Origin of the sequence: Streptomyces sp. NPDC002742 (genome assembly GCF_042888885.1) — a bacterium.
GTDB lineage: Bacteria > Actinomycetota > Actinomycetes > Streptomycetales > Streptomycetaceae > Streptomyces.
Genome location: NZ_JBIAQF010000007.1, coordinates 1 through 56,110 on the forward strand (window position 1 = coordinate 1; position 56,110 = coordinate 56,110).

Sequence of the window (56,110 nt, forward strand, 5' to 3'; positions counted from 1 at the left end):
GAACGCAAAGGCACTCTCGCGTACGCCCGGGCTGTAAGCAGAACGCCGTTGAGCAGGGCGGAGTACAAGATCACCATTCAGGCGCCGCAGCCGACGGGCCCGTAACTTACCGGCGTTGCGGCAAGCACAGGCGCCACGGCATGAACGTCCAGGTCATTGCTGACGCGTTCGGACGCCTGCTCTGGGCCTCACCTGCCCTGCCGGGTGCTGTCCACGACATCAAGGCCGCCCGCACTCACGGCATCATCGAAGCACTTACCCAAGCCGGCATCCGGACGTGGGCCGACAAGGGATATCAGGGAGCTCGGGGGACGATCCGGGTGCCTTACCGGGGCCGCTGGAGCACGCTCTCGGTCGGGAAGCGGGCGGTGAACTCCTCCCACGCCAGGATCCGAGCGGTCGGAGAGCAGGCCAACGCCACCCTGAAGAGTTGGCGGCTCCTGCGCAAACTCCGTTGCAGCACCGCCCGCATCACGGACATCGTCAAGGCCGTGCTGGTCTTGCACCTCGCCGCGGCAGCCTGATGTCGCTGTGGCCGGAGGCCGGACAAGGACAGCGTCACCATCAACGACAGCATGGGAGACCGCTCGCCGTGGCAGATGTCAGAGTCACCTACGACAAGACCGTCAACGCAGCGTACGTGTACCTCACCGAACCGCAGGCTCGTGTGAAATCCACGCGCATGTATCCCTGCGATCCAGTGGACGTCGACGGCATGATCAACCTCGACTTCGACGAGCAGGGCCGCCTCATCGGCATCGAGGTGCTGGCGGCCAGTTCAAAACTGCCCGAGTACCTGCTCCAGTCTGCGGAGCGACTGGACACCGAAGGTGCATGACCAGTTGAGCACCACGCTCGCGGCGAGCAGGTTGGAAAGGGCTCACTGCGGCCGGGCCTCCGAAACAGGGCCTCTTGCTTCTCGCTGAACTCGACATCCGCGAGCTACCAAGAGGTCCTTCTTCCATACCTCCACACCGGACAACTCACCCGAACCAGGACCCTGTTCGAACCCCACCGACCACACGGCCGGATAGAGAACAGCCAGTGAGGTGCCCAAAGACCCCGTCACCAGCGGAAACGCTGAGGCCGGGGTCTTCGCGTATCTACGGTCGTGTGCAGGCAGATGCAGTCCGAGGGCGCTATGTCAGGGTCTGCGGACGAGGCGTGGGCGGGATCCTGGGGCATCGGCCCAGGTCATCGGGCGCAAAGGCCGGGGCCCACAGCTCCGCCCCCTCCGTCCTCTCCCCCGGATCACCGATCACCGAGGGCCGCACCGTCGATGTGCCAGCTTCGCGGTCAGGACGTACAGCCTGGGTCCGAGCCGACAGGCCGGCAGTTGTTGGGGGTGTTGTCGACGATCCGGCTGTTGACGAGGTTCAGGACGCTGGGGGACGGCGCTTGCCAGATGCCGCCGCCGTTGAGCGCGCTGTTGTGCTGCACGACTGTTTTCGTCAGCGTTGTGCTGCCGTAATTGGCGATACCGCCGCCCATCTGACCCGCGCGATTGTCGGCGATGGTCGTCGAGGAGATGGTCATCGGGGCGCGGTCGTTGTAGATTCCGCCACCCTGCTCGAAGGCTCGATTGGCGCCGATGTACGACTTCTCGATGGTCAGAGAGGCCCCGGCGGTGAAAATGCCACCCCCAAGTTGCGTAGCCTGATTCCGCTCCACTTTGGTGTTGTCGAGCAGGGTGGTGCTGCGCGGATCGTTGTAGATGGCGCCTCCCCGCTGTGCCGCGCTGTCCCGCAGGACGCTGTCATGGACTTCGAGGGTGCTGCCCTGGTTGACGTAAATGGCGCCCCCTTGGTTCGCCGTGCTGTTGGTCACCGTGCTGTGCCGGAGGATGAGCGTCGCTCCGTCGGTGGGCAGGTAGGTGCCGGCGTATTCGAGGTAGCCACCACCGGTCGCAGTGACACCGTCGATGGTGAGGCGCCCGTTGGGACCGTCGATCTCCGCGATGCGGAAGGCATCGGAGGCGTCGGGGTCCCGTCGGATGGTGGTGTTGTGACCCAGCAGGGTGACGGTGCCCGTGATCTGCGGCAGGGCGTTGGCGCCGAGCCCGCCGGTCGACGCCGGAGTCGTGACGTTGTAGACGCATTTGGGCGCGAGCCGGATGGTGTGCGGTCCGGTGTTGTTGTTCGCGGCGACGATCGCGTTGTTGAGCGCGGTGACATCACACGGGATGGACACCTGGGGTTCCGCGCTTGCCGCGCTTGCCATGCCGAGCACAGCAACAATCGGCACAGCCAAGAACACTGGGCCGAGTTGACGTCCGAGCATTTCTTCTCCAGATCGCATTACGTGATCAATTGATCACTTTAGGCGACCATGACCAGTTATCCGCGAGCTCGCAACCTGTCATTCGCGGTACAGGCAGGACCGGCAGCCAGGTACCGACGCGCCCCGGTCAGCAGACGCGGTCGGCACGTCGACGGGCGCACCAGCGGTGGTGGCACGGGAGGTACGGGACGAGCGGGAGAGGTCGAAGGCGGCCCTGCAGCAGGCCACCGATGCTCTGATCGGCGCCCGGGCCGACTGAGCAGCGAGCCGGCACGGATGTGCGCAGTGCCTGGCCGTTTTCGCCTTGGCGGCTTCCGCTGTGCCGCGTCCGACAAAGATCGTGGCGCGGCGACAGCCTCCTTCCGTGGGGAGTTCCGCCTGTGAGAAAGTCGTGGACGTGATCAACCGAGACGGCACCTCAGGCTACGAGTTCGTACTCGCGAACGGCATGAGCCCTGAGGACGTCGTGCTTGTGCACCGTGAGGCACTTCGAGTGTTGCGCTCCGCCATCGACACAGCTCATCTCGACGCGTACAGCGGCGATGTCTGGTCACGCGAAGTGCGTCACTCCTATGAACGCGTGCTCTCCCTGGCCCAGGAGGCGGTGGCGGACGGCAGTCGCTCCCGGCGCGGGGATCCCGGGATGGGGATCGACATCGATGTCCGCGACGACGCCCAGTTCGAACTGCTGCTGGACCTGGCTCCTTACACGATCCACGCCGAAGCCTGGCGCGGGGACCAGCAGGTCTACAGCGCCGGCGACACGGGGACGTCGCTGTGGATTTCCGTCACCCCGGAACAGCGGGCAGAACTCCTGTCCCGACTGGACGCGCTGGGGATCCCGCCGACGGCGCTCACGCCGTGGGTCAGCGAAGCCGACAGCCGGTTCCGGCGTCTGCGCCAATGGGCCGCTACTGAACTTGAACGCGTGATGTCGGCCTCGCGGGGCCGAGCGTAGGTCATGTCCCCTCAGCCCGGTCGGCCCTGGGAGTCCTCCTCGAGGGTCGCGCGGAGGGTGGTCAGGGTTGAGGCGATGCGGGTCAGGTCGTCAGGGGGAACCGCCGCGGTCAGCGAGATGAGCACGCTTTCGACAATGGGGCGGGAAGCGGCCAACTGCTCCTCACCCTCGGATGTGAGGCGGAGGACGGACGAGCGACGGTCCTGAGGATGCGCGACCCGCAGGCACCAGCCCACAGCCACCAGCCGGTCGACCGCCTTGCTGACGGCCCCGACGGTGATCGCCAGTTCGCCGACGAGGTCGAGCACGCGGCACCCCGGCACACGGTCGATGATCTCCAGAAACTCGAACTGTCCCAGCCCCAGCCCCCGTTCGGCGCGCAGCCGGGCACTCACCGCGTTGTAGAGCCGGGTCTCGACGCGGACGAGGTCGGTGAAGATCGGGGTGACGTGGCGCAAAGTATCCCTCCAGATAGATTCCTGGGAATCATCTTCCTTGGAATCTGGTTGGCTCGGACGGATGGATTCCCAGGAATGCATCCTCGCACCCCGCCCACCCCTTGGAGGCCCACATGTCCCGACAGCAGCGCGACGCCCTGGACGCCATGCTCCGTTCCGCCCCTCGCAGCGAGACGCGGCCCACTCCCGGGAAGCAGCGCAGCGGTTTCGCCGGAGCCGTCACCCGCCCCGCGCCGGAGGGCGTGGTCACCCGCAGGACCGTCCTGGGCGGGCGGCCGGCCCTGGCGCTGGAGCCGGCCGAAGCAGTCGGCCGCGGCCGACTGCTCTACCTGCACGGCGGCGGCTACGTCGTCGGCTCACCGGACACCCATGCGGGACTGGTCGGCGAACTGGCCCGCCGCACCGGACTGCGAGCGATATCGGTGGATTACCGGCTGGCGCCCGAGCACCCTTTCCCCGCGGCCGTCGACGACGGGCTGGCGGCCTACCGCGAGCTGCTGGCGGCGGGCACAGACGCACGGGACCTCGTCGTGGCCGGTGACTCCGCCGGTGGCGGCCTGAGCATCGCCACGCTGCTCGCGGCCCGAGGGGCCGGGCTGCCGCAACCGGCCGCCGTGGCCGTCTTCTCTCCGTGGGCCGACCTCACCCTCACGGGCGGAAGCATCCGTTCCAAGGAGGGTACCGACCCCATTTTCACCGAGGCGGACGTGCGTGCCTACGCCGATCTCTACGTCGGAGCGGGCGACCGGGCGCACCCTCTGGCCAGCCCGGTCTTCGCCGACCTCACCGGGCTGCCCCCACTGCTCGTGCAGGTCGGGGCGAACGAGGTGCTGCTCGACGACGCGGTCCGGCTGGCCGGCCGCGCGGGCGCCGACGACGTCGAGGTCACACTCGAAGTCGGGCCCGGCCTCCCCCACGTCTTCCAGCACCACTACGGCCACCTCGACGAGGCGGACGCCGCACTCGACCGCGCCGCCCGCTTCCTCACCGCCCACCTGGGCGTCGGGCACCCGGGCGTCGACCGTCTTGAGCGGGCCCACTGACACCGGCCCTGGCGGCCTCCACGCCGGACGGCGGGCCGTGGGCGGGCGGGCTCAGGGGCCGTGGAGTGGTCCAGCGCATCAGGCAGCTTTTCGGCTCGGGCCCTGCGCTCGCCGCTCACTGCCGTCCCGACAGCCGATCTCGGGATCGTCGGCTCGGCGCCTCTTGCTTCGGCAGGCTCCGCACGTGCCCGGAACTGTGGCTTCCATCATGGCGGATGTGATCTTGCCCTGGTGAGATCGCCGGATGCTCGGTCTACTCCTTCGTCTCCTGCCGTTCTGGGTCCGCGAGCCCCTGCTCATCGCGGTCGGGGCGGTTCTCGGCGTACGCCTCATGTATCTCGCCGTCCGCGATCACGATCGGGGCGTGGCCGGTTTCGGCGTGGTGTTCCTCGTGTTCACCGCAATACGCGTCTACGCGGTGATCCGGGCCCTGCGCGCACGCCGGAACCCGAGTCCGACAACCTCCGCAGGCTGGGCGGCAGTCGATGCTGCCGCCCAGCCACAAGCGCAGGCACAGGCGCAGGCGCAGGCACAGACACAGGCGCAGGTGCAGGCACAGGCGAAGGCGCAGGCCGCAACCGGGCCGCGTCCCAGCCCGGGCACTTCGGAGAAGGAGCACAACGCATGGGGCCAGGCCATCGCGGCCGTGGCCGTGTTCGGTGCGCTCGGAGCCGTACTGTGGGTGGGCCCGCGCTTCATGCCTTCCGACGGCAACGCCCCGCAGCCCGCCTCGTGTTCGGACGGGGCACACGACGAGCTCCCGAATGCCTACAAGGGCACGCCCCGGCCTGTGACCGGTGAGGAGCTGTGCAAAGCGCTCCACCGGCCAGACCTGGCCAGACTCCTTGGAACGCCTGGAGAGACCGCTACCGATGTTTCGAGCAGCAACAACACCGCTCCTCTGACTGGCGAGAAGGTCGCACAGCCGGAGGCCGAGGTCACGTTCGACACGTACACAGTGAATGTCTCGGCCACTTACGACGAGCTGTCGATCGACCAGTACGTGAAGCTCATGAAGTTCGGGGATGAGACGGACATCAAGACGCTCAAGGTTCTCGGTCGGCCCGCGGTCCTCTCCTCGGATCACACCATGAAGATCGAGATCAATCTCGGGGGTGGCAGATCCAGCGGACCGGTCGAACAAGGCCCCCTGGCCAGGACGCTGTCCGTGGCCCTGGACCGTAAGGACCGAGGCGGCTACTGCGACATCACCGTGTGGAGCAAGTCCGGAGCCCTCCCGAACGACGGCGTTCTCCTCAGCATCGCCGAGAAGGTTCTTCCGGGAATCCCCGAAAGGCCGCCTGTCCGATGAGACGCCGAAAGCGTCTCGGCGAAAAGATCGGTCCGGTCGCACCACCGGCGGCGGCATCCGTCCTGTGTCGGGATGCGTGCCGCGATCCCTCCGCCCAGCGCCCGTCCGACGGCGAAAGGCCGAAGAGGGCGAAAGGCCGAGAGGGCGAAGGGCCGAGAGGGCGGGCGAAGGGGGGCGATGGGGCACTGTCAGTCCCAACCCGCGCTGGCCTGAAGCCGAGTGGCCGGTTTTCCGGGCTACGTTCATTCGTGGTCATGCGGTGTCTGCCGCGGTGCTCTCGTTCCGGTGCCGGTGGTGGGCCGTCTCGCGATACCGGTTGCGGCTGTGCCACCGCGACCGGTGCAGGGCTTGTGCCCGACGGGTGCCCGGGTGGGGCCGCCCGCACGCGGGTCCAGCGGCGCCGACGCGTGGGCCACATAGGGCGTGCGGGGGGGGTGAGCAGAAGGGTGGTTTCGGCCAAGGCCGCGGTCTTGCGGTGCTCACATGTCCCTCCTTATGCCCTCACGGGCAGTCCTTTTGATCACGTCTTCTACCGTGACGTCGAACACAACGCCAATCACCTTGCACATCAGGAGAGTTGACTGGACGGCGGAGCAACTCGGCATCGAGGAAGGGTTGTCGATGGTGGATGAGGCGGATTACGGGAGTCGTCCACGGCTGCGGTCGGCGCGCCCGCCAGTGGTCCGGTGCCCCGGGGAGGATCGGGCTGCGCCCAGGTCGCGGTGCGCGTGTCGTACGTCAGTGCCGATCGACACGCGCTGAATCGACCGCCCTCCGCACCAAGGTGAGGCCTGGCGGCCCGGCCGGTACGACGAACACTGTGAACTGGCCGCGTACCCGATGAAACGGTGTCGACCGCCAAGGGGCCATTTCCATTTCGTCCAGCGGTGCGGACTCCCACCGCGTGCGACCGTAACCCTTGGCAAGGAGCCGGATCCCCACGGGCCACGGGCCATGGGCGATGGGCGATGGACCATGGGTCACGGGTCACGTCGGCCAGCCCGGGTCGAGCGGCTCCTGGCGGCTGTGCGGGTCGGCCTGCCCCGGAGACGCACAGGGCACAGGACGCAGCGCACGCGCGTGCCGGTGTACGGCCTTTCGGCGCCGCCTCGTGTCGCGTAGCCCTGCGGAACTCATGTGAGTACAAAGGCAAAGTTCGAGAGGACCCATATGGCCACAGCCGAGCAAGTACGGGAAGCACTCAAACGCAAACTGTCAGGACGGCAGAGCCAGGGCAGCGCAACCTCTCTTGAAGTCCTTGAGGTGAAAGTGCCGTCCGTCTTTCCGGAACTGCTTCTGAAAATCCAGGTCAGCGTCTCAGGGCAGCTCTGGGAGGTCTCACTTGACTACCAGCGCGATGAGGCGAGTCTGGTGAGCGGAGACCTCGCCGAGGACACCCTGGATTACCTCGGGTTCCTTGTACGCACCCACCTGTTCGAGTGGTGGCACACAAAGGACACGGAGAAGTTTTCGGCGCGTATGGGCAAAAGACTGGACTGAGACGCCCTCCGCTTGCCGCTCAAGGGCCCCCGTCCAAGCCCAAGGGGCGGGGTTACAGCTGCGGTAGCCCCACCGGGCGGTACCTCGCGGCCGGGAAGGAGCTGCGGTACACGTTCGAGTTCCGCGTCGAGTCGTCGGGGACCTGCGGCCCGGGTCCGTCACGACGATGTACCGGGAGGGAGACACCCACCTGGAGGACAACACCGCGCGAGTCGAGGTACGCGAGTCGAGGTAGCGGTGTCGTAGGACCCCGGATCCCGTCGCCGGTGGCCGAGTCCGGCGCGGGGCGCCGGTCAGGCGGATGCCCGCTTGCGCGGGGCCGCCTTCTTCGTGAGCGTCTTCTTGGCGGCGGTCTTCTTGGCCGACGTCCGGGAGGCCGACGTCCGGGAGGCCGCCGTGCCGCCGGACTGCTTCGTGGCGGCCTCACCGGTCGTCTTGGCGGTCGATTTCCTCGCCGTCGACTTCTTCGCCGCGGTCTTCTTGACGGCCGGCTTCTTCGCCGTGGACGTCGACTTCTTCCCGCCGACTTCCTTGGGCGCCGTACGGGCCGGCCCGCGGGCGGCGGTCTTGCCGGCCGGCAGCCGGGTGACCTCGGCGTCCTCGCCGGTCCCGGTGTCCTCGCCGGCTTCCTCGCCCCGCGACTCCTTGGCCGCGCGCACGCTCTTCTCGAGGGCCGCCATCAGGTCCAGCACCTTGCCGCCGGTCTTCTCCCCGGTGGGGGCGGCGGGCGCTTCGTGACCCTCGGCCTTGGCCGTGACGAGTTCCTCGACGGCCTCGCGGTAGTCGTCGTGCAGGTCGGTGAGGTCGACCTCGCCGAGCGTGTCCATCAGGGCGTCGGCCATGTCGAGTTCCTTGTCGCGGATCGTGATCGCGGCGTCCGGGGCGACCTCGTCGGTGGCGCGGATCTCGTCCGGCCAGAGCAGTCCGTGCATGGCGATGACGTCGTCGACGACGCGCAGCATGCCGAGCCGCTCCCGCCCGCGCAGCGCGAACTTCGCCACGGCGACCTTCTGGCTGCGTTTGAGTGCCTCGCGCAGCAGGACGTACGGCTTGGCGGCCGGGACCCCGTTCGCGGCCAGGTAGTACGCCGTGTCCATCTGGAGCGGGTCGATCCGGTCCGCCGGGACGAAGGCCACGATCTCGATGGTCCGGGCGGTCGGGATGGGCAGCGAGGCCAGGTCCTCGTCCGTGATCGGGATCAGCGTGCCGTCCGCGTCCTCGTAGGCCTTGCCGATCTCGGCGGTCGAGACCTCGCTGTCCTCCAGCTCGCAGACCTTGCGGTAGCGGATGCGGCCGCCGTCGTCGAGGTGGATCTGGCGGAAGGAGATCGCATGGCTCTCCGTGGCGTTCACGACCTTGATGGGGATGCTCACCAGGCCGAAGGAGATGGCGCCGTTCCAGATGGATCGCACGTGCAGCACCCTTCCGGTCACTTTGAGCGATTTTTGTGCTGTTTTCGTGGGATTGTCATGGTATGACGCCGATCACGGAGGTGGAGGGCAGAAGGCTCGCGCTCACCAATCTCGACAAGGTCCTGCATCCGGCCACCGGCTTCACCAAGGGCGAGGTGCTGCACTACTACGCCACGGTGGCGGACGTGCTGCTCCCGCATCTGCGGGACCGGCCGGTCTCCTTCCTGCGCTATCCCGACGGCCCGGACGGGCAGCTCTTCTTCGCCAAGAACGTGCCGCCCGGTACGCCCGGCTGGGTCACCACGGCCGAGGTTCCGCTCACCGAGGGGCCCGCACGCATGGTCCTCGTCCAGGACCTGGCCTCACTCATGTGGGCGGCGAACCTGGTGACGGAGTTCCACACGCCTCAGTGGACGATCGGCACGCCCGGCATCGCCGACCGGATCGTCTTCGACCTCGATCCGGGGGCGCCGGCGACGGTCGTGGAGTGCTGCGAGGTGGCGTTGTGGCTGCGCGAGCGGCTGGCCGGCGACGGAATCGAGGCGTACGCGAAGTCGTCCGGGTCCAAGGGGCTGCATCTGCTGGCCGCCGTCGCGCCGACGCCGTCCGCCGACGTCAGCGCGTACGCGAAGGAGCTGGCCGTGGAGGCGGAGAAGGCACTGCCCCGGCAGGTCGTGCACCGGATGACGCGGAGCCTGCGGCCCGGAAAGGTGTTCGTCGACTGGAGTCAGAACGCCGACAGGAAGACGACCGCCACTCCTTACACGCTTCGGGCACGGGCAGCGCCGACGGTGTCCGCGCCCGTGACCTGGGAGGAGGTCGAGGGGTGCGGCTCACCGGACCGACTGGCCTTTCAGGCAGCGGACATCGCGGCCCGTGTGCGGGAGTTCGGCGACCTGCTGGCCCCTCTGTTCGACCCGGAGTTCGCGAGCCCGCTGCCCTGAACGGCGCGACGACAGGCACGTGCGGGGAGCACCCGGATCACGTTCACACCCGCAGCCAGGTGTGCCGGTCACGGGCCATCGCGTGCAGTGCCTCCACGTCCGCCGGTTTGAGCACGCCGCCGAGCCGGGCGAGACCCCCGAGGTCGGTGTCCCGCAGGACGCGGACCTCGCGCGGGGGCGCCGGCGTGTCGAGGCGGGCGGGGCCGACCGCGGCGAGGACGGCGTGGACCTCGGCCGTCAGGGCATGGGAAGCGCGGTCGGCGTCGGCGCGGATCCGGCGGAGCAGCGGACGCGGTTCGCGGCGGCCGACGGTGACCATCGGGTCGGCGACCAGGACGTGCCGCTTGCGGGCGTACAGGGCGTGTACGCAGAAGAGGCCGGCGGGGCCGATCACGAGGTGGTGGATGCGGTCACCGCCCGGGAGCGCGACCGAGTGCAGGGTGTGCCAGCCGCCTCTCTCCAGCTGGTCGAGGGCCGCGCCGACGACCTGCTCGGCGGCGAGAGCGCGGCGGCGCGGGTCGGGGCGCAGCCGGTGCGCCGGGCCCGGGTCGCGGTCGAGGTCGATCACCAGGGCCTCGCCGGGCCGGTTCGGCGCGAGGTCGTCGTCCGGGTGAAGGGTCAGCCGGGCCAGCTCGGCCGGGGTCGGCACCGGCGGCGGCCCGACCGTCACCGGGCCGGTCAGGAACGGGCCCAGCACGACGAGCACGTCCTCGCGCCGCTCCTCGCTGAGCAGATTGACCCTGGCCGTCTCCCGGTCGTACCAGGCGACGTTCCTCCCGTCGGTCAGGCACACGTACAGGCGCTCCTGTCCGTGACGCCAGGCCGGTACGACGCGCAGTCCGCTCATGCACCATCACCCCACGACCATGGGAACAGGCGGGGTGCTCCATGGGCAAGAACCCGGTTACCTTTGGCAGGAGTTGGGGGAGTTGGGTGGGAGGCGCAGTTGCGGACTCGTAGAAGGTATCCGGATGTTCCTGCCCCGGACAGCCCGTGGAGCGAGATCGTGCCCGGCCTGTGGATGGGCGGCCACGAGTTCGCGGGACGTTCGGGACAGCCCGAATCCGCCGTCGTACACGATGAGTTCGACCTGGTCCTGACGCTGCTGCGGCTGCCGGGGCACGGGCCCGACCCGGGCGTCGAGCACCATGTGTGGCCGATACCGGACGGGCCGCTCGACGGTACGCAGCTCACGGGGGTGATGCGGCTCGCGCGGGCCGCCGACGACGCGCTGGAGGACGGGCGCCGGGTGCTCGTCCGTTGCTATCACGGGTACAACCGCTCGGGGCTGGTCGTCGCGCACGCGCTCACGCTGGCGGGGCACACCGCCGAGGACGCGATACGGCTGATCAGGGCCCGGCGCTCGCCCTGGGCGCTGCACAACGAACTGTTCGTGGAGTACCTGCGGGCCGGGCTCGCCACGGCACGCCTCCTCGAAGAACTCGCGGACTGACGTCCTCCCCGGCCGCACGGCCGGGGATTCCCGCCCGTTCCCACCGTACGGGGGTGCGGTCCGCCTTCGGGTGGGCTGCCGCTTCGTCGCGCGTACCGATACCCGTACGGGTACGGGTACGGTCCACGGCCGTTTCGGGTCTCCGTGCGTCCGGCGGCGAGCGCGTTCGCCAACGCCCCGGACGGCGGAGCGCCGACGACGCTGACGCTCCCTCAGGGCGGGCGGGAGGAGCCGGGCATCTCCGATGGCGGAGTGTGACCTGCGCTCCCCGGCTCCCGATCCTAATGTGGCGATAAGTCAGCTTCACCCCCTTCCTGGAGGAGCCCTCCATGTCCCTGCGGTCTACATACACCCGAATCGGTATGGCCCTCGCCGCCGGCAGCCTCGTCGCCCTCGCCGGTGCCACCCCCGCCCTCGCCGACGGCGAGGGCGGCACCGGCAGCAGTGACAACCACCAGTGGAGCAACAGCGGCGACGGCGGTGGCCGCGAGCAGGGCGGCGGGGGAGACGGGGGCGGCCAGACGTCGAACAGCGGCGGGGGCGACGGCGGCGGCGGAAACGGCCACACGTGGAACAACGGGGGCGGCACTGGCGGCCACACGTGGAACAACGGCGGGGGCGGTGACGGAACGGGCCAGACGTCGAACAGCGGCGGGGGCGACGGCAACGGCCACACCTGGAACAACGGGGGTGGCGGCAACGGTCATGAGCAGGGGAACGGGAACGGCAGGGGTGACGACGCCGGTCAGAACAGCCCGCGCCTGTACCAGGGCAGGATCACCGCCCGGGGCGGGCTGGCCCTGCGCAGTTCCCCGACCCGCGGCAGCCAGCTGATCCGGGTCGCGCGGCAGGGCGAGATCGTCTCGATCTTCTGCAAGACCTCGGGCCAGGCCGTCGAGGGCAACCCGCTCTGGTACCTCCTCACGGACGGCACCTGGGCGTGGGGCGCCGCGCGCTACATCGACAACATCGGCCCGGCCCCCCGCTGGTGCTGACGCCCCCGAGGCCGAACCGGGCCGCACCGGCCTGGTCGTCCTCGCACAACGGGACATCGGGTCGCCCGCTTGCTACGTTCCGGACATGATCCAGCCCGGAATGTCCGGAACGGCCGTGGCGGCGGACCCGGCCCCTCCCGCCGAACGCCTGCCCAGGCGCCGTGGCATCGAGCTCACCCTCATCGTCCTCGCCGTCCTGCTGTGCGTGTACGGCTACTGCGCCGTCGGTCTGGCCAGGAACGGCACCGTCCCGCCCGGCGCCGCCGGTTACGGCGCCGGGCTCGGCGTGCTCGCGCTCCTCGCCCATGTCGCCGTGCGCCTGCGGGCCCCGTACGCCGATCCCCTGCTGCTGCCCATCGCCGTCCTCCTCAACGGCTTCGGCCTGGTGCTGATCTACCGGCTCGACCTGGAGACCCCTGCCGACCAGGCGGCGCCCATCCAGCTCATCTGGTCGACGCTCGGCGTCGCGTTCTTCATCGTCGTCGTGCTCTTCCTGCGCGATCACCGGGTCCTCCAGCGCTACACCTACGTCTCGGTGGTCGGCGCGCTCGCCCTGCTCGTCCTGCCGATCTTCTTCCCGGCGGTGAACGGCGCCCGTATCTGGATCCGGATCGCCGGATTCTCCATCCAGCCGGGCGAGTTCGCGAAGGTGCTGCTCGCGGTGTTCTTCGCCGGGTACCTCGCCGCCAACCGCAACGCGCTCGCCTACAGCGGCCGCCAGATCTGGCGGTTCCGGCGGCTCCAGCTTCCCACCGGCCGGGTCCTCGGCCCGATCGTGGCGATCTGGCTGCTGAGCGTCCTGGTCCTGGTCCTGGAACGGGACCTCGGCACCTCGCTGCTCTTCTTCGGCCTGTTCGTGATCCTGCTCTACGTCGCCACCGGCCGCACCGGCTGGACCGTCGTCGGGCTGCTGCTGGCCTGCGTCGGCGCGGTCGCCGTCGGCCGTCTCGAACCGCATGTACACAGCCGGGTGCAGGACTGGCTGGACCCGTTCGCGTCGATCGCCGCGGGCCAGGGTCCCAACCAACTCGCCCAGTCCCTCTTCGCGTTCGCCGCCGGCGGCGTGCTCGGCACCGGGCTCGGGCTCGGCCACTCGATCCTGATCGGCTTCGCCGCCAAGTCCGACTTCATCCTGGCGACGGCGGGCGAGGAGCTCGGTCTGGCCGGCCTGTCCGCGATCTTCCTGCTCTACGGCCTCCTCGTGGAACGCGGCTACCGCGCGGGCCTGTCCCTGCGCGACTCCTTCGGCCGGCTGCTCGCGATCGGCCTCGCCTCGATCGTGGCCCTCCAGGTCTTCGTCATCGCGGGCGGCGTTACCGGCCTGATCCCGCTGACCGGCATGGCGATGCCCTTCCTCGCGCAGGGCGGCTCCTCGGTCGTCACCAACTGGATCATCGTGGCCCTGCTGATCCGGATCAGCGACTGCGCCCGCGGTCAGTACGACGGGACACCGACGCCATGACCAAGTACATCCGCCGGGCCGCCGGACTGTGCGCCGTGCTGCTGGTGGCCCTCCTGGTCAACGCCGCCCGCGTCCAGGTCGTCCAGAGCCCGTCGTACGACCACAGCCCCGCCAACCGCCGGCTGGCCATCGCCCGTTACGGCCAGCCGCGCGGCGACATCGTCGTCGACGGCCGGACGGTCACCGGCTCCAAGGACACCGGCGAGCAGCTCCGCTACGAACGGACCTACCGGGACGGCCCGTTGTACGCCTCCGTCACCGGCTTCGCCTCGCAGCTGTACGGGACGACGCTGCTGGAGGGCACCGAGGACGGCGTCCTGTCCGGCGCCGACCCGATGCTCGACCCGTTCCCCCTGCTGAACGGCCTCACCCGGGCCCGGAACCCCGGCGGCGGGGTCGTCACCACCCTCGACCCGGCGGCGCAGCGCGCCGCCTACGAGGGGCTCGGCGCCCGCCGGGGCGCGGTCGCCGCGATCGAGCCGTCCACCGGACGGATCCTGGCACTGGTCTCCACCCCGTCGTACGATCCGGCGCAGCTCTCCGGGACGGGACCCGCCGTGTCCGAGGCCTGGGCGCGGCTCAACGGGCAGGCCGACAAGCCGATGCTCAACCGGGCGATCCGGCAGACCTATCCGCCGGGATCGACGTTCAAGGTGCTGACCGCCGCCGCGGCACTGGACTCTGGCGTGGTGGACGACGTGGACGCGCCGACCACGTCGCCGGATCCCTACCGGCTCCCCGGCACCACGTCGAGGCTCACGAACGAGATCGAGGGCTGCGAGGACGCCTCCCTGCGCTACGCCTTCACCTGGTCCTGCAACACGGTCTTCGCCAAGCTCGGCGTGGACGTCGGGCTCGACGACATGACGAGGACGGCGGCGAACTTCGGTTTCAACGACCGCAAGCTGCGCATCCCCTTCTCGGTGGTGCCCAGCAACTTCGATCTGCGGCTCGACAAGGCGCAGCTGGCGCTCTCCTCCATCGGGCAGTTCGACACCCGCGCGACCCCGCTGCAGATGGCGATGATCTCGGCGGCCGTCGCCGGCGACGGGTCGGTGAGGACGCCGTACCTGGTGGAGAAGACCACCGCACGGGGTGGCAGGACGCTGGCCACGACCGGCCCCCGGACCCTCCACCAGGCGATGAGCGCGTCGACGGCGCAGCGCATGCGCGAGCTGATGACCGACGTGGTGGAGAAGGGCACCGGAACCGTGGCCGCCATCCCCGGCGCCACCGTCGGCGGAAAGACCGGCACCGCCCAGCACGGCATCGGCAACTCCGGTACCCCGTACGCGTGGTTCATCTCCTGGGCCCGTGCCGACGACTCCATGGAGCCCGCGGTGGCCGTCGCGGTCGTCGTCGAGGACGCGGCGGCGGACCGGGGGGACATCACCGGCGGCGGATTCGCGGGGCCGATCGCACGCGCGGTGATGGAGGCGGTCCTGGGGTCGTGAGGGGTGGGCCAGGTGAGGTCAGGGGTGGTTGAGCGGGAGGTCACGGGGTGGTTGAGCGGGAGGTCACGGGACGCCTAGGGGCTGGTCAGGGGGATGAGGGGTGGATGAGGGGGCGCGCGGGGCGTGGAGGGACGTGCGCGCGAGGCGTGGACGAAGGGGCGCGCGAGGGCGTTCTCTCACTGCGTGAGACGGGGGGTGTGGCCGTCGCCCCTGCCGACCTACCGTTCGGCCATGACTGAGTCGACAGCCTCGTACGAGCTCGCGCAGGTCAATATCGCCCACCTCAAAGCACCTCTGGACTCACCCGAGTTGAAGGACTTCGTCGAAGCCCTCGACCCCGTGAACGCCGTCGCGGACGCGGCGGACGGCTTCGTCTGGCGTCTGCAGAACGACTCCGGCAACGCCACGGACCTCCGCGTCTTCGGCGACGACTGGCTGATGGTCAACATGTCCACCTGGCGCGACACCGACGCGCTGACGGCGTTCATGTACCAGGGCCTGCACCGTGAACTGATGGCACGGCGCCGTGACTTCTTCGAGCGGCTGGAGGAGGCGGTGACCGCGCTGTGGTGGGTCCCGGCCGGCCATCGCCCCACCGTCCCGGAGGCCGAGTCCCGGCTGCTGCGTCTGCGTGAACACGGGCCCACTCAACAGGCGTTCACCCTGCGGACGTCGTTCCCGCCGGGGGCTGCGGAGGGGTCCTAAGGGCTGTCCCGTAATCCCCGGCGGGCGCACGACGACAGCTACGGCACCTCGCCGCGTTGTCGGATCGCCCGAATACGCCCAGTATGAGGACGACCCTCCGCCTTGCGATGCACCGCATCTGACGCCGCGCGCTGATCCACCGGGGATTACGGGACAGCCCTTAGCCGCTCCCGGGCAACGCTTCCCTGCGCCGCAGCCAGTCGGCGGCGACCGCGTCGACGCCGGTGCGCGCGGCCACGATTCCGCCGGTGATCGCGCAGGTCGTGTCGACGTCGCCGAAGCCCTCGGCGGTGCTCCAGAGCGCCGCGGTCAGGTCGTCGGGGTGACGGGCGGCGCACCAGACTGCGAAGGGGACGGTGTCGTCGGCCCGGATGCGCTGACCGTTGCCCAGGATGTCCGAGGCCTTCCACGGCGTGGTGGAGAAGGGGAGGCCGGCCGCCCGTTCGAGGCCGTCCCGGACGGCGCTCCGCGGGGTCGCCGCGGCGACGGCGGCGAGGTCCTGCTCGCCCCGCGCGGACAACGCGGCGGCCGTCGCCACCGCGACGGCTCCCGCGATGCCCTCCGGGTGGGCGTGCGTCACCTCGGCCGACAGCGCGGCCTGCTCGGCGACGGCCTGCAGGCTCGCGTGGAACCACGCCCCGAGCGGCGCGACCCGCATCGCCGCGCCGTTGCCCAGGCTGCCCTCACCGGCGAACAGTTCGCGCGCCGACTCCGGCCAGCGGTGCGGCTCCTGGAGCAGGCGGGGAAGGAGTTCATGCATGCCGTAGCCGTATCCGCGGGCCGGGTCCGCGTCGTAGCCGAGCCCGAAGGCGAGGGCCAGCTCGGTCTGCCGGATCTCGCCGTGCTCGTCGAGGACCCGGATGATGCCGAGCGCCATCGCCGTGTCGTCGGTCCAGTGCCAGTCGGGCTCCTGCGGAGTGCGCCGGGCGCGGATCTCCTCGTACGCCCGGAGCCGGTCCCTGAAGAGCGGGAACCAGCGCTCCCCGAAGGCGTCGCCGAGGGCCAGGCCTTCGAGGCTGCGCCGGGCGGCTGTGCGGTCCGGGGTGATCGAGGGGGTCATGGAGCGAGGATGCCAGGTGGGGGCGGGGGTTGGGGAGGCTTTTTCGGGCGCGGCCCATGCGTCGGCGTACCTCGCGGGCCCACACGGGGTAGACGCGTCGTCAACAAGTCGGGCACAGGGGATTGACGAGCTTGCTGACAAGCAGTCTCATAAGTGGTGACCGCCGGTAACCCCTGAATTGATCCCGTACGACGAGGTGGGAACAGCCATGACGACGGTGACCGAAGCCGAGGTGCTCCGTGACGCGCTCGGTCTGCTCAAGGACCGGGAGCAGGTGGCCGAGCGCCTCCTCGACTCCTCCGCCAAGCACTCCTTCGACCCCGACAAGGAGCTCGACTGGGACGCGCCCTTCGAGGAGGGCAAGTGGTTCTGGCCGCCCGAGCTGGTGTCGCTGTACGACACCCCGCTGTGGCGGCGGATGAGCGAGGAGCAGCGGATCGCCCTGTCCCAGCACGAGGCGGCAGCACTGGCTTCCCTGGGCATCTGGTTCGAGATCATCCTGATGCAGCTGCTGGTGCGGCACATCTACGACAAGGCGGCGACGAGCGCGCACGTGCGGTACGCGCTGACCGAGATCGAGGACGAGTGCCGGCACTCGAAGATGTTCGCCCGGCTGATCACGCGCGGGGGCACCCCGTACTACCCGGTGAGCCGGGCGCATCTCAATCTGGGGCGGGTCTTCAAGACCATCTCGACCACGCCGGGTTCCTTCACGGCCACGCTGCTCGGTGAGGAGATCCTCGACTGGATGCAGCGGCTGACGTTCCCGGACGAGCGGGTGCAGACCCTCGTCCGCGGGGTCACGCGGATCCATGTGGTGGAGGAGGCGCGGCATGTCCGTTACGCCCGGGAGGAGTTGCGGCGGCAGATGGTCTCCGCGCCGCGCTGGTCCCAGGAGTTCACCCGGATCACCTCGGGCGAGTTCGCCCGCGTCTTCTCGGTGGCCTTCGTCAACCCCGAGGTCTACACGAACGTCGGCCTCGACAAGCGCGAGGCCCTGGCCCAGGTGAAGGCCAGTGGGCACCGGCGGGACGTGATGCGGACCGGGGCCGGCAAGCTGACGGACTTCCTGGACGAGATCGGGGTGCTGCGGGGGGCGGGGCGGCGGCTGTGGAAGTCGTCCGGACTGCTGGCCTGAGGCGGGGTCCTGCCGGACGGTGTCCGGCGGTGTCGGGCAGTGTCGGACTCGGCTCCGGACTCGGCTCCGGACTCGGCTCCGGACTCGGCTCCGGACTCGGCTCCGGACTCGGCTGGGGTTCGTACGGGGTTCGTACGGGGATGAGGCCGGTGGGCGAGGTGGTTCCCGGTCTGCGTTGTACGGGGAGGTGTGCGGGTCGGCGGTTACGCTGCCCGTCATGACCTCGCAGGCTTCCACCCCCGCCTACCGTCGGCTCAGTGTCGAGGAGCGGCGCAGTCAGCTGCTCGAAGCCGCGCTGTCCCTGTTCGCCCAGCGGGTGCCCGAGGAGGTCTCGCTGGACGACGTGGCGGAGGCGGCCGGCGTGTCGCGGCCGCTCGTGTACCGGTATTTCCCTGGCGGCAAGCAGCAGTTGTACGAGGCCGCCCTGCGGTCCGCCGCCGAGGAGCTGGAGCACTGCTTCGCGGAGCCTCCGGAGGGGCCGCTCACCGAGCGGCTCTCCCGGGCCCTGGACCGGTATCTCGCGTTCGTGGACCAGCACGACGCCGGGTTCAGCGCGCTGCTGCAGGGCGGGAGCGTCATCGAGACCTCGCGGACCACGGCCATAGTCGACGGGGTCCGCCGGGCGGCGGCGGAGCACATTCTCGATCATCTGGCGGTGAAGGCCCCCGGGCCCCGGCTGCGCATGACCGTACGCATGTGGATCACGGCAGTGGAGGCCGCCTCGCTGATCTGGCTCGACGAGGGCAAGGAACCGCCGCTGGACGAGCTGCGGGACTGGCTCGTCGAGCAGTTCGTGGCGGCGCTGGTGGCGAGCGCGGGCAGTGATCCGCAGACCGCGGCGGTGGTACGGGCCTCGCTCGCGATGGAGGGCCCCGACGGCATCGCGGGCGCGCTGGTCCGCCGGGTGCTGCCCGTTGTCGAGGAAGCGGCCCACCTGCTGTGACACTGGTCCGGTGAAGAGCGAAGACACCCCCTTTGTCGGCGGCCCGCTGGACGGGCGCGTCCTGCCCGTTCTGCTCGGGATCACCGGTCACCCGCCGAAGACCTACCGGATCCCGGTGCCCGACCCGGACGGCGGCAAGCCCACCGTGCTGGTCTACCGGCGCGTCCAGGCGGCCATCAGCAAGCGGCTCGGGCTCCATCAGGGGTGGAAGTACGAGTACGCGCCCGACGGCGACACCTCGGAGAGCCGGTTCAAGCTGCCCTGGTCCCCGGGCACTCGCAAGGGCGGGAGCAGCGGCGGCGCCACGCCGGGCGGCAACGCCGACGAGTGACCTTCTTGGGCCGAAGCGGTCACCCGGCGTGCGCGGGAGATGCCTCGGGCCGATCCTGCCGGTGCGGGACGGGTGGTGGACGGACCACCCCGGCAACGGAGGTGATGGCGTGTCAGGAAGGTTTCTGCGTCTGCTGTGCACAGGAGCGGTGGCGGCCGGGGCGCTGCTCTCGCCCTCGCCCGCGGTGGCAGCCCCGGAGCCCGGCCGGGGTTCCGGGACCGATACCCAGCGGTCCGTCGCCTCATTGCTGACGGATCTTCAGACGCTCTACCGGAATGCCGAACGCGCCACCGAGAAGTACAACGGCACCGCCGAGAAACTGAGGAAGCAGCGCGCCGAGGTCGCCAGGCTCGACGCCGGTCTCGCCAGGGCTCGCCTCTCGCTGCAGGACAGCCGCGGCGCCGCCGGGCGGCTGGCCCGGCAGCAGTACCAGAGCAGCGACGACCTCTCCACGTACGTGAAACTGCTGCTCGCCCGCGATCCGCAGCACGCCCTCGACCAAGGGCACCTGATCGGGCAGTTGTCGCTGGAGCGGGCCGAGACCGTGCGGCGGGTCGCGGGCGGCGAGAAGCGCACCGACGTGCTCGCGCGTGCGGCCCGCAAGGCACTGGACGGTCAGCTCTCCCTCGCCGAACGGCAGAAGAAGGAGCGGGACGAGGTGCGGGGGCGGCTCGACGACGTCCAGCGGTTGCTCGCCTCACTGACCACGGAGCAGATCGCCGAACTGGACAGGTTCGAGAAGTCGGGGACCGCCACGGCACAGAGGGAGGTCATGGCCTCCGGGGCGCTGAGCAGTGTCCGGCCACCCACGCGGGAGGGCGAGGAGGCGCTGAGCTACGCCGTCGGACAGATCGGGAAGCCGTACGAGTGGGGCGCGGAGGGGCCGACGGCCTACGACTGCTCGGGGCTGACCTCACAGGCCTGGGACCGGGCCGGCCGGCCCATCCCCCGCACCAGCCAGGAACAGTGGGCCCAGCTCCCGAGAATCCCGCTGAGCGAGCTGCGCCCCGGCGATCTGGTGATCTACTTCCCCGAGGCCACGCACGTCGCCATCTACCTGGGCGAGGGGATGGTCGTGCAGGCGCCGCGGCCCGGGGCGAGGATCAAGGTGTCCCCCATCGCGGCGAACCCGCTCCTCGGTGCCGTACGCCCGGATCCGGGCGGGGAGCCTCTGCGGCACTACACGCCACCGAGGCTCCCCGAGCCCGCCCCCGACGGAACCGACGAGGGCTACGCCTCCGTCGCGCCCGTGACCGACGCCAGGTAGGCGGCCGGCCTCGCCGGCCCGGCCCGGACGGGACGGGACGGGACGGGACGGGACGGACCACGATCCTGCGGTCGCTCCACCGGCCGGTTTCCCCAACTGGCCTTCCCGCAGGCGGCCCTGGGCCGTCCGTGGCCGTCCGTGGGCCGTCAGGCCGAGAACCGAGCCCTGCCGCAGGGGTCGTGGTCACCGTCCGCATGGACTGCCGGCCGCTCGGCACGAGGTGCGCGCAGGCAACCCCGGCGCTTACCTCCGAGGTCATTGTGGCGTGCGACGGCCCCTGGCTACGTTTGCGTCGTCCTACCGGAACGAACGAAGGAGCCGGACGTGCCCGCATACGGGTTCGCCCACTTACGCGACCGTCGCCCCCACCCGGACATCCTGGAGTACCTCAGACGCATCCAGGGCACTCTCGACCCGTTCCACGGCCGCTTCCTGGTCCACGGCCCGCCGACGGCGGTGGTGGAGGGCAGCTGGCCGGGCAGCATGGTGCTGATCGAGTTCCCCGGCATGGCCGAGGCCCGCGCCTGGTACGAGTCCCCCGAGTATCAGAAGATCCTCCGGCTCCGGGCCGACCACATCGACGGAGACCTCGTACTGGTCGAGGGCGTCGGTCCTGGATACGACCCGCGTGAACGTGCGGAGAAACTCCAGGCGGAGACGACCGGGGAACACGCTTAGTGCGCTGCCGGGACGCCGTCGACCGCGCCCGCCCTCGCCGACATCGACACCTGACACCTGACACCTGACACCTGACACCGACGAGTACGAACACCCGGACACCGGCAGCTCGGGCTCGATCCGTATGAGCGATCTTCCGGCCCGGGGACGGCCCCAGTACGTCCGGGGCCGTCCGCGGGCCCCCGAGGGCGTCGGCCGACAGCGGCAGAGGGCGACAGCGGCAGCGGCAGCGGCAGCGGCAGCGGGCGACGGCCGGAGAGCGGGGCAGGACCCCGTCGGGCTCCCGAGACCGACGCCAGGTGGGCGGCCGTCTTCTCCGGATCGGAGAACCCCAGCCCGCCAAGGAGGCCTGACCTGCGGAAGTTGCGCTATGAGGAAGGAAGTTCCCCGAGATGCACCGCGACATCTGAACCAATACGCCAGTCGGCAAGAATCCGCGGGCTCACACCATGAAGATTGGCCCTGTCCGGATCAGCACCGGCCTTGACCAGCAACGACAACACCGTGCCATCACGTCGATACGTGAACACGGCTTGCCACAAAGGCGTATTGCCCTGCCCGTCGGGTGCATCCACCTCCGCGCCCGCCACCAGGAGAGAGCCGACAAGCGCGGCGTCCTGCTCATCGGCCGCGAAGTGCAGCCGCGTCCACCCCTGGCGGCTCTCACGACCCGAGCCCCGACCCTCATCCGTCATGCCCGTCATGCCCGTCATGCCCGTCATGCCCGTCATCATGACGATCGCTTGACGAAGAAGACCACGCGATTTCGGCCGCCCGTTTGCGGGAGCGCCGAACACGGGCTCTGACCTGCGAGCCGACAGGCGACAAGACGAGCGACAAGACACGGGACACGGCCCCTCACACAGACCGGCGTTTCAGCCCTGTCCGCCAACCGGCCGGGTTGCCCGAGCCGTTGGGATTCCACCGACCTCTACTGGTGCGCAAGCCCCGGGTTGCCCCGCGCACCTGACCGACCATCAGGCGATGGCTTGCGCAAGATCCAGTACCGGAGCGAGCTCATCGACACCCGCTTCTCCGGGGCCACCTGGTCCGTCACGGGCTCACACATCACAAAGCAGGCGAAGTTGGTCCCTATGCGTCCATCCGTGATCACCGATCGGCCGCTACCCGGTAACTTCTTGACCGGTGCAATCAAGCCATCTACATTCCGCGCTGGCTTGTTCTTTTCGGACCGGCCCCACCACTCGTCCCTGGGGGGACCCATGCACTGGTACCTCGATGTCCTCAAGAAGTACGCCACGTTCAACGGCCGCGCCCGCCGCCAGGAGTACTGGATGTTCGCGCTCATCAACGTGATCATCGCGGTCGCGCTGCTGGTCGTCGACGCCAGCCTCCTCGGCACCGGCGTCATCGTCCCGGTCTACGAGCTCGCCGTCCTGCTCCCGAGCCTCGCGGTCGGCGTCCGCCGCCTCCACGACACCGGACGCTCCGGCTGGTGGATGCTCATCGCCTTTGTCCCGCTGGTGGGCGGCATCGTCCTGCTGGTCTTCCTGGCCAGCGACAGCAAGCCGGAGACGAGCGAGTACGGCCCGAGCCCGAAGCTGGCCGGCACGGCTGCCTGACCTTCGCCCGCTCGCGGTGGCCCGTCACCCCAGGAGGGTGACGGGCCACCGTCGCTGACGGTTCTCACGAGAGCTACGCCAGCCGCAAACCGTGCGGCCCACGCTTGCCGCCTTCGGGCGGGGCAAACACGGGCTTGCTTCGGCAGAGCCCGTGTCCGATCGGCGCGAACGTCCAACGCCTGACCACCTCCTCGCAGACCCCGGAATCGGTACGACCTATGGGCTGGACGATCGGCGCCTGGTTCGTACCGCTGGTCAACCTTGTCGCACCTCGCCGGTTGGTCCTCGACATCGGGCGCGCGAGTTCCACGTCGTGGGAGGAGAAGCGAGACACGACGCTGGTGAATCTGTGGTGGGCCGCCTGGATCGCACACGGCCTGGTGCTCCTGACGGCGAACCAGGTAGCCCCGGGGTCGATGGCCTTCCTCCTGGTGGCCGAGGTGCTCGTGATCGCGGCGGCCGTGCTGTTGGGGCTCGTCATCGAGCGCATCACGGTGCTGCAGAGCGCCGCGCTCGGTGCCATCGTTCTCGTCGAACCTCTCGCCCAGGCGTGAGGCAGTCCCGGCCTACCTGAGGGGGCAAGCACAGACGGCCCCAGGGATATCCCTGGGGCCGTCCGAGGGCCGTCCGAGAGGAACCGGCGACGACGAACAACGACAGGCGCCGACAGTCGAACCGCAGGTCAGAGGGGCGTCACGCCCCGGCGACCGAGGCCAGGTAGGCCGCCGTCTTCTCCGGCTCGAAGAAGAAGTTCTCGAAGTCGGCCGGGTCGTTGAAGCCGTTGGCGAACCGGTCCGCCACGGGCGGGAGTTGGCCCGCCGCCCCGATCAGGTTGAGCACGTGCTCCGGCGGGACGCCCAGCATCGCGTTGGTCCACTTGGTGACGTGCTGCGCGATGTCCCAGTAGCGGTCGAACGTCGCCTGCATCCATTCCTCGTCGAAGGGCTTGTCGCCCTGCTCGACGATCGAGGCGAGGTAGGCGGCGGCGCACTTGGAGGCGGAGTTGGAGCCCTGGCCGGTGATCGGGTCGTTGGCGACGACCACGTCGGCGACGCCGAGGACCAGTCCGCCGCCGGGGAGGCGGCCGATCGGGTTGCGGACCGTGGGGGCGTACCGCCCGGACAACGTGCCGCCGGCGTCGGTCAGTTCGACGTTGGTGGCGCGCGCGTACTCCCAGGGCGTGAACCGCTCCATGAGCTCCAGGGTCAGGGAGAGGTGCTCGGCGGGGTCCTTGACGCCGTTGAAGACGTCGAGCGGGCCGCCGGGTATGCCCTCCCAGAAGAGGATGTCGGCGCGGCCCGAGGTGGTGAGGGTCGGCATGATGAACAGCTCGCCGACGCCGGGGACCAGGTTGCAGCGGACCGCGTCGTACTCCGGGTGTTCCGGGCGCGGACCCAGGCCGTGGACGTAGGACACCGCGAGGGCGCGCTGCGGCTCGGTGTACGGGGAGCGGGCGGCGTCACGGCCGAACATGGAGACGAGTTCGCCCTTGCCCGCCGAGACGAGGACCAGGTCGTAGGCGCGGGAGAAGTAGTCGAGGTCGGAGACCGCCGCGCCGTGGATGACCAGTTGGCCGCCGCGCTGCGCGAACGTCTCCATCCAGCCCGCCATCTTGACCCGCTGGTCGACCGACTGCGCGTACCCGTCGAGCTTGCCGACCCAGTCGATGGCGCGCTGCGAGGGGCCCGGGTCGAAGGAGCCGGGGACCGCGACCGAGACGCCGAGCCCTTCGATCTTCGGCGCCTGGGACTCCCAGAAGTTCAGCTGGAGATCGCGCTCGTACTGGAGCGCCGTGTCGAACATGCACTGCGTCGACATCACCCGGCCGGAACGGATCTCGTCCGCCGTCCGGTTCGACATCAGAGTGACCTCGTACCCCTGCGACTGGAGTCCGAGAGCGAGCTGGAGCCCGGACTGGCCGGCTCCGACGACGAGTATCTTCCGCATGCGGGTTGCTTCTCCTAGGACTCGGGCGTCCCTATTCGGGGCTGACTTCGAGCGCGTGGCCCACCAGGGCGAGCAAGGTCTCGACGACCGAGATCCGGCGGCGCGCGTCCATGATCATGACAGGTATGTGTGAAGGCACCGTGAGGGCCTCGCGCACATCGTCCGGCTCGAACGCGTCGCTGCCGTCGAAGTGGTTGACGGCGACGATGTACGGCAGTCCGCAGCTCTCGAAGTAGTCGAGCGCCGGGAAGCAGTCCGAGAGACGGCGGGTGTCGGCGAGGACCACCGCTCCGATCGCGCCGCGCACCAGGTCGTCCCACATGAACCAGAACCGCTGCTGGCCCGGCGTGCCGAAGAGGTAGAGCACCAGGTCGTCGTCGAGCGTGATGCGGCCGAAGTCCATGGCCACGGTGGTGGTCAGCTTGTCCGGCGTACCCGTGAGGTCGTCGGTCTCCTCGCTGGCCTGCGTCATCAGCGCCTCCGTCTGGAGAGGCGTGATCTCCGAGACGGATGTGACGAGGGTGGTCTTGCCGACGCCGAAGCCGCCGGCCACCACGATCTTCGTGGCGATCGGCGCGCGCGTGCGGTCCGTCTGCCAGGCCTTCAGGTTCTCCTCTTCGTCGAGGAGGGGGGCGACGCCAGGTTCGGCGTCAGAGACGGCGGAGTCCACTCAGCACCCTTTCCAGCAGAGCGCGGTCCGGCTGTCCCGGGCCGTGACCTGTTCCGTACACGCGGATCTTTCCCTGGTCCGCCAGGTCGCTCAGGAGCACCCGGACCACTCCGAGCGGCATCCTGAGGAGGGCGGCGATCTCCGCCACCGTACGCATCCGGCGGCACAGTTCGACGATGGCCCGCATCTCGGGCATGACCCGGGTGGTGAGCGAGCTTCCCCCATAGCTCAACGCATGGGAGGTGACCCCGGTCAGCTCCTTGCGCGCCTCGGGGGCGTCCAGCGCGGCCACGAACGTCTCCACCAGCAGGACGTGGCCGAAGCGCGTGCGTCCGCCGGTGAGCGAGTAGGGGCGCACGCGGGCGGGTTTGCGGTCACCGCCGCGGACCGGGAGCTTCCGGACACCGTTGGACGCTGTCATCAGGCACTCCCGTGAGCGTCGGCCTCAAGGGATTTTCGCAGCTCGATGCGCAGCTCGGGGGTCAGGACGTGTCCTGCCCGGCCGACGAAGAGCGCCATGTGGTACGCCACCACGCTCATGTCGCAGTCCGGGGAACCGTGCGCTCCCAGCAGCGAACCGTCGCTGATCGCCATGACGAAGAGACTGCCGTCGTCCATCGCGACCATGGTCTGCTTCACGCCGCCGCCGTCCATCAGCTTGGCGGCGCCGATGGTGAGGCTGCCGACGCCGGAGACGATGGTCGCGAGGTCGGCCGCGGAGCCCTTGGGGCCGGTCGGCCTGGTGCTGTCGGCCGCCCTCGCCTCGGCGTTGCGGCCGGGGTCGGAGGAGAGCAGCAGCAGGCCGTCGGAGGAGACGACCGCGACCGACAACAGGCCCGGCACCTCCTCGACGAGATTGTTCAGCAGCCAGTGCAGGTTACGAGCTTCACTGCTCAGGCCGAAGGTACTGGTCGCGGTCAACTGCTTGCCTCCTCGACTGTGCCCCCCGATGCTTCTACGTCCTGTGTGCCGATCCGGTGCGCGGTGGGCGCGGATCCTGCGGGCGCTTGCGCGGGTACCGACGGAGTCCGCCCTTCGGGCGCGGGGGTCTCCGCCGTCCGGTCGGCGATCTCCGCCTCGACGTCGCGCCGGCCTTCGACCGCGCCCCGGTGGAACCCGCCCAGCCTGCGGCGCAGGGCATCGGCGTCCACGCCGCCCACGCGGGGCCGCGGGGCGGCGGCGGGGGCGGAGATCTTCGGCGTCCGTTTGGGCAGGCCCTTGTCGGTGAGCCGTGGGTGCTCATCGGGGGCGCGCTCGTGGCTGTCGGGGCCGATGGCGTAGGGGTCGGCGGTCGGCCCCGCGGGCGCCTCGCCGACCTCACCCGCGAGCATGTCGGTGGCCGAACCCGCGGGCGCCTCGCCGACCTGACCCGCGGGCGTGTCGGTGGCCGAACCCGCGGGCGCTTCGGTGACCCGACCCGCGGGCAGGCCGGTGCTCGCCGTTGCGGGTACGTCGGCGGAGGTCCCGACGGGCAGGTCCCCCGCCGGAGCGGGCTCCGCGACCGGCTCGCCCGGGCGGGAAGCGGCCTCGGTGAGACCGGGGACCGTCCCGCCGACGTGGGAGGGTGCCTCGTCCCCGCCGGGGGCTGACGTCCCGTCGAAGCCGGGAGCCGACTCGGCGAGGATTCCGGCCGCCTCGGGGGAAACCGGGGCGGGCTCGGTGGATTCGGAGGGGGCCGACTCGGCAGGCGCGGGGGCGGGAGACGACTCCGCGGAGCCGAAAGCGGAGGCCGGCTCGGCGAGCCCGAAGGCCGGTGCTGAAGCCGTTCCCCTGGAACCGGGTACGCCGGTCCGCCCCGTGGAACCGGACGGCGCCTCGGCGAAGTCCGGTGCGGGGGATCCCTGTGCGGCGGCCGCCGGGGCGGGGGCCGCCAGTTCGAAGTCCTCCGAGGCGGCGGACGCGGCTCCGGGAGCGTCCGGAGCGAGCTCCGGGAGCAGCAGCTCCATCGTCGTCTCGGACGTGACTTCCGGTTCCGGTTCGACGGCCGGCTCGGGCTCGCGGGGTGCCGGGATGACCGGGGTCTGCGCGGCCGGCCGGGCAGCGGGGACCGGTGCCTGCTCGGGCGCGGCTTCCGGCTCGGGGGCGGCGTCCCGTACGGCCGCTCTGGCCGCCACGATCAGCGGATCCTCGCCGCCGGCCGACGCCGATGCCTTGAGGATCGAACGGCCGCGCAGGACATTGGAGTTGGCCTCGGCGTCGGCACCGGGCAGGGCCACCGAGGGGGCTGCGCCGGCGAGCCGGGCGGTGGCGGGGACGGTGGACGAGGGTGCGGCGGCGAGCAGCGCCTTCGGGAGGACGACCACGGCGGCCACCCCACCCTGCTTCTGCTCACGCAGCTTCACCCGCACGCCGTGCCGGTACGCGAGCCTGGCCACCACGTACAGGCCGAGCCCGAGTCCCTCGCCGCTCTCCTGGTCGTACGTGTCCTCCGGGTCGAACTCGGCGAGGCGGACGTTGAGATGACGCATCCGCTCGGCGGTCATGCCGATGCCCTCGTCCTGCACGGAGAGCATCACGTCACCGCTCTCCAGCAGCCAGCCGGAGACCTCGACGGGCACGTCGGGCGGGGAGAACGAGGTGGCGTTCTCCAGGAGTTCGGCCACCAGGTGACTGATGTCGTCGGCGGCGAACCCGGCGATGTGCGCGTGCGGGGGCAGCGCGGCGATCCGTACCCGTTCGTACCGTTCGATCTCGCTGACCGAGGCCCGCACGATGTCGACGAGCGGGACCGGGCCCGCGTGGTGCTGGACGTGCTCGGCGCCCGCGAGGACGAGGAGGTTCTCGCTGTGCCGCCGCATGACGGTGGCGAAGTGGTCGAGCTTGAAGAGGGTGGAGAGGCGGTCCGGGTCCTGCTCGCGCTCCTCCAGGCCCTCGATGACGCCGAGCTGGCGCTCGACGAGGCCGAGGGTGCGCAGCGCGAGGTTGACGAAGGTGCTGTGGATCGTGCCGCGCACCTGCTCCAAGTGGGCTGTCGACTCGGCGAGTTCGCCGCGCAGCTTGTCACGCTCGTCGGCCATCAGCTGGCGCTGGCCGATGAGGTGCTTGCGGTCGCCTTCGAGGGTGGCGATCCGCTCGTGGAGCGTGGCGGCGTGCGCGTGCAGCGCGTTGACGGAGCGGACCACCTGGGCGAACTCGTCGTTGCGGCCGGTGAACTTGACCGGTTCCTGGGAGCCCGGGTCGGCGGCGAGCCGGGCCGAGCCGAGGCGCAGGACGGCGAGCGGACGGGTGAGGGTGCGGGCCATCGCCATCGTGACGCCGGCCGCGACGAGCAGCAGGACGCCGAGGAGGGCGACGCGGATCTCCAGCGCGGTGACGTCGTCGTCCCGCAGCTGTTCGAGGTCCTTGGTGCGGTGGTCGTTGAGGGAGGCCTCCGCGCCGCGCATCAGGTCGATCCGGGCGGACAGGGCGGCGTCCAGCTTCTTGGTGCTGGTGCCGAGCGCGGAGTCGGAGAGCTTCGGCTGACCGGTGAGGCTCGCCAGGTACTCGTCCGCGGAGCCGACGTCGGGGCCCGTGACCGTGGAGTCGTAGGACGCCACGGCCTGGTCGGGGGCGGTCTCACGGAAATCGGCGAGGGACGCGTCGGAGCGGACGCGGGCCAGTTGGGCGGCCGCGCTCAGCGCGTCTCGCCGCTTGGTGTCGGCGTCCGACGACGTGCTCGTGGTCTCCATCAGACCGGTGACCGGGTTGTAGACGGTCTGGGTGGTGCGCGGGATACCGAGGGCCGCCAGCAGCAGTCCGCGGGCGGCGGCGGACTGCTCGACGGCGGTGTCCAGCTCGGCGAGGGCGTGCGCGCCGGAGCCCGCGCGCTGCGGCATCCGGTCGGCCAGGTCCTCGGCGAGGGAGTGGAGTTCGGTGATGGCCCCGGAGTACGCCTGGTGCGCTTCGAGAGCGCTGCTCTTCCCGGTGAGCGCCGCTCGCCTGAGGGCCGCGATGCCGTCGAGGTCCTTGAGCAGCGCGGCGGGGGCGGTCTCGTCCGCCCGCAGCTCGTCGACCTGCCGGTCGACCAGGGCGCTGCGCTGCTCGGAGGGCGCCTTGGCCTTGGGTCGGCCCGCGGCGACGTACGAGGTGACGTCGTCGCGCTCGTCGGCCAGCGAGTGGGCGAGGGTCAGCGCCTGCTGGGTGCGCTGGGCGAGCCTCACCAGGTTCTGGGAGTCGTTCAGTTGTTGCGAGGCGGACAGCACCGTGGGCGCGCCGGCGCCGGCGATGGCGGCCGCGACGACCGCCACGGCCACGATCAGCCGACTGCGCACATGGGCGGTCCTGCCCCGGCCTGTGGAGTCGGTGGCGTCGCCGACGGCGCCACCCTCTGTGGAGTTGGAGGCCGTCTTCTTGCCTGTGCGCCTCGGCCGCGTCTTCTGCACCGGTGCTCGCATTCCTGACTCGTGTACCCATTTGGGGTCCGGGTGACGTCCCGTCATTCGCGGCGTCCGCCCGGTACGGCTCCCGACCCTCCCAGTGCCGGTGGGCAGTGGTCCCGCATCATCCGACCCGCCACCCGAAGGAGTGAACATCGGAGGGGAGTTGGCGAGCAAGTCCCGGGCCACCGGCGACGGGCCCCCGCGGCGGGCCGGTTGGACGTCCGGGACGGGCTTTGGCAGTATTCGCCGCCACGCGTTGCCGGAGTCGATCATTCCATGCCAAACCTGGCGCCCGAGCTGCTGGTCCGCACGTCGGGCGCTCCCCGCCGACCTTTCGGGGACCTCGTGAAGGGCTCGTGCAGACTGGCGGAATGCGCGCTGAACTCGTATCGGAGCCCGGAGACCCGGACCGCCCCAATGAGGACTTCGCATCGGTCGGACTTCCCGCTTCAGCACAGGGCGGTTCACTCGTCGTGCTCGACGGGGTGACACCTCCCCGGAGCGACTACGGCTGTCTGCATTCGGTCCCCTGGTTCTCCGCGCGGCTCGGCGGAGCACTGACCGAACTGTCCGTTTCGCGGGGGGATTTACCCCTGCACGAGGTCCTGTCACGGGCGATTCGCCGTGTCGCCGACGCACACGCCGCGACCTGTGACCTTTCTCACCCGCGCACACCCCAGGCAACCGTGGTCCTCGCGCGGTGGTCCGCGTCGGAGGTCGAGTACCTGGTCCTCTCCGACTCGGCCCTGCTGGTGGAATCGCCCGCCGGCGAGGTCACCGCGCTGCTGGACGGCCGCCTCTCCCGCCTCCCGCCCGGCGCGCTCGCCACGGACGCCGTCGCCGACACGACCGCCCGCAACAAGGAGGGCGGCTTCTTCACGGCGGCCGCCGACCCCTCGGTGGCCTCTCGCGCGGTGACGGGAACACTCCCCCGCTCCTCGGTCCGCGCCCTGACGGCCCTCACGGACGGCGCCACCCGCTGGGTGGAGAGGTTCCACGCGGGCGACTGGGCCGGGCTGTTCGCCCTCGTGCGCGAGGAGGGTCCCGCTTCGCTCGTCGAGCGCGTACGGGCACTGGAGCGCGCGGCCGCGCGGGAGCGGTCGCATCCCCGGCGGGGCAAGACGCACGACGACGCGACGGTGGTGTTCGCGGAACTCTGAGGAGGTGTGCGGAGCTTTGAGGAGATGCCAGGAGTCGCGAGCGGTAGCGAGTGGTCGCCAGTACTCGCGGGGAGACAGGGGGCGGCCGCCGCTACTTCTCCATGCCGCGGTTCAGCTGATGCAGCAGCCGGGCGAGTTCGGCGACCTCGTTCTGGTCCCAGTGCGCGAGTTGGCGGACATAGCGGGCGCGGCGGGCCTCGCGGACGCTGCCGACGCGGCCGCGGCCCTCCTCGGTGAGGTGGACGAGCCAGGCGCGGCCGTCGGCGGGGTCGGGTTCCCGTGCCACCAGGCCCAACTCCTCCAGGGCGCGCAGCTGCCGGGACATGGTGGCCTTGCCGACGCCGATGTAGGCGGCGAGTTCCGTGGCGCGCTGGCGTCCGCACTCCTCCAGACGGACGAGGAGTCCGTACGCGGCGGACTCCAGGTCCGGGTGGACCTCGCGGGCCATCTCCCCCTGGCTGGCACGGGCGCGGCGCAGGAACACGGTCAACTCGCGCTCCAGGGAGAGGAACTCGCGCTCCGCGCCGCCGGGCACCGCGGGCCGGTCCACACCAATTCCCGACACGCCGGATTCGACCGGACTTCCTCCGTCGTTTCCGCCCTCGTGCATGTCAGCACCCCTGACTCGGTTTCCCGATCCTGAAAGTTTCTGCCAGAACTCGCCGTTGCCGCAGCTCCGCCAGTATTTCGCAGGCGTAGACCAACGGCAGCCTCCGGCCCCTCTTCCACGTCGCCGTCTACGTGCGTAGCTTCTTTATCAGACACTTATCTGCTGGCATGCGCACGCCACCCCAGGTCAAGGACGACCTGATCCCCCCTACGGCACGCGTGCCCGCGCTCTCCCCCCACCGAGCTCCATCGGGCTCCCCCGGGCTCCCGGAGCTCCATCGCTCTTCGGAGGCACGCACATGCCCGTGCACAGATCCGGAACGGCCCACCGCCTGCGAGCGCTCGCGGTAGGAACCCTGCTCGCCGCCTTCTCCCTCCTGTCCACCCTCCCCTCCTCCGCCGCCGACACCCCCGCCCGGGGTTCCGCCCGGATGGGCATGGGGGTCATCGCCCACGACGGCCAGGACGGCACGCCGTCCACCGGTGACGCCACCCAGACCGAAGGAGTGGACGTCGCCGGCTACCAGGGCAACGTCGCCTGGTCGACGCTGTGGAACAGCGGGGTCAGGTGGGCGTACACCAAGGCGACCGAGGGGACGTACTACACGAACCCGTACTTCGCCCAGCAGTACAACGGCGCGTACAACATCGGCATGATCCGCGGCTCGTACCACTTCGCGACCCCGGACACCACGACCGGAGCCACCCAGGCCAACTACTTCGTCGACCACGGCGGCGGCTGGTCGGGCGACGGCAAGACACTGCCCGGGACCCTCGACATCGAGTGGAACCCGTACGGTGCCGCCTGCTACGGCAAGACGCAGAGCGCGATGGTCAGCTGGATCAGCAGCTTCCTCAACCAGTACAGGGCCCGCACCGGCCGCGACGCGGTGATCTACACGGCCGCCAGCTGGTGGACCCAGTGCACCGGCGACTACAGCGGCTTCGCCTCCGCCAGCCCGCTGTGGATCGCGCGCTACGCCTCCGACCCGGGGACGCTCCCGGCGGGCTGGGGGTACTACACGATATGGCAGTACACGTCCTCCGGCACGACGGTCGGGGACCACGACAAGTTCAACGGCGCCCTGGACCGTGTCCAGGCGCTCGCCAAGGGCTGACGTCCGGCACACCTCGGTGACGTACGGCGGTGACGTGCACAACTGCCGTACGGCCAGGGGTCACAGCACATGACGTACGGCCCTGATGTTCGGCCCTGGCGTACGGCCCTGACGTACGGTCGCGGCCGGCATACGGCGAAGGCCCGGGCCTCCCTCACGGGACCCGGGCCTTCCCTTCCGGCAACCTCCGTCACGCGGCTACCGGAACCTCCGGCACCGCGCCGTTCGTCGCCGGCGCCAGTGCCAGCTCCAGGACCTGGCGGACGTCCGTGACGGGGTGGACGTCGAGCTTCTCCAGGACCTCGGCCGGAACATCGTCCAGATCGGCCTCGTTGCGCTTCGGGATGATCACGGTCGTGACACCCGCCCGGTGCGCGGCGAGCAGCTTCTGCTTCACGCCTCCGATCGGCAGGACACGACCGGTCAGCGACACCTCACCGGTCATGGCCACGTCCGTGCGGACCAGCCGGCCGGACAGGAGCGACGCCAGGGCGGTCGTCATCGTGACACCCGCGCTCGGACCGTCCTTGGGGACCGCGCCCGCCGGGAAGTGGATGTGCACACCCCGGTCCTTCAGGTCGCCGACGGGCAGTTCGAGCTCCGCGCCGTGCGAGCGCAGGAAGGAGAGCGCGATCTGCGCCGACTCCTTCATCACGTCGCCGAGCTGACCGGTGAGGGTCAGACCGGCCGCGCCCGTCTCCGGGTCGGCGAGCGACGCCTCCACATAGAGGACGTCACCGCCCGCGCCGGTGACCGCGAGACCCGTGGCGACACCGGGCACCGCCGTGCGGCGCTCGGCCGGGTCCTGGGCGGACTCGGGCACGTGGTGCGGGCGCCCGATGAGGTCGCGCAGGTCTGTGTCCTTCACCGTGAACGGCAGCTCCCGGCGGCCCAGTTCGTGCTGGGACGCGACCTTGCGCAGCAGCCGGGCGATGCCCCGCTCCAGGTTCCGCACGCCCGCTTCCCGCGTGTACTCCCCGGCGAGTCTGCGCAGCGCGCTCTCGTCGAGCACGACCTCGTCCTTCTCCAGGCCCGCCCGCTCCAGCTGGCGCGGCAGCAGGTGGTCCCGTGCGATGACGACCTTCTCGTCCTCGGTGTAGCCGTCGAGGCGGACCAGCTCCATGCGGTCGAGCAGGGCCTCCGGGATGGCTTCGAGGACATTGGCCGTGGCCAGGAACACGACGTCGGAGAGGTCGAGTTCGACCTCCAGGTAGTGGTCGCGGAAGGTGTGGTTCTGCGCCGGGTCGAGGACTTCGAGCAGCGCCGCCGCCGGGTCGCCCCGGTAGTCGGAGCCGACCTTGTCGATCTCGTCGAGCAGGACCACCGGGTTCATCGACCCGGCCTCCTTGATGGCCCGCACGATCCGGCCGGGCAGCGCGCCGACGTACGTACGGCGGTGTCCGCGGATCTCGGCCTCGTCCCGTACGCCGCCGAGGGCGACGCGGACGAACTTGCGGCCCATGGCGTGCGCGACGGACTCGCCGAGCGAGGTCTTGCCGACGCCGGGCGGGCCGACGAGCGCGAGCACGGCACCGCCGCGCCGGCCGCCGACGACTCCGAGACCGCGCTCGGCACGCCGCTTGCGCACGGCCAGGTACTCGGTGATGCGCTCCTTCACGTCCTCCAGACCGGCGTGCTCGGCGTCGAGCACGGACTGGGCGCCCCTGATGTCGTACTCGTCCTCGGTCCGCTCGTTCCACGGCAGCTCCAGGACGGTGTCGAGCCAGGTCCGGATCCAGCTGCCCTCGGGCGACTGGTCACTGGACCGCTCCAGCTTCTCGACCTCCTTGAGGGCGGCCTCGCGGACGCTCTCGGGAAGGTCGGCCGCCTCCACGCGGGCACGGTAGTCGTCGGACTCCTCCTCGCCGTCCTCTCCCTTGAGGTCGCGCAGCTCCTTGCGCACGGCTTCCAGCTGGCGCCGCAGCAGGAACTCGCGCTGCTGCTTGTCGACGCCCTCCTGGACGTCCTTGGCGATGGACTCGGCGACATCCTGTTCGGCGAGGTGCTCGCGGAGCTGCTCGGTGGCGAGCTTCAGCCGGGCCACCGGGTCGGCGGTCTCCAGCAGCTCGACCTTCTGTTCTACGGAAAGGAACGGTGAGTATCCGGAATTGTCGGCAAGGGCGGAAACATCGTCGATCTGCTGCACCCGGTCCACGACCTGCCAGGCGGCGCGCTTGCGCAGCCAGCTGGTGGCCAGGGCCTTGTACTCCTTCACCAGGTCGGTGACCCGGCCGGGCAGCGGGTCGGGCACGGTCTCCTCGACCCGGGTGCCCTCGACCCAGAGCGCGGCACCGGGACCCGTGGTCCCCGCGCCCACCTTCACGCGCCCACGCCCTCGAATGAGCGCGCCCGGGTCGCCGTCGGCCAGCCGGCCGACCTGTTCGACGGTGCCGAGCACGCCGGTGCTCGCGTAGGTCCCGTCGATGCGTGGCACCAGGAGTACCTGGGGCTTGCCGGGCGTTGAACGGGCAGCGGCCTGGGCGGCCTCCACCGCGGCGCGGACGTCGGTGTCGTTCAGATCCAGCGGAACCACCATTCCGGGCAGCACGACCTCGTCGTCGAGTGGCAGCACGGGCAGGGTGAGTGATGCGGACGTCGAAGCCATGATCTCCCCTTCGGCAGTCAAGTTGAGCTATGCCGACTCAATGCGCGGGAGCCCCGCAATGTTCCCCAGGGGCTGTTCGCTGTGAGCGATCACTTCCGATCTCCCGGACCTGTACGGATCACCGCTGGTCATCCGCCATGCGCGGACCGGGTGCCGATCGAGCGACGCGCGGGACCGGGTACCGATCGAGCGGCTGTCGTCGCCGGAGCGTCCGGCTCGGTCACGGATCATCTCCTCGCCTGCCGCCAGGGCGCCGCACGTGCCACGGCTCGGGTACCCGGCTTCCGGCCGGCGCCGCTGCTCGGGATGCGGGGTGACCCCTTGCCGTTGGATGGTGGAGTCATGAACCATCACCACTCCCAGCCCACGCTCGACATCGACCGCCGGCTCGTCACGACCGGTGCCGTGCTCACCGCGGTCGGTGCCGTGGTGGCATTCAGCGGCATGGCCATCGCGGCCGTCGCCGTGTTCTCCGCAGGCCGGCGCATGATCCGCGCCATGGATGTGCCTCCGAGCCAGCAGGCCGCCATGAAGTGGCGGCAGGCCAAGGAGGCGTCCCTGGCGGGCGTACAGGCATGGCAGTCCGCGTCCGACGCCCAGAACGGGTCGCTCTCCCGCTAAGGGCTGTCCCGATCCGGAAATCCTCCGGCCGTTGCTGTCGGGCGCCGTCGTCGCGGACCTCGCCCGACGGCCGGGCGCTGCCCGTCACCGTCACCGGTGGAACCGTCTACGAACTTCCGGGGCAGGACGTCCTCGCCCCCCGAAAGGGCCCGGGGAGCGGCCGTGCGGCCCGCACTGGCGTGCGACCACCCGCGCGAACACGCCGGATGCGGCCGGGCCACGCACGGCGTTCCCGGGCGAGGCGCGTCGGCCGTCACCCCGACGGCTCAACGGGTCGCCCCGCGTCCGCGGAAAAGGACGCGGCGCCCCTGAGCCGACCGGAGCGTCATCCGATCGGGGGCCCGCGGCTCAGCGCCGCGCGACCGGCCGGGGGAATCGGTGCCGCTGCCGTACCAGTGGCCAGGTCGCGACGCCGATCGCCAGCGCGATCAGGTGGCCCCCGTCCGTCACGGGGTCGGTCAGGAGGATCAGGTCCTGGACGAGGACCGAGCCGAAGCCGATCAGGAGCGGCCAGCGCAGCCAGGGAGAGAGGAGTCCCGCGAGCGAGCCGACGCTCGCGGCGACGCCGAAGCTGATGCCGTAGTCGAGCCGGTGCAGTGAGCCGACGGGCAGTACGCCCGCCAGCACCGCCAGGCCGACCGGCACTTCGGTGGCCAGCGTGGCCGCCACATGGCCGAGCAGGAAGACACCGGCCGCCCACGCCGTGCCCGTACGACGCTCCAGCGCGGTCAGCACGAGCAGAAAGCCGACCGCGTACGGCGAGGCGATCCCGCCGACGATCCACAGCGCGCTCGCGATCAGGACGAGTACCGGGTGGCGCGCGAGGTGCGCGACGTCGGTACTGGACGCCTGGTGCAGGGCGTGGACGAACGCGGGGTGCGCCTGGTCGGCGAGGTAGGAGGTGGCGGCGAGGACGGCCGCGTACCCGAAGGTGAAGGGCGTACCCAGCGGGGTGGGCAGAAGCCGCCGGACAGGGAGTCCGCCGAGCCGGCCGGGGACGGCGCACGGGACGGAGCCGGAGCCGGTCGCGAGGGCCTGCGCGGCGGTCGGGCCGGGCGCGGACATGTCCGAGGCCGTCCGGCCGGGCACGGGCCTGCCCGCCGGTTCGAGCCGGCTCGGCGCTTCCCGTACGTCCGCCGACCCGGACGTGCCCGCCGGCTTGAGCGGGTCCGGCGCTCCCGGCCGGTCCGCCGACCCGGACGCCGCCGCCGGTACGAGCGTGCCCGCCGGGCCCGGCGCACCCGCCGCTCCGGTCGTGCCTGCCGGGCCCGGCAGGAGCGTGGCCGTCGACACGGCCGCCGATGTGGCTGTGGTCCTGCCCCCCGAGGCCGGTTGCGCGGTGGAACCGTCGCGCTGCTGAGGCATTCCGGGGAGGCGGTTCGGCGGGTGTGTGTCCGGCGCCGGCCCGGTGGGCGCGTCCGCTCCGCCGGTGGGCGCATCGGCTCGCCCGGTGGTGCTCAGGTCCACGGTGCGGCGCTCCTTCCGTCGCATCCCACCCTTCGCGTCCCCTGTACCGCTGTCTATGACCGGCGCCACGTACGGGACGATTCTCAGCAACTCCTCAAGAAGGGGACCGGGATGTCAGGGTGTCCACTTGAGATCCCCGGCCTGCCGCGGCGTCAACCTCGTACGGCCCGCCGTCACCCCCGGAATCACGGAACCGGACCGGTCGCACCCCGCGTGGCCCCAGCCGCCCGGCCCCGCACCCTCCGGGGTCCGGACCATGGCGGACCATGGCGTCGGCCCCCGGGACCGGGCGGCTGGGCCAGGCAGCGTGGCCGACCGCGAAGGCCCGGCCCCTGATAAATCGGGCCACTCGTACCGGTGAAAATGCCAGGATGGCGGCCATGACCGCCTCGTACGACACTCCCGTTGTCATCGAACGCCGTCAGGGCCCGTACGGCGAGGTCGTACTGCGGCGCCACGGCGCTCTGCTGCAGATCATCGCCAACGGGTGCTTCCTCATGGACACCTCCGACGGGCGTTCCGAGCGCCTGCTCGTGGACGCCGCGTACGACGCCCTCGACGGGCGCCCCGAGCCGAGCGTGCTGATCGGCGGGCTCGGCGTCGGGTTCTCGCTCGCGCACGCCGCCGCGGACCACCGCTGGGGACGCATCACGGTTGTCGAGCGCGAACGGGCCGTCATCGACTGGCACCGCGACGGACCCCTCGCCGGACTCTCGGCCGAGGCGCTCGCCGACCCGCGCACCGACATCGTCGAGTCCGATCTCGTCGACTACGTCAATGAGATCTCCGACACGTTCGACGCGCTGTGCCTCGACATCGACAACGGACCCGGCTGGACGGTCACCGAGGGCAACGCCGGACTGTACGGAAAGGCCGGACTGGCAAGCTGCGCAAGGGCGTTGAGGCCTGGAGGCGTGCTCGCCGTGTGGTCGGCCCAGCCCTCTCCGGAATTTGAAGGATCGCTGCGGAATGCCGGATTCCGACGGGTCCGTACCGAAGTGATCCCCGTTGCCCGGGGCGTTCCCGACGTGGTGCATCTCGCGGTAAGGCCTGGATAGCCGAGGCGCGGTGACTGCCCGTACCCTGCTTGCCTGACGCGGATCATTCAAGCGTCAAGCGCAGTCATGGGATCACCCCACGGATTCCGGAAAGCACACTTCAGGGGCGGGCGATGGAGCAGACACAGACCTCCCAGAACAGTACGGCGGCGACCCCGGGCGCTCAGCGCCGGGTTTTGGTCGTCGAGGACGACCCGACGATCGTCGACGCCATCGCGGCCCGTCTGCGAGCCGAGGGATTCCTCGTGCAAACCGCGGGCGACGGTCCGGCCGCCGTCGACACCGCCGAGGCCTGGCAGCCCGATCTGCTGATCCTCGACATCATGCTGCCCGGCTTCGACGGTCTGGAGGTCTGCCGTCGCGTGCAGGCCGCCCGCCCGGTGCCGGTGCTGATGCTCACCGCGCGCGACGACGAGACCGACATGCTGGTCGGGCTCGGCGTCGGCGCCGACGACTACATGACCAAGCCGTTCTCGATGCGCGAGCTGGCCGCCCGGGTGCACGTCCTGCTCCGCAGAGTGGAGCGCGCGGTCGTCGCGGCCTCCGCTCCGCGCAGCGGCATCCTTCGCCTCGGCGAGCTGGAGATCGACCACGCGCAGCGCCGGGTGCGGGTGCGCAGCGAGGACGTGCACCTCACTCCCACCGAGTTCGACCTCCTCGTCTGCCTCGCGAACACCCCGCGTGCCGTACTCTCGCGCGAGCAGCTTCTCGCCGAGGTGTGGGACTGGGCGGACGCCTCCGGTACCCGGACCGTCGACAGCCACATCAAGGCGCTGCGCCGCAAGATCGGTGCCGAGCGGATCCGTACGGTGCACGGCGTCGGCTACGCACTGGAGACCCCGACTCCCTGAGCCGGGCCTCCGTCGGATACGTCGGGACCCGCCTGACCGGGACCCGCGTGAGGGGCTGATGTGATGAGCGGACTCGGAGAACGAGGACGCGGGCTCGGCGAGCGCGCGTCCGGCGAGCGCAGGAGCACCGGCTCCTGGGGTGACGTGCGGCCCTTCTCGATCAACACCAAGCTGGGCGCGCTGGTCGTCATCTCCGTGCTCATCACCACGGGTCTGTCGATGATCGCGGTGCACACCAAGACGGAGCTCCGCTTCATCACGGTCTTCTCGATGATCGCCACCCTGCTGATCACCCAGTTCGTGGCGCACTCGCTCACCGCGCCGCTGGACGAGATGAACGCGGTGGCCCGCTCCATCTCGCACGGCGACTACACCCGCCGGGTGCGTGACGACCGGCGGGACGAGCTGGGTGACCTGGCGCAGACGATCAACCTCATGGCCGACGAGCTGGAGGCCCAGGACCGTCAGCGCAAGGAGCTCGTGGCGAATGTCTCGCACGAGCTGCGTACCCCCATCGCGGGGCTGCGCGCGGTCCTGGAGAACGTCGTGGACGGCGTCTCGGCCGCCGATCCCGAGACGATGCGCACCGCGCTGAAACAGACGGAGCGCCTCGGGCGGCTGGTGGAGACGCTCCTGGACCTGTCCCGGCTGGACAACGGCGTCGTACCGCTGCGCAGACGGCGCTTCGAGGTGTGGCCGTATCTGTCCGGCGTGCTGAAGGAGGCCAACATGGTCGCCTCCGCGCGCGCGGACCTCAGCTCGGGCTCCGGCGGCGGCCACACCCGCACGGACGTCCATCTGCACCTCGACGTGTCCCCTCCGGAGCTGACCGCGCACGCGGACCCGGAGCGGATCCACCAGGTCGTCGCGAACCTCATCGACAACGCGGTCAAGCACAGCCCGCCGCACGGCCGGGTGACGGTGCGGGCGCGGCGGGGCGACCATCCCGAGTCGCTGGCCCTGGAGGTCCTGGACGAGGGACCCGGCATCCCGAAGTCGGAGTGGCACCGCGTCTTCGAGCGGTTCAACCGGGGCGGGGTGCCCGCGCCGCACGGTCCGGGCAGCGACGGCGGCACGGGCCTGGGCCTGGCCATCGCCCGCTGGGCGGTCGATCTGCACGGCGGACGGATCGGTGTGGCCGAATCTCAGCGGGGCTGCCGGATCCAGGTCATCCTTCCGGGACTCCCTTCTCTGCCAAGTTGACGTAAAGTTCGAACCGGAGCCGCAAGATCCGTCGCTGTCGCCACCGGCGTACACGTGTGATCAGGCACAGGACCGTGTGGGGCATGCCGCGGCCCGTGATCGACGTACCCATTCCGAAGAGGAACCCCGCTTGTTTCCCGCCATTTCCATGGGCGAAACACGGATTCCGGTGTGACTTACACGACGTTGGACGGGCCCGGCCTGACCTTCTCGGCCAGGGAGGCGTAGCCTTTATTCCCGCTGTCCATCACCTTGTGAAGCGGAAGAGGGCGGTTGCCGCCGTGTCGCCACAGTCCCCCAGTAACTCGAGTTCCCCCAGCCTCCGGCTGGGAGGGGCCCCCACGACCGATGACCAAGCCGCCGGGAAGAACCCCGCGGCCGCCTTCGGTGCCAACGAGTGGCTCGTCGACGAGATCTATCAGCAGTACCTCCAGGACCCGAATTCGGTAGACCGAGCCTGGTGGGACTTCTTCGCCGATTACAAGCCCGGGGCGCCAGCCGCCTCGGCTCCGGCGGGTACTGCGGCCGCGGGGGCCGCAGGGACCACCCCGGCCGCTCCGGCCGCACCCGCGCCGCCCGCGGCGCGCCAGGCTCCGCCGCAGCCGGCCCCGGCCGCGCCCGCTCCGGCCGCCGCCCCCGCGGCTCCGAAGCCCGCTGCCGCCGCCCCGGCTCCCGCGAAGGCCGCTCCGGCCGCCGCGCAGCCGAAGGCCGCTCCGGCCACCGAGGCGCCCGAGGGCCCCGAGTACGTGACCCTGCGCGGTCCCGCCGGTGCCGTCGCGAAGAACATGAACGCCTCGCTGGAGCTGCCCACGGCCACCTCCGTGCGCGCGGTCCCGGTGAAGCTGCTCTTCGACAACCGCATCGTCATCAACAACCACCTGAAGCGCGCCCGGGGCGGGAAGATCTCCTTCACCCACCTCATCGGGTACGCGATGGTGCAGGCCATCAAGGCCATGCCGTCGATGAACTGGCACTTCGTGGAGAAGGACGGGAAGCCCACCCTCGTCAAGCCTCCGCACGTCAACTTCGGCCTCGCCATCGACCTGGTGAAGCCCAACGGTGACCGCCAGCTGGTCGTCGCGGGCATCAAGAAGGCCGAGACGCTGAACTTCTTCGAGTTCTGGCAGGCCTACGAGGACATCGTCCGCCGCGCCCGTGACGGCAAGCTGACGATGGACGACTTCACCGGTGTCACGGTCTCGCTGACCAACCCCGGCGGCCTCGGCACCGTCCACTCGGTCCCGCGTCTGATGCCCGGACAGTCGGTCATCATGGGCGTCGGCTCGATGGACTACCCGGCGGAGTTCCAGGGCACCTCCCAGGACACCCTGAACAAGCTCGGCATCTCGAAGGTCATGACGCTCACGTCGACCTACGACCACCGGGTCATCCAGGGCGCCGCCTCCGGCGAGTTCCTGCGCGTCGTGGCGAACTCCCTGCTCGGCGAGACCGGCTTCTACGACGAGGTCTTCGAGTCGCTGCGGATTCCCTACGAGCCGGTCCGCTGGCTCAAGGACATCGACGCCAGCCACGACGACGACGTCACGAAGGCCGCCCGCGTCTTCGAGCTGATCCACTCCTACCGGGTCCGCGGCCACGTCATGGCCGACACCGACCCGCTGGAGTACAAGCAGCGCAAGCACCCCGACCTGGACATCACCGAGCACGGCCTCACCCTGTGGGACCTGGAGCGCGAGTTCGCCGTCGGCGGCTTCGCGGGCAAGTCCCTGATGAAGCTGCGCGACATCCTCGGTGTGCTGCGCGACTCGTACTGCCGCACCACCGGCATCGAGTTCATGCACATCCAGGACCCGAAGCAGCGCAAGTGGATCCAGGACCGCATCGAGCGCCCGCACACCAAGCCGGAGCGCGAGGAGCAGCTGCGCATCCTGCGCCGCCTGAACGCGGCGGAGGCCTTCGAGACCTTCCTGCAGACGAAGTACGTCGGCCAGAAGCGCTTCTCCCTGGAGGGCGGCGAGTCCGTCATCCCGCTCCTCGACGCCGTCATCGACAGCGCCGCGGAGTCCCGCCTGGACGAGGTCGTCATCGGCATGGCCCACCGCGGCCGGCTGAACGTCCTCGCGAACATCGTCGGCAAGTCGTACGCGCAGATCTTCCGTGAGTTCGAGGGCAACCTCGACCCGAAGTCGATGCACGGCTCCGGGGACGTGAAGTACCACCTGGGCGCCCAGGGCACCTTCACCGGTCTGGACGGCGAGCAGATCAAGGTCGCGCTGGCCGCGAACCCGTCCCACCTGGAGACGGTCGACCCGATCATCGAGGGCATCGTCCGCGCCCGCCAGGACATCATCAACAAGGGCGGCACGGACTTCACGGTCCTGCCGGTCGCCCTGCACGGTGACGCGGCCTTCGCGGGCCAGGGTGTGGTCGCCGAGACGCTCAACATGTCGCAGCTGCGCGGCTACCGCACGGGCGGCACGGTCCACATCGTCATCAACAACCAGGTCGGCTTCACGGCCGCCCCGGAGTCGTCGCGCTCCTCCATGTACGCCACCGACGTGGCCCGCATGATCGAGGCGCCGATCTTCCACGTGAACGGTGACGACCCCGAGGCCGTCGTCCGTGTCGCGCGGCTGGCGTTCGAGTTCCGCCAGGCGTTCAACAAGGACGTCGTGATCGACCTCATCTGCTACCGCCGCCGCGGACACAACGAGTCCGACAACCCGGCGTTCACGCAGCCGCTGATGTACGACCTGATCGACAAGAAGCGCTCGGTGCGCAAGCTCTACACCGAGTCCCTCATCGGTCGCGGCGACATCACCCTCGAAGAGGCCGAGCAGGCGCTGCAGGACTTCCAGGGCCAGCTGGAGAAGGTCTTCACCGAGGTCCGCGAGGCCGTCGCCCAGGCGCCCGAGACCCATGTCCCGGACGTCCAGGCCGAGTTCCCGGTCGCCGTGTCCACCGCGGTCTCCCAGGAGATCGTGAAGCGGATCGCCGAGTCCCAGGTCAACATCCCCGACAACGTCACCGTGCACCCGCGGCTGCTCCCGCAGCTCCAGCGCCGTGCGGCGATGATCGAGGACGGCACGATCGACTGGGGCATGGGCGAGACCCTCGCCATCGGTTCGCTGCTCCTGGAGGGCACGCCGGTCCGACTGTCCGGCCAGGACTCGCGCCGCGGCACCTTCGGCCAGCGTCACGCGGTGCTGATCGACCGGGTCACGGGCGAGGACTACACCCCGCTCCAGTACCTCTCGGAGGACCAGGCCCGCCTGAACGTCTACGACTCGCTGCTCTCCGAGTACGCGGTCATGGGCTTCGAGTACGGCTACTCGCTGGCCCGCCCGGACGCGCTGGTGATGTGGGAGGCGCAGTTCGGCGACTTCGTCAACGGCGCCCAGACGATCGTCGACGAGTACATCTCGGCCGCCGAGCAGAAGTGGAACCAGACGTCCGGCGTCACCCTGCTGCTCCCGCACGGCTACGAGGGCCAGGGCCCGGACCACTCCTCGGCCCGTATCGAGCGCTTCCTCCAGCTGTGCGCGCAGAACAACATGACGGTCGCGCAGCCGACGTCCCCGTCGAACTACTTCCACCTCCTGCGGTGGCAGGTGCACAACCCGCACCACAAGCCGCTGGTGGTCTTCACCCCGAAGTCGATGCTGCGCCTGAAGGCCGCCGCGTCGAAGGCGGAGGAGTTCACGTCGGGTCAGTTCCGCCCGGTCATCGGTGACGACTCGGTCGAGGCGTCCGCCGTGCGCAAGGTCGTCTTCTGCGCCGGCAAGCTGTACTACGACCTGGAGGCCGAGCGGAAGAAGCGCGGCTCCACGGACACGGCGATCATCCGTATCGAGCGCCTGTACCCGCTGCCGGGTGCCGAGCTCCAGGCGGAGATCGCCAAGTACCCGAACGCCGAGAAGTACCTGTGGGCCCAGGAGGAGCCGGCGAACCAGGGTGCCTGGCCGTTCATCGCGCTCAACCTGATCGACCACCTGGACCTGGCGGTCGGCGCGGACGTCCCGGGCGCCGAGCGCCTGCGCCGCATCTCGCGTCCGCACTCCTCCTCCCCCGCCGTCGGTTCCGCGAAGCGGCACCAGGCGGAGCAGGAGCAGCTGGTGCGCGAGGTGTTCGAGGCGTAGACCCGGCACCGCCGACAGGCACTGTCCGTACGGCGTCGGAGACCCGGTTCCCTTTCGAGGGGGCCGGGTCTCCGGTTTTCGTGCGACGGGCCGGCCGGGGTCGGATCGTCAGCGGTTCGAAGTCCCAGTCGTCGCAACCGGGACGCCCGCCTTTTGCGGCCGACCTCGCAGGCCGGCCGCAGGGAGCCGCCCACGGCGGAGGCCCTCCATGGGCCCCGCGCGCCCGCCTATCCTTTTCCCATCCCCAGCGTTCCACTTCCCTTTCACCCACGGAGCACCATCCATGTACTTCACCGACCGCGGCATCGAGGAACTTGAGAAGCGGCGCGGCGAGGAAGAGGTCACCTTCGAGTGGCTCGCCGAGCAGTTGCGTACGTTCGTCGACCTCAACCCGGACTTCGAGGTACCGGTGGAACGGCTGGCGACCTGGCTGGCCCGGCTGGACGACGAGGACGAGGACGAGGAGTAGCCCCCGGGCGCTCCTCCCGCCCCGCGGGGCGGTTCTCCTCCCGGCGGGCTGACGGTCCCCTCGGCGCAAGGACCGGCCCCGTCCAGGACTTCGCGGCGGAGCGGCCGGGCCCGAACGGGGCGGCCCGACGGCGGAGCGGACGGGTCCGAGCGGGTCGGCCCGACCCCGCGGACGGGCCCCCGGAAGAAGCCCGCTCGACCTGGCGAAGCCCGCCCGCTCCGGAGGGACGGCGATCCCGTCAGTCGTAGGCGCGCAGGTGGTCGTACGCCAGGGCGAGGGCGCCTCGGAGCATCAGGGCCGCGCCGGTGACGATCCAGCCGCCGCTGCGGCGCCGCACGCCCCAGGCCGTGAGCGGGAGGCCGACGGCGAGCTGGGCCACGGCGAGGGTGCGCGCCCTCGGGCCGCGCAGCCAGGGCCCGAGACCGCCGCTCTCCACCACGTCGAGTTCTGCGCCCACGGCGGCACGCCAGCCGGTCCACTCGATCTGCTCGGCGTCCGGCCGGATCCGGACCGCGTCACGGAGCCGGTCCGCGGATCCCCCGGGCTCGACCCCGGCCGGCAGCAGCATCCCCGCGCGCGTGAGGACGGCGAGCAGCCCCGTCACGCGCGCGTGGGCGTCAGCCGCGGGATCGGGCTCCGTCAGCGGTTCCAGGGCCTGCATGTCGAGCACCGGGTCGAGGCCGAGACGTGCGGCGAAGGTGCGCATCGCCTCGTCCTCGCCGACCGGGGTGCCGTTGGCCAGCCATTCGTAGCCCACGGTGCGACGGAAACCCGAGGCCAGCGTGAAGCCGCTGCGGTCGGTGTCCCACCACAGGGCGAGAACGGGCCAGGGGGCGCCGACGGCGAGCGCGGTGGCCCAGCCGGTGAGCACCCGGTCGACGGGTTCCGCGCCGTCCTGCCAGGGCCTGCCCTCGGGGACCAGCACGCTCCACTCGGGTCCCGCCCCCGCGAGCAGCATCCGCTCGCGCAGCAGCTGGGCGGCGGGACCGACCGACTCGGGATGGGCCCGGCACAGCAGGAGGGCGCCGGGGGCCTGGACCGGGTGGTCGTCCCGGGACGCACCGGAGGCAGTCGACATAGCCCCACTTTAGGGCGATATGCCCACCAGGACGCGCCAACGATCCCCGGAACGGGTGTCTTGACTTTCCCTATCCGCGATATATCGTGAATAACGGAAGACGCGATATGGCGCGTCGAGCTCGGGCTCGTACAGGGGTCCGGTCCGGTCGAGGAGGTCTGCACCATGTCCGAGTGGTCCGTGACAGAGCCGAAGAAGCTCTCCTTCGACAGCCCCGTGCAGACGCTGCACGTACGCATCGTCAACGGAACAGTGAACGTCGTGGGGACCGACGAGGGTTCCGCGCGACTGGAGGTGTCCGAGCTGGACGGCCCCCCGCTCCAGGTGACCCAGGAGGACGGCACGCTCACCGTGGCCTACGAGGACCTTCCCTGGAAGGGCTTCCTCAAGTGGCTCGACCGCAAGGGCTGGCGTCGTGCGGCCGTGGTCTCGCTGGCCGTCCCGACCGGCACGCACGTCGAGCTGGGCGTGGTCGGCGCCGCCGCCGTGGTCTCCGGGATGGACGGGCGGGTCCAGGTGAGGGGCGTCACCGGCGACACCACCCTCGTCCGCGTCGCCGGCCCCGTGCGCGTGGAGACCGTCTCCGGGAATCTGGAGGCCCAGGCCGTCACCGGCGACCTCCGCTTCAACTCGGTCTCCGGCGACCTGACCGTCGTCGAGGGCTCCGGCTCCTCCGTGCGGGCCGAATCGGTGAGCGGCTCGATGATCGTGGACCTCGACGCCGCGGGCGCGCCCACCGACGTCCAGCTGTCGAACGTCTCGGGCGAGATCGCCATCCGGCTCCCCCACCCGGCGGACGCCGAGGTGGAGGCCAACACCGCGAGCGGCAGCGTCTCCAGCGCGTTCGAGGACCTCCGGGTCAACGGCCAGTGGGGCGCGAAGAAGATCACCGGCCGCCTCGGCGCGGGCAACGGCAGGCTGAAGGCGATGACCGTCTCGGGATCCATCGCCCTGCTGCGCAGGCCTCCGGCGGAGGACGAGCCGTACGAGGATGCCCCGAAGCCGCCGGCCACGGCCCCGTCGACCGGCCCGGACAGCACCGCCGACGGCGAAAAGGGCGGCACGACGGGCGGCACGGCGAGTGACGGCGCCGCCGAGGGCCGGCCGACCGACACCACGACCGACAAGAAGGTGCTCTGACATGGCCCCCGTCTTCGCCCACGGCCGACTGCGCCTGTACCTCCTCAAGCTGCTGGACGAGGCGCCGCGCCACGGGTACGAGGTGATCCGCCTCCTGGAGGAGCGCTTCCAGGGCCTGTACGCGCCCTCCGCGGGCACCGTCTACCCCCGGCTGGCGAAGCTGGAGGCCGAGGGACTCGTCACCCACACGTCCGAGGGCGGCCGCAAGGTGTACGCGATCACCGACGCGGGCCGCGCCGAACTGGCCGACCGCAGCGGCGAACTGGCCGATCTGGAGCTGGAGATCCGCGAGTCGGTCGCGGAGCTCGCCGCGGAGATCCGCGCGGACGTGCGAGGCGCCGCCGGTGACCTGCGCCGCGAGATGCGGGCGGCTGCCACGGAGGCGCGCCACGGCGCCGCGGGCGGCGCCCGGCCGAAGCAGCAGGATGCCGCGGCCGGCGGGTCCGGTGGCCTTGAGGACTTCCAGGACAAGGAGTCGTGGCGGGCGGCGAAGGAGGAGATGCGGCGCGTCCGGCAGGAGTGGAAGGAGCAGGCCCGCCGGGCGAAGGACGAGAGCCGCCGCGCCCGCGACGAGGCGCAGCGCGCCCGCCGCCAGGCCAAGGAGGCGCAGGAAAGGGTTCGCGCGCAGGCCCAGGAGGAGATGCAGCGCATGGCCAAGCACGTCCAGGACCAGGTCCAGGACCACTTCGCGCGCGGCGACTGGCCTACGGGAGTGCGCGAGGGACTGACCGAACTCGCCAAGGAGTTCGGCGACTTCGGGAAGAACTTCGGCAAGGACCTGGGGAAGGACTTCGGCAAGGAGTTCGGCTTCGGCCGCCCGCCCTCCGGGGCGCCCGCGGAGCCGGAGTACTCGACCACCCCGAAGGACTTCCCCGCCGAGTACGAACCCGCCTGGGCCCACGAGGACTCGACCGGAAACCCCGGCCGCGACCTGGACCGCCTGCTGGACCGCTTCCGCGACGACATCCGTGACGCGTCCCGCGACCACGGCGTCACGGAGGATCAGCTCCGGGACATCCGCCGCCACTTGTCGGAGGCGGCGGCCCACATCGGATCGACCCTGCGGAGCAGGCGACTGTAGCGCCCTGGCGCTTCCTCGCCCCCGGGGGCCGCACAAGAAGCCGGCGGGACTGCCCAGACAGCCCCGTCGGCCCCTGTGGGCCCCTGCGGGCCCCTGCGGGCCCCCGTGGCGCTCGGCCCTGACCGGCGTACATCAGCGTGCGTCAACGTGCGTCGGCGTCCGGTGGGCGCCATCGGCATCCGTCGGCACCCACCGCCGTCCACCACTGCCCATCGGCGCCCGCCGCCGTCCGCCGTCCGCCGTCCACGACTGTCCGTCGGCGCCCACCGCCGTCCGCCGTCCACGACTGCCCGTCGGCGCCCAACGGCGCCCATCGGCTTTCACCGAGTCACCTAACAGCTCCTCTCCCCTGCCCCTCTCCCCTCCCCTTCTCACCCCGCCTCCGCCACGCCGTCCTCCCCGTACAGCACCCGGGTGACCGACCGGTACGTGATTCCGTGATCGGCCAGTGCCTCTCCGGCGACCCCGCCTCGCAGGGTGATCGCCAGCAGCAGGTGCTCGTCCCCGATGTGGCGGTCCCGTCGGGCGACAGCGACCCTCAGGGCTCGCGTCAGCGTCTCCTTCGCGCTCTGCCCGAAGGGCCGACGCCAGGCTCGCCTGCCGTTCCCGCCCCGCTTGCCCGACTCCAACGCCCCTTCCCCGTGCGCCTCCTCGATCCGGGAGACGATTTCGGAGAGGTCGATACCGAGCCCGGAGAGGGCGTCAGCGTCGGCGCGCGACAGACCGCCCCGGCGGCGCGCCTCGGCGAGTTCCCGCTCCAGCGACTCCCGGAACCCGGTCGCCCCGAGCGACGTCAGGACGAACGAACCCCGGCTGCCCTCCCGGTCGAGGAGGGCCAGCAGCATGTGCTCCTCCTCGACGGTCTCGGCCCCCACCCGCTCCGAGTGCGACACCGCGCCCTCGACGACGGCACGCGCGTCCTTCGTGAAGCGTTCGAACATCACTGCCTCCCGTACTTCTTGTGCACGGCCTGCCTGCTCACTCCGAGTTCCGCGGCGATCTCCTGCCACGACCAGCCCTGATTGCGCGCACTGCGCACCTGTACCGCTTCCAGCTGCTCCAGCAGCCTCCGCAGCGCGGAGACCGCCCGCAGCCCGATCCGCGGATCGCGATCACCCGCGCGCTCGGCAAGATCCGTTGCTTCGGTCATGACGTCAACTTACGTTGACACGTTCTCCATGTCAACCAAAATTGACATCCGCCGCCGTCCTGGCACGCGAGACGGCGGGCCCGGAAACCCGGACCCGCCGTCTCGTGTGTCCCCGCACCCCCGGGGGATCAGCCCGTGGTCAGCACGATCTTGCCGAACAGGTCGCCGGACTCCAGCCGTTCGAACCCCTCGCGGGCCCGGTCGAGCGGCAGCACCTCGTCGACGACGGGCCGCACACCGGTGGCCGCGCAGAAGGCCAGCAGGTCCTCCAACTCGTCCTTCGTTCCCATGGTGGAGCCGACCACCTTGAGTTCGAGGAAGAAGATCCGCGTCAGCTCGGCGTGCGAGGGCCGGTCGCCGCTGGTGGCGCCCGAGATGACGACGGTGCCGCCGGGACGCAGCGACTTGACCGAGTGCGACCAGGTGGCGGCGCCGACCGTCTCGATGACGGCGTCCACCCGCTGCGGCAGCCGCGCCCCGGGCTCCAACGCCTCGACGGCGCCGAGTTCGAGCGCCCTCTTCCGCTTGGCCTCGTCACGGCTGGTGGCGAACACCCGCAGTCCGGCGGCCTTCCCGAGCACGATCGCGGCGGTGGCCACACCCCCGCCCGCCCCCTGCACGAGCACGGAGTCACCGGGCCGCACCCCGGCGTTGGTGAACAGCATGCGATACGCCGTCAGCCAGGCGGTCGGCAGACAGGCGGCCTCCTCGAAGGACAGCTCCTTGGGCTTCGGCAGCACGTTCCACGCCGGTACGGAGACCTGTTCGGCGAAGGTGCCCTGGTAGCGCTCGGTGAGGATGGACCGGGGCTCCTCGGGACCGACCCCGTGCCCGCTCTGGCCGATCACGGAGTGCAGGACGACCTCGTTGCCGTCCTGGTCGATTCCCGCGGCGTCGCAGCCGAGGATCATCGGCAGCTTGTCCTCGGCGAGGCCGACCCCGCGCAGCGACCACAGGTCATGGTGGTTGAGGGAGGCGGCCCGTACGTTCACGGTCGTCCAGCCCGGCCTCTGTTCGGGGGCCGGACGCTCCCCCAACTCCAGGCCGTTCAGCGGCTGGTCACGGTCGATTCGGGCGGCATAGGCAGCGAACATGACCTTGACGATAGGCTCCGCCCCCGGCCGGGGGAACCGCCTCCCGCTGTGACACGTCCCCCACCGACCGAGTGGCCCCCGGCACAGGCCGCCCTCGCCCCCTCCGCCGGCCTGGACGACCTCGCCCTCAAGTGCCGGACGGGAGACTCAGCCCCTCCGGCGCTTGAGGAGCGGATGCCCGCGGGGCAGCGCCCCGGGTACGGGACGGGCAGGGGCGGAGGGGGCGAGAACCACCCACCCTGACGCTCCCGCCCGGGGTGGAGCGGGTGGAAAAAAGCAGGCCCCGCCGGGATGCTCCCGGCGGGGCCAAGCAGGACGCGAACCGTCAGCGGCGGGCGACGCCCTCCGCACGGGCGGCCGCGGCCACCGCGGCCGTCACCGCAGGAGCCACCCGCTCGTCGAACGGCGAGGGGATGACGTAGTCGGCGGCGAGGTCGTCCCCGACGACCGCGGCCAGCGCGTCGGCGGCGGCGATCTTCATGCCCTCGGTGATCCGGGAGGCCCGGACCTGGAGCGCGCCTGCGAAGATCCCCGGGAAGGCCAGCACGTTGTTGATCTGGTTCGGGAAGTCCGACCGCCCGGTCGCGACGACGGCCGCGTACTTGTGGGCGATGTCGGGGTGCACCTCGGGGGTCGGGTTGGCCATCGCGAAGACGAAGGCACCCTCCGCCATCGAGGCGACCGCCGGCTCCGGCACCGTACCGCCGGAGACCCCGATGAAGACGTCGGCGCCCGAGAGCGCCGCCTCCAGCGAACCGGAGATCCCCGCCTTGTTGGTGATCTCCGCGAGCTCCCGCTTGACGTCCGTCAGATCGTCCCGGTCCCGCGACACGACACCCTTGCGGTCGGTGACCGCGACATCGCCGAGGCCCGCCTCCAGCAGGAACTTGGCGATGGCGATACCGGCCGCGCCCGCGCCGGAGATCACCGCGCGCAGCTCGCCGAGCGAGCGCCCGGTGAGCCTGGCGGCGTTCCGCAGGGCCGCGAGGGTGACGACCGCCGTCCCGTGCTGGTCGTCGTGGAAGACGGGAATGTCCAGTCGCTCCTGGAGCTTGCGCTCGATCTCGAAGCACCGCGGTGCCGAGATGTCCTCCAGATTGACGCCGCCGAAGGAGGGAGCGAGCCGGACCACCGTCTCGACGATCTCGTCGACGCCGGTGCAGGCGAGCGCGATCGGCACCGCGTCCACACCGCCGAACTGCTTGAACAGGATCGCCTTGCCCTCCATGACGGGGAGCGAGGCCTCCGGGCCGATGTCACCGAGCCCGAGCACTGCCGTGCCGTCGGTCACCACAGCGACCACGGACGACTTCCACGTGTAGTCGTGGACGAGTTCCGGCTGCTCGGCGATCGCGCTGCACACCTTCGCGACGCCGGGCGTGTAAGCCAGGGACAGGTCGTCCTTGTCACGGACGGGCACCGTGGCTTGCACAGCCATCTTGCCGCCGCGGTGCAGCGCGAAAGCCGGGTCGAAGGCATCGAGGGGCTCGGCCCCGCCTTCGTGATCCGTACTGCTGTCGCTGCGAGGATTGACGATCTCCGCTGCCACTTTAATTTACCCCTTAAGTCTTCATTGTCTGAGGGTGACCACTCCTGGTTGAGGGGTGGGCGGGCACCGCGCAGGCCCTGCCGCCGTGGTTGCGTACGGGCCGCTGCGCGACGGGCGCGCCGCACACGCGCCCTGAGCCCCGGATGAGGGGTGTAAAGAACCTTCTTACCGGACGGACGGTGTCGAGGACGAGTCCATAGAGCCAAGATCACACATCGGTGAGATGACTCATGCCCTGATCCATTGACACTTCCCGACATGTCCTCGTTCGGACATGAGTGCCGCGTAGCGGTCGTCCGCATCGCGCGAAGCGCCGAAGATCTTCCCGCCCGAGGGAGGGATTCCCGCACAAGATCCGGCCGCGAGCTACTGGCCCGTAACGGTTCGGGGGTCGCCCGTTATCCGATTTTGACATAGCGGGCACCCTGAATCGCGCGATCCGAATGGCAAGATGCCGTCATTACACGAGGTCGCGACACTCGAAGGTGTGTGTTCTCGTCGACCTATCGGCTACTCCCTCATCCGCCGGAGGAACCCTCATGACCGCACGCACCACCCGTCGTACCACGGCCGCGCCGTCCCGGATAGCAGCGGTCGGTGCGATCGCGGTCGCCGGCGCCCTGATCCTCACCGGTTGCGGTGACCAGACGAAAAGCAACGGCCCCGCGAAGGCCAACAGCGCTCCCCTGTTCTCCAAGCTGCCCAAGAAGATCCAGGACGCGGGCGTCATCAAGGTCGGCACGAACGCCGAGTACGCGCCCATGGAGTCGACCGACGGCGGCAAGATCGTCGGCGTCGACCCGGATCTGGCCGACGCGCTGGCCAAGCAGCTCGGCGTGAAGTTCGCGTTCACCTCGGGCTCCTTCGACGGCCTGATCACCGCCGTCAACTCCGGCCGCTACGACATCGGCATGTCGTCCATCACGGACAACAAGCAGCGCCAGGAGGGCCTGGACGACAAGGGCAAGAAGCTCGGCCCGGGCGTCGACTTCGTGGACTACTTCACGGCCGGTACGGCCATCTACGTGAAGAAGGGCAACCCCGAGGGCATCAAGGGCATCGAGGACCTCTGCGGCAAGACGGCCGCCGTGCAGCAGGGCACGACCTACGAGACGGCCCTGAAGGACCAGTCCAAGAAGTGCACGGACGCCGGCAAGAAGGCCATCAACATCGAGTCGTTCCAGAACGACACCGAGGCCCAGACCCGTGTGAAGTCCGGCGGAGCGGTGGCCGGCATCAACGACTACCCGGTGGCGGTCGACCTGGCCAACAAGGCCGACGGCGGCAAGGCCTTCGAGGTCATCAACAAGCAGTACGACGCCGGCCCGTTCGGCATCGTACTGAACAAGGACAACACCCAGCTCCGTGACGCGCTGAAGGACGCCGTCGACGCCATCATCAAGGACGGCTCGTACCAGAAGGTGCTGGAGAAGTGGGGCGCCCAGTCCGGCGCGATCGAGCAGTCCGCGATCAACGGCGGCAAGTAAGCCGAGCGCACCACTGAAGGGCAGTCACGTGACTGACAATCTCGACAAGTCCGCCTCGGACACCCCGCCTCCGGGCGACACGGTGCCCCAGAGCGGGACCTCCGGGCCGGCCCCGGAGACCATCAAGGCGATCCCCGTCCGGCACTACGGACGTTGGGTCAGCGGCGTCATCGTCGTCGCGCTCCTGGTGGCGCTCGGCGTCGCGTTCTCGCAGGGCAACATCCAGTGGCACACGGTCGGCGACCAGCTCTTCGTGTCCACCGTCGTCCAGGGCGCCGGCCGCACGCTGCTGATCAGCATCCTCGCCATGATCGTGGGTGTGGTGCTGGGCGTCGTCCTCGCGGTGATGCGGCTCTCGAAGAACCCGGTGACCAGCACGGTCGCGTGGCTGTACATCTGGTTCTTCCGCGGCACGCCGGTCTACGTCCAGCTCCTGCTGTGGTTCAACCTGGCGCTGATCTTCCCCGTTCTGAATCTCGGGCCGATCTACAAGAACAACATGACGGACGTCATGACTCCGTTCATGTGCGCCCTGCTGGGTCTCGGTCTCAACGAGGCCGCGTACATGGCCGAGATCTGCCGCGCCGGCCTGCTGGCCGTCGACGAGGGCCAGACGGAGGCCGCGCAGGCCCTGGGCATGAGCCACACCAAGACGCTGGCGCGGATCGTGATCCCGCAGGCCATGCGCGTGATCGTGCCGCCGACCGGCAACGAGTTCATCAACATGCTGAAGACCTCGTCGCTGGTGTACGCGGTCACGTACAACGAGCTGCTGCGCTCCACCTCGGCGATCGGCTCCACGTCGTACGCCGTCATGGAGATGCTGTTCGTCGCCTCCATCTGGTACCTGGCCATGACCAGCGTGTTCAGCGTCTTCCAGTACTACCTGGAGCGCTACTACGCACGCGGTTCCAGCCGCAGCCTGCCGCCGACGGTCTTCCAGAAGATCAAGGCGAACATGCTCGGGCTCGGCAGTGAGAGGGGCAAGGCATGACCGCGATGGTGAAGTCGGAGGGCGTGCACAAGTCCTTCGGCCCGGTGGAGGTCCTCAAGGGCATCGACCTGGAGGTGAACACCGGTGAGGTGTTCTGCCTGATCGGCCCGTCCGGCTCCGGCAAGTCGACCTTCCTGAGGTGCATCAACCACCTTGAGAAGATCAGCGCCGGCCGGCTGTACGTCGACGGCGACCTGGTCGGCTACCGCCAGAAGGGCGACAAGCTCTACGAGCTCAAGGACAGCGAAGTCGCTCTGAAGCGCCGGGACATCGGCATGGTCTTCCAGCGCTTCAACCTGTTCCCGCACATGACGGCCGTGGAGAACGTCATGGAAGCGCCGATCCAGGTGAAGGGCACGAAGAAGTCGGACGCCCGGGACCGCGCGATGGAACTGCTCGATCGCGTCGGCCTGTCCGACAAGGCGAAGAACTACCCCTCGCAGCTGTCCGGCGGCCAGCAGCAGCGCGTGGCGATCGCCCGCGCGCTGGCGATGGACCCGAAGCTGATGCTCTTCGACGAGCCGACCTCGGCCCTGGACCCGGAGCTGGTCGGTGACGTCCTCGACGTCATGCGCGATCTCGCCGAGTCCGGTATGACGATGGTCGTCGTCACGCACGAGATGGGCTTCGCCCGTGAGGTCGGCGACAGCCTGGTCTTCATGGACGGCGGTGTGGTCGTCGAGTCCGGCAACCCGCGTGACGTCCTGACGGACCCGCAGCACGAGCGCACGAAGTCGTTCCTGTCGAAGGTCCTCTGACCGGGACGTCGGCACTCCTGAGCGCAGGGAAAAGGGGCGGTACGGGTCTCCCGTACCGCCCCTTCCTCGTGCCCCCGTTCCCGGACGAGGTCCTCCGCCTCGTCGCGATTGCCGCGCGCAGACAGGCTCCCCCGAGCTCTCGGCTTCGCTCGAGCAGGGGGCACCCCCAGCGGAACAGCGCCGATCGTCCGCCCTCCACGAAAGCGTGCAGAGCGGCTTCCTCGCCGCGCGTCATCCCGCCCCCTTCCCGGCCCGCGCTCGCGGACCGTCTCACCCTTCCAGTGCGGCGGAGGGTGCCGCAGGACGCACCGGAGGCGGTACGGATTCTCCGTACCGCCCCAACAGGCCGTGCGCCTCGACAGAACGTCCGGGTGGCCTACTTGACCGCGAGCACCAGCGCGTCCGAGGGGGAGCGCCACACCGGCCGGGCCTCCCCGAAGCCCTGCTCGCGCAGCACGCGCGCGTGCCAGTCGGCGGAGGGGGTGTCCCCGTCTGCGTGCTCGCCGTAGATCTCGAAGCGACGGGCGGTGGGTCCGGCGAGGACCGGGTCCTGGGCGGCCACCTCCC

Annotated in this window: 51 protein-coding genes and 1 pseudogene (1 of these 52 cut by a window edge); 32 read left to right on the forward strand and 20 right to left on the reverse strand. The window is 70.4% G+C overall.

Translation table 11 applies throughout. The annotated features are described in order from the left end of the window. Positions 1 to 86 precede the first annotated feature (86 nt). Both ACFYW8_RS13760 and ACFYW8_RS13765 read left to right on the forward strand, forming a co-directional pair. A pseudogene (locus ACFYW8_RS13760) lies at positions 87 to 524 on the forward strand (transposase family protein); the annotation flags it as partial. 68 nt (positions 525 to 592) lie between these two features. Continuing rightward, on the forward strand, positions 593 to 838 hold the full coding sequence (locus ACFYW8_RS13765; protein WP_389072606.1) for a DUF2283 domain-containing protein: 246 nt from the start codon (positions 593 to 595) through the stop codon (positions 836 to 838). A 458-nt stretch (positions 839 to 1,296) separates the two neighbouring features. On the opposite strand, the gene ACFYW8_RS13770 is transcribed toward ACFYW8_RS13765, so the two are convergent. Further along, complete coding sequence (locus tag ACFYW8_RS13770) at positions 1,297 to 2,280, reverse strand: hypothetical protein (protein WP_389072611.1); 984 nt, start codon at positions 2,278 to 2,280, stop codon at positions 1,297 to 1,299. Positions 2,281 to 2,677: 397 nt separating this feature from the next. On the opposite strand from ACFYW8_RS13770, the gene ACFYW8_RS13775 reads away from it, so the two are divergent. After that, positions 2,678 to 3,238: a hypothetical protein gene (locus ACFYW8_RS13775; protein WP_389072615.1), complete on the forward strand. Its 561-nt coding sequence runs from the start codon at positions 2,678 to 2,680 to the stop codon at positions 3,236 to 3,238. Between the two features lie 11 nt (positions 3,239 to 3,249). On the opposite strand, the gene ACFYW8_RS13780 is transcribed toward ACFYW8_RS13775, so the two are convergent. Next, positions 3,250 to 3,696 (reverse strand): MarR family winged helix-turn-helix transcriptional regulator, encoded by a 447-nt coding sequence (locus ACFYW8_RS13780; RefSeq protein ID WP_365875649.1) that lies wholly within the window; start codon positions 3,694 to 3,696, stop codon positions 3,250 to 3,252. A gap of 113 nt (positions 3,697 to 3,809) precedes the next feature. Here ACFYW8_RS13780 and ACFYW8_RS13785 point away from each other — a divergent pair, with 113 nt between their 5' ends. From ACFYW8_RS13785 to ACFYW8_RS13795, 3 genes are all read left to right on the forward strand, one after another. After that, positions 3,810 to 4,739 carry an alpha/beta hydrolase gene (locus ACFYW8_RS13785; RefSeq protein WP_389072624.1) on the forward strand — a complete coding sequence of 310 codons (930 nt, stop codon included), beginning with the start codon at positions 3,810 to 3,812 and terminating at the stop codon, positions 4,737 to 4,739. A 244-nt stretch (positions 4,740 to 4,983) separates the two neighbouring features. Next, the gene (locus ACFYW8_RS13790; RefSeq protein WP_389072628.1) at positions 4,984 to 6,051 is read left to right on the forward strand and encodes a DUF6215 domain-containing protein; all 1,068 of its coding nucleotides are present in this window, start codon (positions 4,984 to 4,986) and stop codon (positions 6,049 to 6,051) included. A 1,170-nt stretch (positions 6,052 to 7,221) separates the two neighbouring features. Then, a complete protein-coding gene (locus ACFYW8_RS13795) occupies positions 7,222 to 7,551 on the forward strand; it encodes a hypothetical protein (protein WP_389072632.1) in 330 nt (109 codons plus the stop codon). A 293-nt stretch (positions 7,552 to 7,844) separates the two neighbouring features. On the opposite strand, the gene ACFYW8_RS13800 is transcribed toward ACFYW8_RS13795, so the two are convergent. Beyond that, entirely contained in the window at positions 7,845 to 8,972 is a 1,128-nt protein-coding gene (locus ACFYW8_RS13800) for a Ku protein (protein ID WP_389073953.1), read from the reverse strand. A 53-nt stretch (positions 8,973 to 9,025) separates the two neighbouring features. Between ACFYW8_RS13800 and ligD the strand changes: the two genes are divergently transcribed. Continuing rightward, positions 9,026 to 9,907, forward strand: a complete 882-nt coding sequence (gene ligD / locus ACFYW8_RS13805; protein ID WP_389072637.1) for a non-homologous end-joining DNA ligase — start codon at positions 9,026 to 9,028, stop codon at positions 9,905 to 9,907. A gap of 43 nt (positions 9,908 to 9,950) precedes the next feature. Here the strand turns inward: ligD and ACFYW8_RS13810 are convergent, their stop codons facing one another. Next, positions 9,951 to 10,754 (reverse strand): nuclease-related domain-containing protein, encoded by an 804-nt coding sequence (locus tag ACFYW8_RS13810; protein ID WP_365875659.1) that lies wholly within the window; start codon positions 10,752 to 10,754, stop codon positions 9,951 to 9,953. A gap of 99 nt (positions 10,755 to 10,853) precedes the next feature. On the opposite strand from ACFYW8_RS13810, the gene ACFYW8_RS13815 reads away from it, so the two are divergent. The 5 genes from ACFYW8_RS13815 (at position 10,854) to ACFYW8_RS13835 (ending at position 15,976) form a co-directional block, all read left to right on the forward strand. Then, positions 10,854 to 11,360, forward strand: a complete 507-nt coding sequence (locus ACFYW8_RS13815) for a dual specificity protein phosphatase family protein (RefSeq protein ID WP_365875661.1) — start codon at positions 10,854 to 10,856, stop codon at positions 11,358 to 11,360. A gap of 329 nt (positions 11,361 to 11,689) precedes the next feature. Beyond that, a complete protein-coding gene (locus tag ACFYW8_RS13820) occupies positions 11,690 to 12,355 on the forward strand; it encodes an SH3 domain-containing protein (protein ID WP_389072647.1) in 666 nt (221 codons plus the stop codon). 85 nt (positions 12,356 to 12,440) lie between these two features. Next, positions 12,441 to 13,817, forward strand: a complete 1,377-nt coding sequence (locus ACFYW8_RS13825; protein WP_389072651.1) for an FtsW/RodA/SpoVE family cell cycle protein — start codon at positions 12,441 to 12,443, stop codon at positions 13,815 to 13,817. Next, a complete protein-coding gene (locus ACFYW8_RS13830) occupies positions 13,814 to 15,271 on the forward strand; it encodes a penicillin-binding transpeptidase domain-containing protein (RefSeq protein ID WP_389072656.1) in 1,458 nt (485 codons plus the stop codon). The genes ACFYW8_RS13825 and ACFYW8_RS13830 overlap by 4 nt, the downstream gene beginning before the upstream one ends. A 231-nt stretch (positions 15,272 to 15,502) precedes the next feature. Continuing rightward, positions 15,503 to 15,976, forward strand: coding sequence for a DUF3291 domain-containing protein (locus ACFYW8_RS13835; protein WP_389072661.1), 474 nt, complete (start codon positions 15,503 to 15,505; stop codon positions 15,974 to 15,976). A gap of 160 nt (positions 15,977 to 16,136) precedes the next feature. On the opposite strand, the gene ACFYW8_RS13840 is transcribed toward ACFYW8_RS13835, so the two are convergent. After that, on the reverse strand, positions 16,137 to 17,036 hold the full coding sequence (locus tag ACFYW8_RS13840; protein ID WP_365875671.1) for an ADP-ribosylglycohydrolase family protein: 900 nt from the start codon (positions 17,034 to 17,036) through the stop codon (positions 16,137 to 16,139). A 208-nt stretch (positions 17,037 to 17,244) separates the two neighbouring features. Between ACFYW8_RS13840 and ACFYW8_RS13845 the strand changes: the two genes are divergently transcribed. The 5 genes from ACFYW8_RS13845 to ACFYW8_RS13865 all read left to right on the forward strand — a co-directional run bounded on the left by ACFYW8_RS13845 (position 17,245) and on the right by ACFYW8_RS13865 (position 21,393). Further along, positions 17,245 to 18,174 (forward strand): diiron oxygenase, encoded by a 930-nt coding sequence (locus tag ACFYW8_RS13845; protein ID WP_389072667.1) that lies wholly within the window; start codon positions 17,245 to 17,247, stop codon positions 18,172 to 18,174. Between the two features lie 217 nt (positions 18,175 to 18,391). Beyond that, complete coding sequence (locus ACFYW8_RS13850) at positions 18,392 to 19,117, forward strand: TetR/AcrR family transcriptional regulator (protein ID WP_389072670.1); 726 nt, start codon at positions 18,392 to 18,394, stop codon at positions 19,115 to 19,117. Positions 19,118 to 19,127: 10 nt separating this feature from the next. Beyond that, entirely contained in the window at positions 19,128 to 19,448 is a 321-nt protein-coding gene (locus ACFYW8_RS13855) for a hypothetical protein (RefSeq protein ID WP_389072674.1), read from the forward strand. A 109-nt stretch (positions 19,449 to 19,557) separates the two neighbouring features. Next, complete coding sequence (locus ACFYW8_RS13860; RefSeq protein WP_389072679.1) at positions 19,558 to 20,715, forward strand: NlpC/P60 family protein; 1,158 nt, start codon at positions 19,558 to 19,560, stop codon at positions 20,713 to 20,715. A gap of 324 nt (positions 20,716 to 21,039) precedes the next feature. Beyond that, the gene (locus ACFYW8_RS13865; protein ID WP_365875681.1) at positions 21,040 to 21,393 is read left to right on the forward strand and encodes a DUF1330 domain-containing protein; all 354 of its coding nucleotides are present in this window, start codon (positions 21,040 to 21,042) and stop codon (positions 21,391 to 21,393) included. Positions 21,394 to 21,761: 368 nt separating this feature from the next. Here ACFYW8_RS13865 and ACFYW8_RS13870 read toward each other — a convergent pair whose 3' ends face one another. Continuing rightward, entirely contained in the window at positions 21,762 to 22,115 is a 354-nt protein-coding gene (locus tag ACFYW8_RS13870) for an ankyrin repeat domain-containing protein (RefSeq protein ID WP_389072687.1), read from the reverse strand. Between the two features lie 501 nt (positions 22,116 to 22,616). Between ACFYW8_RS13870 and ACFYW8_RS13875 the strand changes: the two genes are divergently transcribed. Both ACFYW8_RS13875 and ACFYW8_RS13880 read left to right on the forward strand, forming a co-directional pair. After that, positions 22,617 to 22,976 carry a DUF805 domain-containing protein gene (locus ACFYW8_RS13875; protein WP_389072692.1) on the forward strand — a complete coding sequence of 120 codons (360 nt, stop codon included), beginning with the start codon at positions 22,617 to 22,619 and terminating at the stop codon, positions 22,974 to 22,976. Between the two features lie 218 nt (positions 22,977 to 23,194). After that, positions 23,195 to 23,530, forward strand: coding sequence for a DUF4328 domain-containing protein (locus ACFYW8_RS13880; RefSeq protein ID WP_389072697.1), 336 nt, complete (start codon positions 23,195 to 23,197; stop codon positions 23,528 to 23,530). A gap of 139 nt (positions 23,531 to 23,669) precedes the next feature. On the opposite strand, the gene ACFYW8_RS13885 is transcribed toward ACFYW8_RS13880, so the two are convergent. From ACFYW8_RS13885 to ACFYW8_RS13905, 5 genes are read right to left on the reverse strand one after another with little or no spacing between them, the layout of a single operon-like run. Beyond that, the gene (locus tag ACFYW8_RS13885) at positions 23,670 to 24,923 is read right to left on the reverse strand and encodes a styrene monooxygenase/indole monooxygenase family protein (protein ID WP_389072701.1); all 1,254 of its coding nucleotides are present in this window, start codon (positions 24,921 to 24,923) and stop codon (positions 23,670 to 23,672) included. Positions 24,924 to 24,954: 31 nt separating this feature from the next. Next, positions 24,955 to 25,593, reverse strand: a complete 639-nt coding sequence (locus ACFYW8_RS13890; RefSeq protein WP_365875687.1) for an ATP/GTP-binding protein — start codon at positions 25,591 to 25,593, stop codon at positions 24,955 to 24,957. After that, entirely contained in the window at positions 25,574 to 26,014 is a 441-nt protein-coding gene (locus ACFYW8_RS13895) for a DUF742 domain-containing protein (protein WP_365875689.1), read from the reverse strand. Before ACFYW8_RS13895 ends, ACFYW8_RS13890 begins: the two co-directional genes overlap by 20 nt. Then, positions 26,014 to 26,514 carry a roadblock/LC7 domain-containing protein gene (locus ACFYW8_RS13900; protein ID WP_389072711.1) on the reverse strand — a complete coding sequence of 167 codons (501 nt, stop codon included), beginning with the start codon at positions 26,512 to 26,514 and terminating at the stop codon, positions 26,014 to 26,016. The genes ACFYW8_RS13895 and ACFYW8_RS13900 overlap by 1 nt, the downstream gene beginning before the upstream one ends. Beyond that, complete coding sequence (locus tag ACFYW8_RS13905; protein ID WP_389072716.1) at positions 26,511 to 29,966, reverse strand: nitrate- and nitrite sensing domain-containing protein; 3,456 nt, start codon at positions 29,964 to 29,966, stop codon at positions 26,511 to 26,513. The genes ACFYW8_RS13900 and ACFYW8_RS13905 overlap by 4 nt, the downstream gene beginning before the upstream one ends. Before the next feature lie 356 nt (positions 29,967 to 30,322). Between ACFYW8_RS13905 and ACFYW8_RS13910 the strand changes: the two genes are divergently transcribed. After that, positions 30,323 to 31,111 (forward strand): protein phosphatase 2C domain-containing protein, encoded by a 789-nt coding sequence (locus tag ACFYW8_RS13910; RefSeq protein WP_389072720.1) that lies wholly within the window; start codon positions 30,323 to 30,325, stop codon positions 31,109 to 31,111. Positions 31,112 to 31,202: 91 nt separating this feature from the next. On the opposite strand, the gene ACFYW8_RS13915 is transcribed toward ACFYW8_RS13910, so the two are convergent. Then, positions 31,203 to 31,721 carry a MarR family winged helix-turn-helix transcriptional regulator gene (locus tag ACFYW8_RS13915; RefSeq protein WP_389072725.1) on the reverse strand — a complete coding sequence of 173 codons (519 nt, stop codon included), beginning with the start codon at positions 31,719 to 31,721 and terminating at the stop codon, positions 31,203 to 31,205. A gap of 298 nt (positions 31,722 to 32,019) precedes the next feature. Between ACFYW8_RS13915 and ACFYW8_RS13920 the strand changes: the two genes are divergently transcribed. After that, positions 32,020 to 32,838: a lysozyme gene (locus ACFYW8_RS13920; protein ID WP_389072730.1), complete on the forward strand. Its 819-nt coding sequence runs from the start codon at positions 32,020 to 32,022 to the stop codon at positions 32,836 to 32,838. A 190-nt stretch (positions 32,839 to 33,028) separates the two neighbouring features. On the opposite strand, the gene lon is transcribed toward ACFYW8_RS13920, so the two are convergent. After that, positions 33,029 to 35,443, reverse strand: a complete 2,415-nt coding sequence (gene lon, locus ACFYW8_RS13925; protein WP_389072734.1) for an endopeptidase La — start codon at positions 35,441 to 35,443, stop codon at positions 33,029 to 33,031. A 342-nt stretch (positions 35,444 to 35,785) separates the two neighbouring features. Here lon and ACFYW8_RS13930 point away from each other — a divergent pair, with 342 nt between their 5' ends. Then, on the forward strand, positions 35,786 to 36,064 hold the full coding sequence (locus ACFYW8_RS13930) for a hypothetical protein (RefSeq protein WP_389072739.1): 279 nt from the start codon (positions 35,786 to 35,788) through the stop codon (positions 36,062 to 36,064). A 348-nt stretch (positions 36,065 to 36,412) separates the two neighbouring features. Here ACFYW8_RS13930 and ACFYW8_RS13935 read toward each other — a convergent pair whose 3' ends face one another. After that, the gene (locus tag ACFYW8_RS13935; RefSeq protein WP_389072743.1) at positions 36,413 to 37,531 is read right to left on the reverse strand and encodes a rhomboid-like protein; all 1,119 of its coding nucleotides are present in this window, start codon (positions 37,529 to 37,531) and stop codon (positions 36,413 to 36,415) included. Between the two features lie 380 nt (positions 37,532 to 37,911). Between ACFYW8_RS13935 and ACFYW8_RS13940 the strand changes: the two genes are divergently transcribed. The 5 genes from ACFYW8_RS13940 to ACFYW8_RS13960 all read left to right on the forward strand — a co-directional run bounded on the left by ACFYW8_RS13940 (position 37,912) and on the right by ACFYW8_RS13960 (position 45,212). Further along, positions 37,912 to 38,589 (forward strand): spermidine synthase, encoded by a 678-nt coding sequence (locus tag ACFYW8_RS13940; RefSeq protein ID WP_389073957.1) that lies wholly within the window; start codon positions 37,912 to 37,914, stop codon positions 38,587 to 38,589. A 113-nt stretch (positions 38,590 to 38,702) separates the two neighbouring features. Next, positions 38,703 to 39,440, forward strand: a complete 738-nt coding sequence (locus ACFYW8_RS13945) for a response regulator transcription factor (protein ID WP_261708978.1) — start codon at positions 38,703 to 38,705, stop codon at positions 39,438 to 39,440. A gap of 63 nt (positions 39,441 to 39,503) precedes the next feature. After that, entirely contained in the window at positions 39,504 to 40,643 is a 1,140-nt protein-coding gene (locus ACFYW8_RS13950) for a HAMP domain-containing sensor histidine kinase (RefSeq protein ID WP_365875705.1), read from the forward strand. Positions 40,644 to 40,924: 281 nt separating this feature from the next. Further along, complete coding sequence (locus ACFYW8_RS13955) at positions 40,925 to 44,743, forward strand: multifunctional oxoglutarate decarboxylase/oxoglutarate dehydrogenase thiamine pyrophosphate-binding subunit/dihydrolipoyllysine-residue succinyltransferase subunit (protein WP_389072751.1); 3,819 nt, start codon at positions 40,925 to 40,927, stop codon at positions 44,741 to 44,743. 283 nt (positions 44,744 to 45,026) lie between these two features. Continuing rightward, positions 45,027 to 45,212: a DUF6104 family protein gene (locus ACFYW8_RS13960; RefSeq protein ID WP_030190019.1), complete on the forward strand. Its 186-nt coding sequence runs from the start codon at positions 45,027 to 45,029 to the stop codon at positions 45,210 to 45,212. 238 nt (positions 45,213 to 45,450) lie between these two features. Here ACFYW8_RS13960 and ACFYW8_RS13965 read toward each other — a convergent pair whose 3' ends face one another. Continuing rightward, positions 45,451 to 46,290, reverse strand: a complete 840-nt coding sequence (locus ACFYW8_RS13965) for a hypothetical protein (RefSeq protein WP_365875709.1) — start codon at positions 46,288 to 46,290, stop codon at positions 45,451 to 45,453. 165 nt (positions 46,291 to 46,455) lie between these two features. Between ACFYW8_RS13965 and ACFYW8_RS13970 the strand changes: the two genes are divergently transcribed. Further along, complete coding sequence (locus ACFYW8_RS13970) at positions 46,456 to 47,430, forward strand: DUF4097 domain-containing protein (RefSeq protein ID WP_389072760.1); 975 nt, start codon at positions 46,456 to 46,458, stop codon at positions 47,428 to 47,430. 1 nt (position 47,431) lies between these two features. Further along, on the forward strand, positions 47,432 to 48,511 hold the full coding sequence (locus tag ACFYW8_RS13975) for a helix-turn-helix transcriptional regulator (protein WP_389072763.1): 1,080 nt from the start codon (positions 47,432 to 47,434) through the stop codon (positions 48,509 to 48,511). Between the two features lie 371 nt (positions 48,512 to 48,882). On the opposite strand, the gene ACFYW8_RS13980 is transcribed toward ACFYW8_RS13975, so the two are convergent. The 4 genes from ACFYW8_RS13980 to ACFYW8_RS13995 form a co-directional block, all read right to left on the reverse strand. Next, positions 48,883 to 49,452, reverse strand: coding sequence for a Clp protease N-terminal domain-containing protein (locus ACFYW8_RS13980; protein ID WP_389072768.1), 570 nt, complete (start codon positions 49,450 to 49,452; stop codon positions 48,883 to 48,885). Beyond that, complete coding sequence (locus ACFYW8_RS13985) at positions 49,452 to 49,661, reverse strand: helix-turn-helix domain-containing protein (protein WP_010984411.1); 210 nt, start codon at positions 49,659 to 49,661, stop codon at positions 49,452 to 49,454. Before ACFYW8_RS13985 ends, ACFYW8_RS13980 begins: the two co-directional genes overlap by 1 nt. A gap of 128 nt (positions 49,662 to 49,789) precedes the next feature. Beyond that, complete coding sequence (locus ACFYW8_RS13990; protein ID WP_389072772.1) at positions 49,790 to 50,755, reverse strand: zinc-binding dehydrogenase; 966 nt, start codon at positions 50,753 to 50,755, stop codon at positions 49,790 to 49,792. A 325-nt stretch (positions 50,756 to 51,080) separates the two neighbouring features. After that, positions 51,081 to 52,304, reverse strand: coding sequence for an NADP-dependent malic enzyme (locus tag ACFYW8_RS13995; RefSeq protein ID WP_389072776.1), 1,224 nt, complete (start codon positions 52,302 to 52,304; stop codon positions 51,081 to 51,083). Positions 52,305 to 52,843: 539 nt separating this feature from the next. On the opposite strand from ACFYW8_RS13995, the gene ACFYW8_RS14000 reads away from it, so the two are divergent. From ACFYW8_RS14000 to ACFYW8_RS14010, 3 genes are all read left to right on the forward strand, one after another. Beyond that, complete coding sequence (locus ACFYW8_RS14000) at positions 52,844 to 53,791, forward strand: ABC transporter substrate-binding protein (protein ID WP_365875722.1); 948 nt, start codon at positions 52,844 to 52,846, stop codon at positions 53,789 to 53,791. Between the two features lie 82 nt (positions 53,792 to 53,873). Then, positions 53,874 to 54,785 carry an amino acid ABC transporter permease gene (locus ACFYW8_RS14005; protein ID WP_389073962.1) on the forward strand — a complete coding sequence of 304 codons (912 nt, stop codon included), beginning with the start codon at positions 53,874 to 53,876 and terminating at the stop codon, positions 54,783 to 54,785. Continuing rightward, entirely contained in the window at positions 54,782 to 55,543 is a 762-nt protein-coding gene (locus tag ACFYW8_RS14010) for an amino acid ABC transporter ATP-binding protein (protein WP_365875726.1), read from the forward strand. The genes ACFYW8_RS14005 and ACFYW8_RS14010 overlap by 4 nt, the downstream gene beginning before the upstream one ends. A 376-nt stretch (positions 55,544 to 55,919) precedes the next feature. On the opposite strand, the gene ACFYW8_RS14015 is transcribed toward ACFYW8_RS14010, so the two are convergent. After that, positions 55,920 to 56,110, reverse strand: partial view of a class I SAM-dependent methyltransferase gene (locus ACFYW8_RS14015; RefSeq protein WP_389072786.1) — the 3' end only. Its footprint extends 568 nt past the window's final position; the window shows 191 of its 759 coding nt (coding positions 569-759); its start codon lies off the right edge, out of view; the stop codon is at positions 55,920 to 55,922.

Coding starts and splice junctions, on each gene's coding strand:
- ACFYW8_RS13770 (WP_389072611.1), bottom strand. CDS start 2,280: ATGCTCGGACGTCAACTCGGCCCAGTGTTCTTGGCTGTGCCGATTGTT.
- ACFYW8_RS13785 (WP_389072624.1), top strand. CDS start 3,810: ATGTCCCGACAGCAGCGCGACGCCCTGGACGCCATGCTCCGTTCCGCC.
- ACFYW8_RS13790 (WP_389072628.1), top strand. CDS start 4,984: ATGCTCGGTCTACTCCTTCGTCTCCTGCCGTTCTGGGTCCGCGAGCCC.
- ACFYW8_RS13795 (WP_389072632.1), top strand. CDS start 7,222: ATGGCCACAGCCGAGCAAGTACGGGAAGCACTCAAACGCAAACTGTCA.
- ligD (WP_389072637.1), top strand. CDS start 9,026: ATGACGCCGATCACGGAGGTGGAGGGCAGAAGGCTCGCGCTCACCAAT.
- ACFYW8_RS13810 (WP_365875659.1), bottom strand. CDS start 10,754: ATGAGCGGACTGCGCGTCGTACCGGCCTGGCGTCACGGACAGGAGCGC.
- ACFYW8_RS13820 (WP_389072647.1), top strand. CDS start 11,690: ATGTCCCTGCGGTCTACATACACCCGAATCGGTATGGCCCTCGCCGCC.
- ACFYW8_RS13825 (WP_389072651.1), top strand. CDS start 12,441: ATGATCCAGCCCGGAATGTCCGGAACGGCCGTGGCGGCGGACCCGGCC.
- ACFYW8_RS13830 (WP_389072656.1), top strand. CDS start 13,814: ATGACCAAGTACATCCGCCGGGCCGCCGGACTGTGCGCCGTGCTGCTG.
- ACFYW8_RS13835 (WP_389072661.1), top strand. CDS start 15,503: ATGACTGAGTCGACAGCCTCGTACGAGCTCGCGCAGGTCAATATCGCC.
- ACFYW8_RS13840 (WP_365875671.1), bottom strand. CDS start 17,036: ATGACCCCCTCGATCACCCCGGACCGCACAGCCGCCCGGCGCAGCCTC.
- ACFYW8_RS13845 (WP_389072667.1), top strand. CDS start 17,245: ATGACGACGGTGACCGAAGCCGAGGTGCTCCGTGACGCGCTCGGTCTG.
- ACFYW8_RS13850 (WP_389072670.1), top strand. CDS start 18,392: ATGACCTCGCAGGCTTCCACCCCCGCCTACCGTCGGCTCAGTGTCGAG.
- ACFYW8_RS13870 (WP_389072687.1), bottom strand. CDS start 22,115: ATGACGGGCATGACGGGCATGACGGGCATGACGGATGAGGGTCGGGGC.
- ACFYW8_RS13875 (WP_389072692.1), top strand. CDS start 22,617: ATGCACTGGTACCTCGATGTCCTCAAGAAGTACGCCACGTTCAACGGC.
- ACFYW8_RS13880 (WP_389072697.1), top strand. CDS start 23,195: ATGGGCTGGACGATCGGCGCCTGGTTCGTACCGCTGGTCAACCTTGTC.
- ACFYW8_RS13885 (WP_389072701.1), bottom strand. CDS start 24,923: ATGCGGAAGATACTCGTCGTCGGAGCCGGCCAGTCCGGGCTCCAGCTC.
- ACFYW8_RS13895 (WP_365875689.1), bottom strand. CDS start 26,014: ATGACAGCGTCCAACGGTGTCCGGAAGCTCCCGGTCCGCGGCGGTGAC.
- ACFYW8_RS13905 (WP_389072716.1), bottom strand. CDS start 29,966: ATGCGAGCACCGGTGCAGAAGACGCGGCCGAGGCGCACAGGCAAGAAG.
- ACFYW8_RS13910 (WP_389072720.1), top strand. CDS start 30,323: ATGCGCGCTGAACTCGTATCGGAGCCCGGAGACCCGGACCGCCCCAAT.
- ACFYW8_RS13915 (WP_389072725.1), bottom strand. CDS start 31,721: ATGCACGAGGGCGGAAACGACGGAGGAAGTCCGGTCGAATCCGGCGTG.
- ACFYW8_RS13920 (WP_389072730.1), top strand. CDS start 32,020: ATGCCCGTGCACAGATCCGGAACGGCCCACCGCCTGCGAGCGCTCGCG.
- lon (WP_389072734.1), bottom strand. CDS start 35,443: ATGGCTTCGACGTCCGCATCACTCACCCTGCCCGTGCTGCCACTCGAC.
- ACFYW8_RS13930 (WP_389072739.1), top strand. CDS start 35,786: ATGAACCATCACCACTCCCAGCCCACGCTCGACATCGACCGCCGGCTC.
- ACFYW8_RS13940 (WP_389073957.1), top strand. CDS start 37,912: ATGACCGCCTCGTACGACACTCCCGTTGTCATCGAACGCCGTCAGGGC.
- ACFYW8_RS13945 (WP_261708978.1), top strand. CDS start 38,703: ATGGAGCAGACACAGACCTCCCAGAACAGTACGGCGGCGACCCCGGGC.
- ACFYW8_RS13950 (WP_365875705.1), top strand. CDS start 39,504: ATGAGCGGACTCGGAGAACGAGGACGCGGGCTCGGCGAGCGCGCGTCC.
- ACFYW8_RS13960 (WP_030190019.1), top strand. CDS start 45,027: ATGTACTTCACCGACCGCGGCATCGAGGAACTTGAGAAGCGGCGCGGC.
- ACFYW8_RS13965 (WP_365875709.1), bottom strand. CDS start 46,290: ATGTCGACTGCCTCCGGTGCGTCCCGGGACGACCACCCGGTCCAGGCC.
- ACFYW8_RS13970 (WP_389072760.1), top strand. CDS start 46,456: ATGTCCGAGTGGTCCGTGACAGAGCCGAAGAAGCTCTCCTTCGACAGC.
- ACFYW8_RS13975 (WP_389072763.1), top strand. CDS start 47,432: ATGGCCCCCGTCTTCGCCCACGGCCGACTGCGCCTGTACCTCCTCAAG.
- ACFYW8_RS13980 (WP_389072768.1), bottom strand. CDS start 49,452: ATGTTCGAACGCTTCACGAAGGACGCGCGTGCCGTCGTCGAGGGCGCG.
- ACFYW8_RS13985 (WP_010984411.1), bottom strand. CDS start 49,661: ATGACCGAAGCAACGGATCTTGCCGAGCGCGCGGGTGATCGCGATCCG.
- ACFYW8_RS13990 (WP_389072772.1), bottom strand. CDS start 50,755: ATGTTCGCTGCCTATGCCGCCCGAATCGACCGTGACCAGCCGCTGAAC.
- ACFYW8_RS14000 (WP_365875722.1), top strand. CDS start 52,844: ATGACCGCACGCACCACCCGTCGTACCACGGCCGCGCCGTCCCGGATA.
- ACFYW8_RS14010 (WP_365875726.1), top strand. CDS start 54,782: ATGACCGCGATGGTGAAGTCGGAGGGCGTGCACAAGTCCTTCGGCCCG.